General features: G+C 63.7%; 54 protein-coding genes (1 of these 54 cut by a window edge). 40 read left to right on the top strand and 14 right to left on the bottom strand.

Annotated elements, in window-relative coordinates; genetic code table 11:
* From ABH924_RS17380 to ABH924_RS17360, 5 genes are all read left to right on the top strand, one after another.
* Positions 1-621: the 3' portion of a substrate-binding periplasmic protein gene (locus ABH924_RS17380; protein WP_404500778.1), read on the top strand. It extends 300 nt beyond the left edge of the window; the window shows 621 of its 921 coding nt (coding positions 301-921); the start codon falls outside the window, past its left edge; its stop codon occupies positions 619-621.
* 43 nt (positions 622-664) lie between these two features.
* Positions 665-1,423, top strand: coding sequence for an amino acid ABC transporter permease (locus tag ABH924_RS17375; RefSeq protein ID WP_404500776.1), 759 nt, complete (start codon positions 665-667; stop codon positions 1,421-1,423).
* The gene (locus tag ABH924_RS17370) at positions 1,420-2,217 is read left to right on the top strand and encodes an amino acid ABC transporter ATP-binding protein (RefSeq protein WP_404500774.1); all 798 of its coding nucleotides are present in this window, start codon (positions 1,420-1,422) and stop codon (positions 2,215-2,217) included. Before ABH924_RS17375 ends, ABH924_RS17370 begins: the two co-directional genes overlap by 4 nt.
* A gap of 83 nt (positions 2,218-2,300) precedes the next feature.
* Positions 2,301-2,732, top strand: coding sequence for a RidA family protein (locus ABH924_RS17365; RefSeq protein ID WP_404500772.1), 432 nt, complete (start codon positions 2,301-2,303; stop codon positions 2,730-2,732).
* The gene (locus ABH924_RS17360; protein WP_404500770.1) at positions 2,729-3,976 is read left to right on the top strand and encodes a D-amino acid dehydrogenase; all 1,248 of its coding nucleotides are present in this window, start codon (positions 2,729-2,731) and stop codon (positions 3,974-3,976) included. Before ABH924_RS17365 ends, ABH924_RS17360 begins: the two co-directional genes overlap by 4 nt.
* A 187-nt stretch (positions 3,977-4,163) precedes the next feature.
* Here the strand turns inward: ABH924_RS17360 and ABH924_RS17355 are convergent, their stop codons facing one another.
* The gene (locus tag ABH924_RS17355; RefSeq protein WP_404500768.1) at positions 4,164-5,372 is read right to left on the bottom strand and encodes a cytochrome P450; all 1,209 of its coding nucleotides are present in this window, start codon (positions 5,370-5,372) and stop codon (positions 4,164-4,166) included.
* A 153-nt stretch (positions 5,373-5,525) separates the two neighbouring features.
* Here ABH924_RS17355 and ABH924_RS17350 point away from each other — a divergent pair, with 153 nt between their 5' ends.
* The 6 genes from ABH924_RS17350 (at position 5,526) to ABH924_RS17325 (ending at position 15,273) form a co-directional block, all read left to right on the top strand.
* Positions 5,526-6,302: an IclR family transcriptional regulator gene (locus ABH924_RS17350; RefSeq protein ID WP_404500766.1), complete on the top strand. Its 777-nt coding sequence runs from the start codon at positions 5,526-5,528 to the stop codon at positions 6,300-6,302.
* 113 nt (positions 6,303-6,415) lie between these two features.
* Positions 6,416-7,408, top strand: coding sequence for a PDR/VanB family oxidoreductase (locus tag ABH924_RS17345; protein WP_404500764.1), 993 nt, complete (start codon positions 6,416-6,418; stop codon positions 7,406-7,408).
* A 141-nt stretch (positions 7,409-7,549) separates the two neighbouring features.
* Positions 7,550-8,995, top strand: a complete 1,446-nt coding sequence (locus ABH924_RS17340; RefSeq protein WP_404500762.1) for an aromatic amino acid lyase — start codon at positions 7,550-7,552, stop codon at positions 8,993-8,995.
* A gap of 351 nt (positions 8,996-9,346) precedes the next feature.
* Complete coding sequence (locus tag ABH924_RS17335) at positions 9,347-10,492, top strand: acyltransferase family protein (protein WP_404500760.1); 1,146 nt, start codon at positions 9,347-9,349, stop codon at positions 10,490-10,492.
* Between the two features lie 1,682 nt (positions 10,493-12,174).
* A complete protein-coding gene (locus tag ABH924_RS17330) occupies positions 12,175-14,628 on the top strand; it encodes a glycoside hydrolase family 32 protein (protein ID WP_404500758.1) in 2,454 nt (817 codons plus the stop codon).
* A 105-nt stretch (positions 14,629-14,733) separates the two neighbouring features.
* On the top strand, positions 14,734-15,273 hold the full coding sequence (locus ABH924_RS17325; protein WP_404500756.1) for a DUF2087 domain-containing protein: 540 nt from the start codon (positions 14,734-14,736) through the stop codon (positions 15,271-15,273).
* A gap of 11 nt (positions 15,274-15,284) precedes the next feature.
* On the opposite strand, the gene ABH924_RS17320 is transcribed toward ABH924_RS17325, so the two are convergent.
* Positions 15,285-16,079, bottom strand: a complete 795-nt coding sequence (locus ABH924_RS17320) for a carbon-nitrogen hydrolase family protein (protein WP_404500754.1) — start codon at positions 16,077-16,079, stop codon at positions 15,285-15,287.
* 32 nt (positions 16,080-16,111) lie between these two features.
* Here ABH924_RS17320 and ABH924_RS17315 point away from each other — a divergent pair, with 32 nt between their 5' ends.
* Positions 16,112-16,768 (top strand): GntR family transcriptional regulator, encoded by a 657-nt coding sequence (locus tag ABH924_RS17315; protein WP_404500752.1) that lies wholly within the window; start codon positions 16,112-16,114, stop codon positions 16,766-16,768.
* A gap of 77 nt (positions 16,769-16,845) precedes the next feature.
* Here the strand turns inward: ABH924_RS17315 and ABH924_RS17310 are convergent, their stop codons facing one another.
* Entirely contained in the window at positions 16,846-18,237 is a 1,392-nt protein-coding gene (locus tag ABH924_RS17310) for an MFS transporter (RefSeq protein WP_404500750.1), read from the bottom strand.
* A 147-nt stretch (positions 18,238-18,384) separates the two neighbouring features.
* On the opposite strand from ABH924_RS17310, the gene ABH924_RS17305 reads away from it, so the two are divergent.
* From ABH924_RS17305 to ABH924_RS17260, 10 genes are all read left to right on the top strand, one after another.
* Positions 18,385-19,071 (top strand): DUF2848 domain-containing protein, encoded by a 687-nt coding sequence (locus tag ABH924_RS17305; RefSeq protein ID WP_234752375.1) that lies wholly within the window; start codon positions 18,385-18,387, stop codon positions 19,069-19,071.
* A 109-nt stretch (positions 19,072-19,180) separates the two neighbouring features.
* Positions 19,181-20,218, top strand: coding sequence for a GTP 3',8-cyclase MoaA (gene moaA / locus ABH924_RS17300; RefSeq protein WP_234752374.1), 1,038 nt, complete (start codon positions 19,181-19,183; stop codon positions 20,216-20,218).
* Between the two features lie 43 nt (positions 20,219-20,261).
* Entirely contained in the window at positions 20,262-21,158 is an 897-nt protein-coding gene (locus ABH924_RS17295; protein ID WP_234752372.1) for a MoxR family ATPase, read from the top strand.
* Between the two features lie 3 nt (positions 21,159-21,161).
* The gene (locus ABH924_RS17290; protein ID WP_404500748.1) at positions 21,162-22,295 is read left to right on the top strand and encodes a VWA domain-containing protein; all 1,134 of its coding nucleotides are present in this window, start codon (positions 21,162-21,164) and stop codon (positions 22,293-22,295) included.
* Positions 22,288-23,454 (top strand): XdhC family protein, encoded by a 1,167-nt coding sequence (locus ABH924_RS17285; RefSeq protein WP_404500746.1) that lies wholly within the window; start codon positions 22,288-22,290, stop codon positions 23,452-23,454. Before ABH924_RS17290 ends, ABH924_RS17285 begins: the two co-directional genes overlap by 8 nt.
* A 90-nt stretch (positions 23,455-23,544) precedes the next feature.
* Positions 23,545-24,075 (top strand): (2Fe-2S)-binding protein, encoded by a 531-nt coding sequence (locus tag ABH924_RS17280; protein ID WP_404500744.1) that lies wholly within the window; start codon positions 23,545-23,547, stop codon positions 24,073-24,075.
* Positions 24,072-26,441: a xanthine dehydrogenase family protein molybdopterin-binding subunit gene (locus ABH924_RS17275; RefSeq protein WP_404500742.1), complete on the top strand. Its 2,370-nt coding sequence runs from the start codon at positions 24,072-24,074 to the stop codon at positions 26,439-26,441. The genes ABH924_RS17280 and ABH924_RS17275 overlap by 4 nt, the downstream gene beginning before the upstream one ends.
* Positions 26,438-27,292, top strand: a complete 855-nt coding sequence (locus ABH924_RS17270) for an FAD binding domain-containing protein (protein WP_404500740.1) — start codon at positions 26,438-26,440, stop codon at positions 27,290-27,292. The genes ABH924_RS17275 and ABH924_RS17270 overlap by 4 nt, the downstream gene beginning before the upstream one ends.
* A 21-nt stretch (positions 27,293-27,313) precedes the next feature.
* Positions 27,314-28,096, top strand: a complete 783-nt coding sequence (locus ABH924_RS17265; RefSeq protein WP_404500738.1) for an SRPBCC family protein — start codon at positions 27,314-27,316, stop codon at positions 28,094-28,096.
* Between the two features lie 407 nt (positions 28,097-28,503).
* Positions 28,504-28,776: a hypothetical protein gene (locus tag ABH924_RS17260; protein WP_404500736.1), complete on the top strand. Its 273-nt coding sequence runs from the start codon at positions 28,504-28,506 to the stop codon at positions 28,774-28,776.
* On the opposite strand, the gene ABH924_RS17255 is transcribed toward ABH924_RS17260, so the two are convergent.
* Positions 28,773-29,246, bottom strand: coding sequence for a MarR family winged helix-turn-helix transcriptional regulator (locus ABH924_RS17255; protein ID WP_404500735.1), 474 nt, complete (start codon positions 29,244-29,246; stop codon positions 28,773-28,775). The two genes, ABH924_RS17260 and ABH924_RS17255, sit on opposite strands and share 4 nt — an antisense overlap.
* 208 nt (positions 29,247-29,454) lie before the next feature.
* On the opposite strand from ABH924_RS17255, the gene ABH924_RS17250 reads away from it, so the two are divergent.
* Together ABH924_RS17250 and ABH924_RS17245 are read left to right on the top strand one after the other, a co-directional pair.
* The gene (locus ABH924_RS17250) at positions 29,455-30,339 is read left to right on the top strand and encodes a methyltransferase family protein (RefSeq protein ID WP_404500733.1); all 885 of its coding nucleotides are present in this window, start codon (positions 29,455-29,457) and stop codon (positions 30,337-30,339) included.
* Between the two features lie 88 nt (positions 30,340-30,427).
* Positions 30,428-31,069, top strand: a complete 642-nt coding sequence (locus tag ABH924_RS17245) for a dihydrofolate reductase family protein (RefSeq protein WP_404500731.1) — start codon at positions 30,428-30,430, stop codon at positions 31,067-31,069.
* A gap of 176 nt (positions 31,070-31,245) precedes the next feature.
* Here ABH924_RS17245 and ABH924_RS17240 read toward each other — a convergent pair whose 3' ends face one another.
* The 4 genes from ABH924_RS17240 to ABH924_RS17225 all read right to left on the bottom strand — a co-directional run bounded on the left by ABH924_RS17240 (position 31,246) and on the right by ABH924_RS17225 (position 33,341).
* Complete coding sequence (locus tag ABH924_RS17240) at positions 31,246-31,551, bottom strand: hypothetical protein (protein ID WP_404500729.1); 306 nt, start codon at positions 31,549-31,551, stop codon at positions 31,246-31,248.
* Positions 31,552-31,645: 94 nt separating this feature from the next.
* Complete coding sequence (locus tag ABH924_RS17235; RefSeq protein ID WP_404500727.1) at positions 31,646-32,299, bottom strand: DUF1254 domain-containing protein; 654 nt, start codon at positions 32,297-32,299, stop codon at positions 31,646-31,648.
* Between the two features lies 1 nt (position 32,300).
* Positions 32,301-32,903 (bottom strand): DUF1214 domain-containing protein, encoded by a 603-nt coding sequence (locus tag ABH924_RS17230; protein WP_404500725.1) that lies wholly within the window; start codon positions 32,901-32,903, stop codon positions 32,301-32,303.
* A gap of 273 nt (positions 32,904-33,176) precedes the next feature.
* On the bottom strand, positions 33,177-33,341 hold the full coding sequence (locus tag ABH924_RS17225; RefSeq protein WP_404500723.1) for a hypothetical protein: 165 nt from the start codon (positions 33,339-33,341) through the stop codon (positions 33,177-33,179).
* 28 nt (positions 33,342-33,369) lie between these two features.
* Here ABH924_RS17225 and ABH924_RS17220 point away from each other — a divergent pair, with 28 nt between their 5' ends.
* The 10 genes from ABH924_RS17220 (at position 33,370) to ABH924_RS17175 (ending at position 46,489) form a co-directional block, all read left to right on the top strand.
* Positions 33,370-34,521, top strand: coding sequence for a sulfite oxidase (locus ABH924_RS17220; RefSeq protein ID WP_404500721.1), 1,152 nt, complete (start codon positions 33,370-33,372; stop codon positions 34,519-34,521).
* A 93-nt stretch (positions 34,522-34,614) separates the two neighbouring features.
* A complete protein-coding gene (locus ABH924_RS17215; protein WP_404500793.1) occupies positions 34,615-35,187 on the top strand; it encodes an SRPBCC family protein in 573 nt (190 codons plus the stop codon).
* Entirely contained in the window at positions 35,180-35,575 is a 396-nt protein-coding gene (locus ABH924_RS17210; protein WP_234752344.1) for a hypothetical protein, read from the top strand. Before ABH924_RS17215 ends, ABH924_RS17210 begins: the two co-directional genes overlap by 8 nt.
* A 39-nt stretch (positions 35,576-35,614) precedes the next feature.
* Positions 35,615-36,814: a cation:proton antiporter gene (locus ABH924_RS17205; protein ID WP_404500719.1), complete on the top strand. Its 1,200-nt coding sequence runs from the start codon at positions 35,615-35,617 to the stop codon at positions 36,812-36,814.
* A gap of 72 nt (positions 36,815-36,886) precedes the next feature.
* A complete protein-coding gene (locus ABH924_RS17200) occupies positions 36,887-38,131 on the top strand; it encodes a hypothetical protein (protein ID WP_404500717.1) in 1,245 nt (414 codons plus the stop codon).
* A gap of 64 nt (positions 38,132-38,195) precedes the next feature.
* Entirely contained in the window at positions 38,196-38,819 is a 624-nt protein-coding gene (locus tag ABH924_RS17195) for a hypothetical protein (RefSeq protein WP_404500715.1), read from the top strand.
* 86 nt (positions 38,820-38,905) lie between these two features.
* Positions 38,906-39,634, top strand: a complete 729-nt coding sequence (locus ABH924_RS17190) for a YcnI family protein (protein ID WP_404500713.1) — start codon at positions 38,906-38,908, stop codon at positions 39,632-39,634.
* 105 nt (positions 39,635-39,739) lie between these two features.
* The gene (locus tag ABH924_RS17185; RefSeq protein WP_404500711.1) at positions 39,740-40,378 is read left to right on the top strand and encodes a DUF4232 domain-containing protein; all 639 of its coding nucleotides are present in this window, start codon (positions 39,740-39,742) and stop codon (positions 40,376-40,378) included.
* Between the two features lie 58 nt (positions 40,379-40,436).
* On the top strand, positions 40,437-45,551 hold the full coding sequence (locus ABH924_RS17180; RefSeq protein WP_404500709.1) for a DNA glycosylase AlkZ-like family protein: 5,115 nt from the start codon (positions 40,437-40,439) through the stop codon (positions 45,549-45,551).
* Between the two features lie 11 nt (positions 45,552-45,562).
* The gene (locus tag ABH924_RS17175; RefSeq protein ID WP_404500707.1) at positions 45,563-46,489 is read left to right on the top strand and encodes an Fpg/Nei family DNA glycosylase; all 927 of its coding nucleotides are present in this window, start codon (positions 45,563-45,565) and stop codon (positions 46,487-46,489) included.
* 99 nt (positions 46,490-46,588) lie between these two features.
* Here the strand turns inward: ABH924_RS17175 and ABH924_RS17170 are convergent, their stop codons facing one another.
* Positions 46,589-47,209, bottom strand: a complete 621-nt coding sequence (locus ABH924_RS17170) for a YitT family protein (RefSeq protein ID WP_234752330.1) — start codon at positions 47,207-47,209, stop codon at positions 46,589-46,591.
* A gap of 59 nt (positions 47,210-47,268) precedes the next feature.
* Here ABH924_RS17170 and ABH924_RS17165 point away from each other — a divergent pair, with 59 nt between their 5' ends.
* Positions 47,269-48,753, top strand: coding sequence for a PLP-dependent aminotransferase family protein (locus ABH924_RS17165; RefSeq protein ID WP_404500705.1), 1,485 nt, complete (start codon positions 47,269-47,271; stop codon positions 48,751-48,753).
* A 105-nt stretch (positions 48,754-48,858) separates the two neighbouring features.
* Here ABH924_RS17165 and ABH924_RS17160 read toward each other — a convergent pair whose 3' ends face one another.
* Positions 48,859-49,353 (bottom strand): DUF4188 domain-containing protein, encoded by a 495-nt coding sequence (locus tag ABH924_RS17160; protein WP_234752326.1) that lies wholly within the window; start codon positions 49,351-49,353, stop codon positions 48,859-48,861.
* A 92-nt stretch (positions 49,354-49,445) separates the two neighbouring features.
* Here ABH924_RS17160 and ABH924_RS17155 point away from each other — a divergent pair, with 92 nt between their 5' ends.
* Positions 49,446-50,021: a TetR-like C-terminal domain-containing protein gene (locus tag ABH924_RS17155; protein ID WP_404500702.1), complete on the top strand. Its 576-nt coding sequence runs from the start codon at positions 49,446-49,448 to the stop codon at positions 50,019-50,021.
* A gap of 97 nt (positions 50,022-50,118) precedes the next feature.
* On the opposite strand, the gene ABH924_RS17150 is transcribed toward ABH924_RS17155, so the two are convergent.
* Complete coding sequence (locus ABH924_RS17150; protein ID WP_404500700.1) at positions 50,119-50,811, bottom strand: SRPBCC domain-containing protein; 693 nt, start codon at positions 50,809-50,811, stop codon at positions 50,119-50,121.
* Positions 50,804-51,436, bottom strand: coding sequence for an ArsR/SmtB family transcription factor (locus ABH924_RS17145; protein WP_404500698.1), 633 nt, complete (start codon positions 51,434-51,436; stop codon positions 50,804-50,806). Before ABH924_RS17145 ends, ABH924_RS17150 begins: the two co-directional genes overlap by 8 nt.
* Before the next feature lie 151 nt (positions 51,437-51,587).
* On the opposite strand from ABH924_RS17145, the gene ABH924_RS17140 reads away from it, so the two are divergent.
* The 3 genes from ABH924_RS17140 (at position 51,588) to ABH924_RS17130 (ending at position 55,095) form a co-directional block, all read left to right on the top strand.
* Positions 51,588-53,315: an alkaline phosphatase family protein gene (locus tag ABH924_RS17140; protein ID WP_404500696.1), complete on the top strand. Its 1,728-nt coding sequence runs from the start codon at positions 51,588-51,590 to the stop codon at positions 53,313-53,315.
* A gap of 32 nt (positions 53,316-53,347) precedes the next feature.
* Positions 53,348-54,295, top strand: a complete 948-nt coding sequence (locus ABH924_RS17135; RefSeq protein ID WP_404500791.1) for an RluA family pseudouridine synthase — start codon at positions 53,348-53,350, stop codon at positions 54,293-54,295.
* Between the two features lie 359 nt (positions 54,296-54,654).
* Complete coding sequence (locus ABH924_RS17130; protein ID WP_404500694.1) at positions 54,655-55,095, top strand: SRPBCC family protein; 441 nt, start codon at positions 54,655-54,657, stop codon at positions 55,093-55,095.
* A 28-nt stretch (positions 55,096-55,123) separates the two neighbouring features.
* Here the strand turns inward: ABH924_RS17130 and ABH924_RS17125 are convergent, their stop codons facing one another.
* Positions 55,124-55,651 carry an O-acetyl-ADP-ribose deacetylase gene (locus ABH924_RS17125; protein WP_404500692.1) on the bottom strand — a complete coding sequence of 176 codons (528 nt, stop codon included), beginning with the start codon at positions 55,649-55,651 and terminating at the stop codon, positions 55,124-55,126.
* Positions 55,652-55,708: 57 nt separating this feature from the next.
* On the opposite strand from ABH924_RS17125, the gene ABH924_RS17120 reads away from it, so the two are divergent.
* The gene (locus ABH924_RS17120) at positions 55,709-56,332 is read left to right on the top strand and encodes a DedA family protein (protein ID WP_404500690.1); all 624 of its coding nucleotides are present in this window, start codon (positions 55,709-55,711) and stop codon (positions 56,330-56,332) included.
* A 19-nt stretch (positions 56,333-56,351) separates the two neighbouring features.
* Here the strand turns inward: ABH924_RS17120 and ABH924_RS17115 are convergent, their stop codons facing one another.
* On the bottom strand, positions 56,352-56,657 hold the full coding sequence (locus tag ABH924_RS17115) for a hypothetical protein (protein ID WP_404500688.1): 306 nt from the start codon (positions 56,655-56,657) through the stop codon (positions 56,352-56,354).
* Positions 56,658-56,776 lie beyond the last annotated feature (119 nt).

Genomic DNA, 56,776 nt, shown 5'->3' with positions numbered 1-56,776 from the left:
CGGCGCGTCGATATCTCCATCGGGGGCATCGCCTGGACCAAGGAACGCGCCAAGGCTGGTCTGTTTACCGACCCTCCCTATTACTCCCCGCCTGCCATGGCGGTCAAAGGCGACCAAGACGTGAAGACTCTTGCTGATCTCCAAGGCAAGAGCCTCGGAACCGTGACGGGCTACGTCTGGGTGAAGTCCATCAAGGCGGTGCCGGATGCCAAGCTCAGTTCGTACCCGGATGCCAACGGGCTCTTCGCCGACATTGCTGCGGGCCGCGTGGACGTAGGGTTCGTGGATCCGTTGCTGATTTCCTACACACAGGCCCAGCGGCCAGACCTTGGATTGCAGACCAAGTATCTGACGCCGCCCACCGACGAAGAAGTCAAGAAATCCCCGGACCTCGCGTACTTCCAGCCTTATATGACCAGCTTCTACGTCCCCAAGGAAGAGCCAAAGCTGGAAAAGGCGATTTCCGGAGTGATCCGCGATATGTACACGAACGGACAACTGGCCAGCCTCATCAAGAAGTACGGCGGTGATCCCGACCAGTATCTCAAGCCGTCGCTGTCCATGACCAGTGAGCGGCAGGCGACGGACCGCCCCGCAGACTGGAAGGCCCCGTCGAACTGACGCCGTCCTGATCCATGTGCTCACCCCAAGACAGGAAACAACAATGAACCCCGCACCCGGCCTCTTTCAGGTGCCATGGCAGGACTACCTTCCGGCACTAGTCGATGGCTTGCTGAAGTCCCTCGGTTACACCGCCGCCGGGTTCGTCGGCGCAGCCGCCGTCGGACTCGCCGTCGCACTCCTACGGATAAGCTCCAGGCGGCTCCTTCGCATACCTGCGGCCATCTATACGGAATTGTTTAAAAATGTCCCCCTATTGGCCATCATTTTCATCACGTACTTCGGACTGGCATCCATCGGCCTCCGGCTGGATGCCTTCCAGGCGGGAACCCTGAGTCTGGTCATTTTCTACGGGGCCTACCTTTCGGAGATCTTCCGGGCGGCGCTCCTCGGAGTCCATGCCGGGCAGCAGGAGGCAGGGCAGGCCTTGGGGCTGGGGCCGGTGGTGACGTTTACAGGCATTATCTTCCCGCAGGCGCTTCGGCTGGCACTTCCCGGCACCGGTACCATGCTGGTGGATCTGCTGAAGTCGACGTCCCTGCTTGTGGTCATCTCGGCGGCCGAACTAATGTCCCAGGCCCAGCTGATTGCGAGCGAAACCTTCCGGGCTCTCGAGGTCTATGTCGTGATCTCGGCGATTTACTTCGTAGTCTGCTACCCGCTCTCGCAGCTCGTTCTCCGGCTCGAGCGCCGAGTCCAGGCGGGCGCACCCCTGTCCCTGCGGCGGTATCGCCGGCTTGCCCATGCGCGGGCATTGTTGGCAGCGGCAGAAACCAAGCCATACTCGGAGGTAAAGCCATGACTGTCGGAAAGATTGAATCGGAGGGCTCTGCGGTGACCAGCACCCTTCCAGTGGTGGAGATCAGGTCCCTTGTGAAATCGTTCTCCGGCCGGACTGTGTTGGACAACGTCGACTTCACAGTCAAGCCAGGAAATATCGTAAGCATCATCGGGCGAAGCGGCGGCGGCAAGACCACCTTGATGCGCTGTATCAACCTGCTTGAGAAACCCGACTCAGGTTTCATCACCCTGCAGGGCGAGCCGGTGTTCTCCAAGGACAAGACCGTCTGCAAAGACCTGGCCAAGCTCCGGCAGCGAGTGGGAATGGTATTCCAGCGCTTCTACCTGTTCCCCCACCTCACCGCAGTCGAAAACGTGATGCTGGCCCAGATGAAGGGGTTGAAAATCCCAGAGAAGAAGGCTCTTGAAACTGCCCTCGAACTCCTAGCGGAAGTCGGGTTGACACACCGGGCCTTGGCATTCCCCGAGCAGATGTCTGGCGGGGAGCAGCAGCGCGTGGCAATCGCCCGCGCATTGGCGCTCGGACCAAGCCTTTTGCTCTTCGACGAGCCGACATCGGCTCTTGATCCCGAATCCACCCGGGACGTCCTGGCCGTCATGCGGCGTCTGGCCCGTTCCGGCATGACCATGGTGATCGTTACGCACGAAGTGCCGTTTGCCCGGGAGATTTCGGACAAGATCGTCTTCATCGACGGCGGCCATATCATCGAGCAGGGGCATCCGAGCGAGGTCATAGACAACCCTCGCGAAGATCGCACCAAAGCCTTCCTCCGGTCCTACAAGACGGACGGCTAACGGCTGCCTTTCCATTCTTCCTGCACGCCCGCTCCTGCATCCGGCGTAAGCACCCTTTGCCCTTTTTCGTCCGAAAGTGACCCATGACTTCGATTTCCAGCCCCGGCCGCACGGTTGACGTGGACGGCATTACGACCGCCGGCTCGCCCTATCCTTCAGCAACCCGGGTGGGTGACACCATCTATGTTTCCGGCCAGGTGTCATTTACTGACGACGGACGGATCCACGGGGAAGGGGATGTTTCTGCCCAGACCCGACACTCGGTGGCAAGGCTCGCTCGTGTCCTCGCAGTCTACGGAGCGACCCTCGACGATGTCGTTTCATGCACTGTGTACCTTAAGGACGCAAGCCTGGCAGAGTCCTTCAATGCTGCCTGGAGCGCCGCTTTTGGAAAGCATCGGCCGTCCCGGGCCACAGTTGTTGCCCAGCTCCTCGATCAGCGACTTCTCGTCGAAGTGCAAGCGATCGCCCGGCTGCAGAGAAGCCGCTCAAGGGACGCGGAGGGCCAGAAATGAAGCTGATCGTGATCGGGGCCGGCATCATCGGAGTGACAACGGCCTACGAGCTGGCACGTCGCGGGCACGAGGTCCAGGTCATTGACCGGGAAGCCGGAGAAACCCGTGCGACGAGCGACGCAACGGCAGGGCTGATCGCCCCAGGTCATTCCTTTGCCTGGGCGTCGCCATCAGCCCCTATGGAGCTCCTGAAATCCCTGTTCACCTCCGACACTTCAATTCGGGTCAGGCCGCGTTTCGATCCGGAACTCATTTTCTGGGGACTGAAGTTCCTGCGCGAATGCACACCGTTGCGGGCGCACGACAACACCCTGGCCAAGCTCCGGCTCGCTCAGCGCAGCCAGCAGCTCTTCAACCAGATCGTCGCCGATGAGGGCATGGACTTCAAGCCTTCCGCCGGCGGCGTCTTATACCTTTACCGTGACGAGTTAGGACTGCGCCGGGCGATTGAGCACGGACGGATCATGCGCGAGAACGGGCAACAGCAGAACGTCCTGTCCAGGGACGAACTGTTCCATCTCGAACCGGCATTAGCCAAAAGTCAAGTTCCCTTCGTCGGAGCCGTTCGTGATGCCACCGACGCAACCGGGAATCCCGCATTTTTTGCTTCGGAAATCCGGAAACGGTGCGAGGAGATGGGCGTACAGTTCGCCTTTGACACGACCATCCAGTCCATCAATATTGACGGCGACCGCGTAACCGGGCTCAGCGGCGGAAAATCGGATTTCCTCGCCGACGGCTACATTCTCGCCGGCGGCCCTGACAGCGCCCGGCTTGCCCGCACGATAGGAATCCGCCTCCCCATCTACCCCGCTAAGGGATACAGCATGACGGCGCCGGTAACCCCAGGCGCCCTGGCCCCACAACTGGGGGGAATTGACGAAAAATCGCTCGTGGCCTGGTCGCGATTCGGCGATCAATTGAGGATGTCTGCCACGGCCGAGTTCACCGGATACTCTTTGGAATACTCAGCCAAGGACTTCAGCAGGATCCTCAACGCCGGAGAGGAACTATTCCCGGGCGTCTTGGACTACAACCGTGCCACTTACAAGGTGGGGCTTCGGCCCATGACGCCCGACGGACCGCCCATTATCGGCAGAGGAAGGCCGCGAAACCTCTACATAAATACAGGCCATGGTCATCTCGGATGGACCATGGCCTGCGGCTCGGCCGAAATGCTGGTAGACATCATCGAATCCAAGCCTTCCACTCTCCGGACCGACGCATACGCGCTGAGCCGCTAGAGGTATGCCGTAGCGGATTTCCGTCAGGTGCATCGCGCATCGAGTGCAGCCCTGACTCGTAGGTAGTGTCTCCTAAAGAGGCCAGTCAGATGCTGACGGCTCGAAGAACGGCTCCGCCGCGGTAAGTGAGAGCGAGTGTGTCATAGCGGGTTGCCAAGTCACAACTTCCGACGGACGCCACGCTGCGCTACGCGGGTATCAGGCGGACTGGGATGGATTCCCAGCCTCGTAGGGTGTTGTGCAGCAGAGGGACGGGCTGTTCTGTCAATTCGATGCTCTTGACTCGCCTAGCCAGAGCCGTGAAAAGTACTTCCATTTCAAGTCGGCTAATCGGTTGCCCGACACACTGATGAATTCCCATGCCAAAGGCCAAATGTCCGGCAGCCTGGCGGTCGAGACGGAACTGGGCCGCATCGGGGCCCCAATGAGCGGTGTCTCGGTTGGCAGACCCAACAAACAACAGGACCTTGGTTGCAGCAGGCAAGTTGATGCCCCGGAATGAAGTATCGCTCGAGGTGGTCCGGTAAAAGGACTGGAAGGGCGACTCAAACCTGAGCGCCTCGTCGATGGCGAACTTCACAAGCCTGGGATCTGCGTGAAGTGCCTCCCATTGCGAAGGCTCGCTGGCCAAAGCTACCAAGGTGTTTCCGATCGAGAAAATCGTCGTGTCCAAACCTGCGGAGAGCATCGCGCGAACCAGCAACGGTGCTTGGTCTGCTGATATTTCACCTCGGTCGGCAAAATCCCAAATCTGCTGACCAAGACCACCGGGGGCGAGGTTCTCGCGAGAAGTCATCTCCATGACCCACTCATGGGTTCCGGCGCCCTTCTCAAAGTACAGCTGGTGACGGTCATTCTCTGGGCCGAATGCGCTGAAGTTCATTGCGCCGTGGAGAAGAAGATTCTTTTCCCGCCCTTCCCTGGGGATACCGACGGCATCGCCAAAGACGCGGATGGGGAAAATCTCCGCCAGATCGGCTACGCCATCAATCTCGGCCTTCGCGAGAACATCGTCGACCAGTTCTTCGGCAAAGGCCTCAAAACTGGTTCGGAGGGATCGAACTCCTCGTGGAGATATGACACCGCTCATCGCGGTGCGCATGGCCGTATGGATCGGAGGATCCAGCTCCAGGATTCCCTGAGGTCGCCACGGCGGGTTGTCGTGCAGGTTTTTGGGACCGACGCCTGCGCCCGAGATGAAGGTTCGGTAGTCGTCGAGGATCTCGCGGCACTCATCGTAGCGACTAAATGCCAGGACTCCGTACTTCTCCAACCAAACAGCCGGCCCGGAAGAACGCATGCGCTCAAAAAGAGGGTAAGGATCTGTCAGGTTCTCGTCGGAATAGGGGTCGTCCGGAAGCGAGACAACATCCGCACCCGATAGCGTCTTATTCATAGTGAATCCTAGGTTGCTGAGGATCTTTGGGCACGATCAAAGTATCGATAAGCGGGACAATGAACTAACAGCATTCTCATTTTGCGAGAATGCAAATTGGTTCGTCGCAGCGGAACCTGCACCATCGAAGAACGAGGCACTGAGGAGGTCACGATGGCTAACACGTCATTGGAACGGGGGCTTACGATTCTCGCTGAAGTCGCTGGCGGCGCTGACACGACAGTCGAGGGTGTCGCCTCGCGCTTGGGAATTCCCGTCAGCTCGACTTATCGGTACTTCAAGACGCTCAAGGCCCGAGGCTTCATTGTCGAGGATGCAGGCGCATACCGGCCCGGTCGGGCGCTGCTGGCTCTCAGCGGTCAGTATTCTGTCCAGAACCACCTTGCTGAAGTCGGCACGGCAGTCCTGCGCAGCATCGTCGAGAATGTCGGTGAAACTGCGGTGATGATTATTCGAGTCGGAGCCAGCGCGATGTGTCTTCGCTGCGCCGAAACGGACAAGGCGTTTAAGTACACGTTTGCCGTGAACGAGTTGCTGCCGTTGTACGCCGGCGCAGGGCAACGCCTGCTACTTGCTTGGTCTCCGCCGGACGTCACCAAACAAGTGCTTGATGGAGAACTGATCCGCTTCACCAAGAACACCCTGGACGCGGATCAAATTCGTTCAAGTCTCATTCAGATCAGGTCGGCGGGCTGGGCCATTTCGCGGGGCGAATTGGACCCCGGCTCAGTATCCGTTGCAGTCCCCGTGTTTGTTAGCGGGGAAGTCGTATGTTCCCTGAACGTTGCTGGGCCGGAAGCGCGCTGCGGGTCCAAGACCTGGGTGACTTCTGCCCTGAAAGCCCTAAATAGAGCTGCCGAAAATCTATCTCTGAGTCTCGAATCTCTATCTCCAACAATCAATACTCGAAAGGCACTCGATGCTGACTGAACCACCAACACCATCGGTGACTCCCCCAACATCCCTGACCTCACACGATCCATTTCCACAATGAGCGTTGATCTCAGTTCCTATGATGCTTAGGACCCCGCGAGGTGCCGGAAATGAGTGAGCAAACACTGCACGCCCCCGGGCACTTGCTGCAAGACTTCTTCACGCTCCAGGTCCGAGACGTCCAGCAGGAAGCTGCGGGTGTTTTATCCGTGCTCCTAGTCCCGATCGAGTCATCGGCACTCCCCCAATGGACTCCAGGGGCTCACATTGATGTGATGCTTCCTAACGAAATGTTGAGGCAGTACTCTCTGATTTCAGATCCTGACGATCATAGCGCCTGGCGAATTGCAGTTCTGCTCGACAAAGACGGACGCGGTGGCTCACGGTACATTCACACAGACCTAAAACCCGGTGGCAGCCTTGAAGTAAGGGGTCCAAAAAACCACTTTCCCGTAGGGGCCTTCGCCGGGCCGATTCAGTTCATTGCTGGCGGCATCGGGATCACACCACTGCTACCGATGCTACGAGAGGCTGACAGAAAAGGGGCGGATTGGAACCTCCTCTACCTCGGATCAGACCGGAGCTCTATGCCTTTTCTGACCGAGCTGCAGAAGTACGGAAACAGGGTCCGCGTGCACGCGAAGAGCGAAAGCGGTGCAATGAACCTGACCGCCTTTGTCGAAGGACTGGGGCTTCAATTTGTTGCTTCGACATATGCCTGCGGACCGTTCCGAATGCTGACCGAACTCGGGGAGCTGTACCGGGATGGGACCCGTGGCGAGTACTACAGTGAGCTCTTTGACACCGCGGGCTCGCCAGTGCCTGAAATTGAAGACGGCCTTTCGTTTGTTGTCGAAACCTCCGGTGGTTCGGAAGTAGAGGTCGCAGCTGACGAAACCATCATCGAGGCTTTGGACCGTGTCGGCGTCCGAACGCTCAGTTCCTGCCGCACGGGAACCTGTGGAACTTGCGAAACAGAGGTCATTGAGGGCATTCCAGATCATCGGGACGCGGTTCTGAGCCTAGAAGAGCGTGCAGCGGGAGAAACAATGATGATCTGCGTCTCAAGGTGTGTCGGCGACAGACTCGTCCTGAACATATAGACGATGCGATCGGGCCGCTTGGTAGGTCGCCCAAGCACGGCGGTCCGTTGCCAAATAGGAAACGGATGCTAGCCGCGACAGAGTCGCGGCTAGCATCCACTGGCCGCGACAGGCATATTCGATTACAAGCAGAGGAGCCACATGATTGTCTTTTCCGGGTCAACCACAACCGCTGAAATCGTCGCTATCGCGCGACGACGAACAAGTGTCGCGATCTCATCCGATGTCATCGGTTCGATCCGGTTGGCGCATGAGGAAGCGGCTGACCTTTCGGCGCGGATCCCGACGTACGGCCGATCGACTGGGTTTGGTGCCAACAAAGCGACCCCAGTAGACGAGAAGGACCTAGAGCATGGCATGCGGCTGCTTAGAAGCAGTGCAGTCGATTCCGGAACGGCACTAGCCGAAGACGCCGTCCGATCGATGCTTGCAGTGCGCCTGTCGCAGCTTTGCACCCCAGGAGCCGGTCTTGAAGACCGTATCCTGGCAGCCCTCGCCTCTATGCTTAACTCCAATTCACTCCCCACAATCCGGGAGTTCGGTTCCATTGGCACTGCCGACCTTTCAGCACTTTGCGGTACGGCCCTTACGCTACTCGGTGAGCGCGCGGCCACCGGCCCGCTCGATCCAATGGCCGCGTGGGGAAAGGACAGCGCATTACCCTTCGTCTCGAGCAACGCTCTGACTATCGGCCGTGCAGTCCTCGCAGCTCATGATCTCCGTCAGTTAGTTGGTGCGGCACTTGTGGTCTACGCTCTCACCTTCACTGGTCTCTCGGGCAACCCTTCTCCCTTTAGCGCGGCTGCGGCGAAGGGCACCGCAGCCGAAGATGTGGAAAAATTTGCTCAGAGAATGCGAAACATTCTTGGCTCGGGTCATACGCCGTCGCGCATCCAGGATCCATACGGGTTGCGTGCATTTCTGCCTTCCACCATTGGTCTAATTAATGCTCTGGACAAAATCGAAGCATTACTTTCGCGACTCATTGTCGCGGCTCAGGAGAACCCGCTCTTCGTATACGACGAAAACGGCAAAGGTATATCTGTTGAGCACAGCGCGGGCTTCCACCAGGCTCCCTTGTCGTTGGCTCTCGACGGCGTTAAGATCGCTTTGGCGCAGACCATTCCTCTGAGTATGTCCAGAATTCGGATGATGACTGATCCGGAATATACGCTACTAAACCCTTTCTTAGCGGTCGGGGCCGACAGCGCTTCCGGCATCATGACGATTGAATATGTAGTGGCCAGCGCCTATGGGGCAATACATACAGCCGCCCACCCTAGCAGCCTAGCTACGGTGGTTCTGTCGCGAGGGACGGAGGAAGACGCAAGCTTTGCGAGCGAGGGAGTGGTTCAGTTGGAGAGGGCTGTTCGCGGCTACCGTTCGGTAGTAGCCGGTGAGCTCATTATCGCTACCCGCCTATTGCGACAACGCGGAATAACGCCATCTGACATGCATTCTGATGCAGCATCAGATGCATACGAGCTGGCCCTCTCATTGCCTCAGGATGACTCTGACCGAGATCAAAGAGAGGACCTGGAATCCGCGCAAGCCATCCTTGAAGATTTGGCCCCTTTGGGAAGTTAGATCCACCCGAAGGTGCCGGGTGCCCGTACGGTGCGAGTCAGGACCCAGCAGATGATCAAGGCTGTGCCGTCGCGTGGCCGATCCTGGGTGAGCCTGACTGCCCGGAAGAGCGAACCTCACAAGCTGAAATACTTACTTCAAGCCGATTGACTCCTTCAGATCTACTCGTGTAGATTCAGTTAAACTGTTAGTCACGTCACACCGAAGAAGGGCGGAAGATGACCGCCCTCAGGCCGGCTCCTCGCCGACGTCGGCCGCCCGCTCCGGATCCTGCTCAAAACGCGCGATCTTGCTCCGGGTCACAGCGGTCACCTGAACAGTCTCTAGGGCCTGAAAAGAGATGACTAGGTCATGAAGACCCCAACGACAGCCGGGGACCGTCCGAGCCTGGCCATACTGGGCGCCCGCACCCTGGGCAATGCCCTGGGCTCCGGACGAAACGCGCTGAACGCCCTGCGCTTGGTCTTCGCCACAGCCGTGATCGTCTCCCACTCGTGGTGGCTGGGCGGCTACGGCCCGGAACCCTCGCTTTACGGGATCAAGCTCGGCACCGCAGGTGTCATGGGCTTCTTCGCCATCTCCGGTTATCTCATCACAGTCAGCGCCGAACGCTCGGACACAGTGCTGGAGTACGCCGCAGCCCGACTCACCCGCATCTATCCGGCCCTCGCTGTCGCTGCGCTTACCGTTGCCTTCGTGGCTGCACCGGTTGGTGCCCTCTTGACACACGGAACCTACGACCTCCGCGGAGCCCTGGCCTTCCTCGGCGCGGCCTTGGCGCTCGGCATCGGCGTCATGGACACCCCCGCTATAGGAACCTCCCTCTGGGGCAACAACGACCGTTTTGACTGGAACGGCCCCCTATGGACCCTCACTTGGGAGGGGCTGTGCTACGTCATCGTCGCCGCGATCGTGTTCCTGCTTCGCAGGATTCCGGAGAGCAGGCGAGGCACAGCCACTGCAATATTCCTGCTCTTTGCCGCATCGACGGGCGCAGTCTTCGGAAAGGTCCTCGCAGGCGGCTTCGGGCCGAACCGCACCGAATTCGTCCTCCCGCTGCTCGCGATCTTCATGGCAGGATCCCTTCTTGCCACCCAGAGGCACAAGGTCCGCGTCGGCGCGGCGCCAAGCCTTCTCGCCGCACTGGCCGTCTGGGGCGCTCTCGCCACGGGCTACGGTACAGCCCTCGCCCCGTTACCGTTTGCCTACCTCGTCCTGTCGATCGGTTCAATCGGCAGCGCGTCCGCCATCGGGTCCCGCTACGACATCTCCTACGGGATCTACATCTACGGTTGGCCAATCCAGCAGCTCCTCGCCGCCGCCCACACGCCATCAGATGTTCCCGTGCTTGGGTTTGCCGCACTCGCTCTTGTGGCGGCATGGCCCCTTGGTTTCCTCAGCTGCGTGGCGGTCGAACAGCCAACCCAGCGGATCCGGCGCGCCCTCATGAGCCGCCTCACCATCCGTGTGGCCACCAGCACTCCAGGTCATCAATAACGGCGCGGGAAGCTGGTGCCATGACCCCACGAGCATGATCCGTGCATTCATCAACGGCTGGAACGACCGCTCCCACCCCTTCGCCGGACTAAATCCCTCGCGGAAATCCTCGGAAAACACACGCGACTAGGGTGTTTACCGTGAACGATTTCTCTGGGACAGCACAGGAAGCGCGCTGCAAAGTGGCGTTGCCGCTTGCGCGGTTGTTGCGTCCCGTGTCATCGCACCAGTCGATGTTGTGAGGCATGGCGATTACCGTGGCCTGTCCTGGGGCGGTTCCTGGGGGGAGGACAAAAGTGAAAGTGAAGCCCCCCTCGTCACTCATTGGTGCCGTCTTTTCGACGAGTTTGGTACCGGCAGCGTCCCTAATATTGAGATCGACGAGAGCATTGGCACCGTAGCGCGGATTGCACTGGGCGTCGGGCGCGCTGATCGTTAGCTCGTCACCCACCTTTGCGACCTCGGGATTTACGGAAAACTTTGGAGGCAAGCAGGGTGGTTCGCCCTGCGATGATGCGCATCCCGACGTTGCAGCCACAGTCAAGACAACGCAAACCGCGCCCGGCCCAAACTTCCGGGCTGTGCGTACCCGACGCGAAAATCTTGATAGTTTCATAATTCGCTCATTATCTCGCAATAGAACCGGGATGAATACTTCCAACAAGAGTTGTACTCTTTGCAATTTTACTCAAAAACTGACGGGAAGATGAGAACCATTTGGCCACTTCAGCATCAGTTTCACTTCAGGACAACGGGCCGTTCCGAATGTTAACTATTTTATGCTTTTGACCTCATGCTTGTAAATTTTAGTCAGGATTTCGTCATTGACTTCACCGTTTTTATTGGAAAAATTCCGTCTGGCCCAGCTGTAAAGATTCCAGCGTCTCCCACGGTGACATAGAAATGCTCAGCCGCCCTGCCGGGAAACTCTGACGGGCGAATGAAGATCAAGTAGACAGCGCCATCCTGTTTGAAGATCGGCGCCGGAGGCGAATTAGATAACTTCAAGGCTGATCTCGCCGGCACCTTCGACATTTACGATGGCGGCCAGTAAGGCAATTGCGAGTTCAGAAGATCTTCGTGTCCTGGCTTTTGCAATGCCGGAACTTCGAAAATGCCACAAAGTCACACCTACCCCCCGATAGTAAAGACAAATGGAGAATATCTAGAATAGATGACGGAGTGAGCATCGACAAGATCTCTTAATAAACAGATCAAAGGACTTTTTAGGAAAGTCCGCAATGGAATCCGGCGGACCACTTCAGAACCGTCGAAACCTTCGCTATCGCGGCATAGCCTCTTGAAGATGCGCGCCAACACAACGAGCGCTCAGCGCCACCCAAAATGACGTCTTTACAGGGCGCGTAACACCGGCCGACACCAGTACGGAAATTCTCGACGGATCTGAGAGCGAGGCCGTAGTCGATACGGCCGGCCGCCTCGCCATCCGCGCAGCCAACTAAAGCAATCCGCTTAAACGCTTGATCAAAGATTCCTCACCAGCTATTCTTGCCGTGATTAAGCGTTTAATCACAAGACCGACTCCACCACGAACTCCCCCGCCTGCTCAACAACGCCGTGTGCAGTGGCTCGACGCAGAGCTATCGGCGGTCGAGTAGTCCTCACCGAGACCCGGAGATTTTATGGCCCACTCAGCAAGGAGGCTGCCGAAGAGGGCGAGCATGCTCGCCCTCTTCGCCGCGCTCACGATGTTTTTCACGACCACCATGGTTACCGGGGACATCCCCGGCGCGGGAGCCGTCGGCGGCGCGACCGCACCGCCAATGCGCGCCGTCTACCACATGACTCCCCCGTCGGGATGGCTGAGCGATCCTCAGCGGCCCATCTATCTCAACGGCAAGTACAACCTGTATTACCTTCACAGCAACCAGGACAACGGCCCCGGCGGGTGGCGACATGCGACGTCGTCGGACACTGTGGTGTTCAACGACCAAGGCGACGCCCTTCCGCTCCAGAGCAATTTCCCCGTATGGACCGGATCCTCGGTGATCGATACGAACAACACCGCGGGCTTCGGAGCCGGGGCCGTCGTCGCGCTCGCCACGCAACCGACCGACGGCGACGCGTTCCATCAATCGCAATACCTCTGGTATTCGACCGACGGCGGGACAACTTTCACGCAGTACGGCGCACCGGTCATCGCCAACCCGGACGCTTCGGATTGGTTCCGCGACCCGAAGATCGTTTGGGACGCGGCGCACTCGACGTGGGTAGCCGCGATCGGCCGTCAGCAGAAGATCACGTTCTACACGTCGCCGGACCTCAAGACCTGGACGCATCAGACGGATTTCAGCTACACCACCCCGAACATCGGCGGCGTCGAGTGCCCGGACATCTTCCAGATGAAAGCCAACGACGGTTCGTGGCATTGGATCATGGCCGGGAGCATGCAGGGCGACTACAGCGGCAAGCCGGACACGTACGCCTACTGGACCGGCACGTGGAACGGCTCGGCCTTCGTCGCGGACCAGACGGACCCGCAGTGGCTCGACTGGGGCAATGACTGGTATGCCTCGGTGACGTGGCCGGACGCCGCGAATCCCGACACCTCCCGATACGCGATCGGCTGGATGAACAACTGGCACTACGCGCCGCACACCGTGCCCACTGACTCCACCGACAACTACAACGGCCAGATGTCCGTGGTGCGCCAGCTCAGCCTCAAGTCCGAGGGCAGCGGTGTCTACAGCCTTCTATCCCAGCCGACGCCGAATCTGGCCAACTACGCCACCAAAACCGTGAAGCCCGCCAACGCCAGCGTCAATGGACGGACAACCCTCGACTACCACGGCTCGGCCTATGAGCTCGACGCGGACGTCAGCTGGGCCACCTTGAACAACGTCGGTATCTCCGTCGGCGAGAACAAGGACGGCAGCCGGCACACTAACATCGGCGTCTACGGGGGCAACCTCTACGTCGATCGCTCCGCGCAAGACCAAGTGCCCTACTCCTTCGGTACGTACCAGCAGTCCCAGGCGCCGCTCGCCTCGGGTGCGACGTCCGTACACCTTCGGATCCTCGTGGACCACGGCAGCGTGGAGGTATTCGCCGACGACGGCCGGATCGCGCTCTCGAACCAGGACTTCTTCACGTCGTCGGACACGGGGATCTCGCTTTTCACGATCGGCGGTAGCGCTAATTTCGCCAACCTCTCGATCACGGAATTCGCCAACATCACGGAGCAGGCGAATCCCGCGGCGCCGTACACCGACTTCGAAGGCAGCACCTATGGCCCATGGACGACGGCGGGAGCGGCCTTCGGTGCCGGACCCGCCACCGGGACGCTCCCCAACCAGCAGCCCGTCACGGGCTACCTCGGGAACAGGCTCGCCAACAGTTTCAACGGCGGCGACGCGTCGACCGGAACGCTGACCTCGCCGTCGTTCACCATCGGCCATTCCTACGTCAACTTCCTCGCCGGAGGCGGGAACAACCCGAGGCCCTCGGACGTCTTCGCCGACTTCGAGGGCGCGACGTGGGGTGCGGGGTGGACGGCGTCGGGCAGCTACGTTGGCCAAGGCCCGACGGCGGAATCCCTCCCGAATCAGCTCGGCTCCAAGGTCCTCGATACGTACGTCGGAGGAGGTGATGCCGCCACGGGCGCGATCACGTCGCCGACATTCACGATTACGCGGGACTATATAGACTTCCTCATCGCGGGAGGAAACCACCCCTGGGGTCAGTCGGGTGCCGCTGCGGTGAACCTCCTCGTCAACGGGCAAGTTGTCCGCACGGCAACGGGCCAGAATTCTTCGACGATGTCGAACGTGAACTGGGACGTCCACACGCTCGTGGGGCAGAAAGCCCAAATCCAGGTCATCGACCACGCAACCGAATCCTGGGGCCACGTCATTGTGGACCAGATTGTGTTCAGCAGCGCGCCGAACGCGGTTGGAGGTGAGCCGGACAATCAGACCACGGTGAATCTCGTCGTCAACGGGCAAGTCGTTCGCACCGCGACGGGCCAGAACAGCGAGCGCCTCGCATGGACGTCGTGGAACGTCTCCGACCTCATCGGTCAGAGCGCCCAGCTCCAGGTCGTCGACAACGGCACGGGAAGCTGGGGCCATGTCCTGCTGGACCAGGTCACCTTCGAAGACATCCCAGCCGCCTAACCAAGCGCTGCCCTCCCGTGAGAACCGCGGGAGGGCAGCGAGCGCGAGGGTATTCTGCCCGGTGGCCGTGTCTGCTAGGCGTCCATTTGTGCCTATGCTGGGCCCATGGGGAGCGACTCATTGACGACGCCGGATGCGCGGCGCCTGCTCGCGGCACTGGCGAACGCTCAAGCCCGGAGGGTCTTCGCTGAGATCAGCGTTGGCGAAACCCCGGGCGGCTCGCTCTCTCCAGCGAAACTCGCACGGGCGCTCACGCTCCTCAACCAAGCGGGGCTGGTCGAAACGGTTGAGACCGAAGGCAGTGTCCGCTACCGCATTCGCGAGCATGTCTTCCGGGACGCGCTGGCGGCCCTCTCGCCGACGCCCAGCCCGTCCGGCGTCGAGCGCTTCCTGACGACAGACGGCCGCATCGATCGCTACCCCACGCGGGAGGCAGACCGACTCGGGCTTCTCGCTTGGGTAGCCGCGCGCATCCTGGACACCGGCGGGCGCGTGGCTGAGCGAGAGCTCAACGAGCGCCTCGCCCGGTTCACTGGAGACGTGCCAATGCTCCGGCGGTACCTTGTTGACTCCGGCATCGTGAGCCGCACGCCGGACGGCTCGGCCTACTGGCTGGCCGTCGAAGACGGCGACGGCGGCCCCTAGTCTCCGCGCGGCTAAAGATCCCGGGCATTCGCCAGGACCGGAAGCTTGCCCCGCACTTCTTCGACGATTGACGGATCGATGTCGACGATGGCGAGTTCCGGCATTTCTCCCAGGGCGGCCACCACGGCACCCAGTGGCGAGATCACGGCACTGCGCCCTATGCCCGTAGGCGCCGTGCCGGTGGAGGGCAGACCGACGCTCGCGGGATTGCCTTGGCCGGACGCCACGACGAAGGTGGTGCTGTCCACGGCGCGGGCCCGCACCAGCAAGTCCCACTGCTCGGCTTTTCCTTCGCCGGCGCCCCATGAGGCGCAGACGATGTTTACCTGCGCTCCTGACCGGGCGTTGACAGTGAAGAGGGCAGGGAAACGCACGTCGTAACAGGTGGCAAGGCCAAACACGGTGCCGTTGAGTTCGAAGGTTACGGGCGAGGTGCCGGCGTCGACCGAATCAGACTCCGCGAAGCCGAATGCATCAAAGAGGTGAATCTTGTCGTAGGACGTGTCCACCCCGGGGCCGGTGACCAAAAGCGTGTTCCGGACCCGTCCGCCCTCGCCGGGGGTGAACATCCCCGCGACGACGGCGATATCCAGCTCCCGTGCAAGGCTGCGGACCGTTGAGGCCCACGGTCCGTCCAGCGGTTCGGCGATGTCGCCCAGGCTGTTGCCGAAGGCGCGCATGGCTGCTTCAGGAAAGACCACGAGTTCGGCTCCAGCGGCCTTGGCACGGGTGGCGTATTCTCGGATCAGTTCCAGGTTGGCAGCCACATCGGCTCCCGTGATGATTTGTGCCACGGCTAAACGCATGAATTTACTCCAGATTGTTGTATACATAATGTATGCGAAAAAGTTCGGGGACTGCGGCGTCCGGCCGCGAGAAGGCGTACGCGTACCTGCGTGAAAATATCCTGATCGACCCCGAAGTCCAGGGGAAGTTCCTGAACGAGCAGGATCTGGCCGCGGAAATCGGCGTATCGCGTACGCCGGTGCGTGAGGCGCTCTTGCTGCTCGTCTCGGACGGCTTGGTGGAGCTGATTCCTCAGCGCGGAGCTTACGTTCCTCCGGTGACCGGCCGGGAGATGTCTGAATTGATGGAACTGCGCGGGATCCTTGAAAGCCACGCCGCCCGGCTGGTCATCGAGCAAGGCCGGGTTCCCGTCGGGACGATGCAGGAAACCCTTGACCAGCAGGCAAAACTTCCCGAGGACCTGAGCCCGGAAGCGGCCCGTGAGTTTATCCGCCTGGACACCCTGTTCCACCAGCAGCTCATTGACGCGGCGGGCAATGAGCTCATCTCCCGGACGTACAGCAAGCTCCACGTCCGGCAGATTCTGGTAGGCGTCTCCGCGCTGTTCCGTACCGGAGGCCGACGCGAGCAGGTGTGCGCCGAACACCAGGACATACTCGACGCCCTGATGTCCGGCGACGCGGCGAAGGCGCAGAAAGCCATTGACCATCACCTGGCTGTGACCCGGGATATTCTGCTCCGCACCTGAGGGACTTTCTGTCCGCCCAAGGCACGTTGTCAGGATTTTCGAAGGCATGACGTGACAACTTCTCCGGACGGTCAGCGTCAGCGGGATTCCGCGACGGCGGACGGTTGGCTTGCTGCCGCCGATCCTTCCAGCAGCAAACGGTAGTCCTCATCCTCCACGGTGTTGGAGTCCCGGCCGAGCGCCAGCCCCACTAAAGTAACGACGGCGGCCGCGGCCACATAGATGGCAACCGGAATCCAGGTGCCGAACTGGGACAGCAACAGCGTGAACATCAAGGGTGCGATGGCGCCGCCGATCACGCCTGCGAAGGTATAGGCCAGCGAACTTCCGGTGGACCGCAGCCGCGGTGAGAACTGTTCAACGATGAAGGCGGCCTGCGGCCCGTACATGAAGGAGTGCGCCATGAGGCCCAGGACGATTCCCGCGATCAGCAGCGGCTCGCTGTGCCCGCCCAGGATGCCGAAGAAGACGAAAGTCCAGACAGCTCCTACCACTGCCGCAATCCCGTAGACGAGGCGTCGGTTGAAGCGGTCAGAGACGGCACCGGCCAGCGGGATCATGAACAGCTGGAACGCCGAGCCGATCAATACGGCAGTGAGGACCTGGCTGCGGTCATAGCCGAGGGCCTGGATCCCGTAGCTCAGGGTGAACACAGTGAACAGTGCGTACAGCACGTCCGGGCCTACCCGGCACAGTGTGGCAGCGACGAGCGGCCGGAGTTCCTTGCTGAAGACTTCGCGGACCGGAGCGTTGGGCTGTTCACCGTGGGCCTCAATGGCCTTGAAAATCGGGGTATCTTCAAGCTTCAGCCGAATCCAAAGACCGAACCCCACCAACACGGCCGAGACCAGGAATGCGATGCGCCAGCCGAAGCTGATGAACTGCGCTTCGGTGAGGGTAACGGTCAGGACGGCCAGCGTGCCGTTGGCCAGGAGGTTGCCGGCCGGCGGACCGACCTGGGCCGCGGAAGCCCAGAAACCGCGCCGATGGGGATCGCCGTACTCGCTGGAGAGCAGCACTGCGCCGCCCCATTCGCCACCGACGCCCACGCCCTGGGCGAAGCGCAGCAATACCAAAATGATCGGGGCCGAGATGCCGATGCTGCCGTAGCCAGGTAGCACCCCGATCAGAACGGTGGCGACGCCGATGATCATCAGCGTTGTCACCAGGACCTTCTTGCGGCCGATGCGGTCACCGAGCCGGCCGAAAATGATGCCGCCCACAGGACGGGAGACATAGCCCACCGCGTAGGTGGAGAACGCCAGGATGGTCCCGGTCAAGGGATCCGATGACGGGAAAAAGACGATGGGGAATACGACGGCGGCTGCGGCGGAGTAGACGGCAAAGTCGTACCACTCGAGCGCGGTGCCGGTGAGGCTTGCGGCGAAGGCCTTGTACAGGCCTTTGGGATGCATCGGCTTTCCTGGACGCGGCGCTGCGCCGGAAGCCGGAACTGGGACGTTGGCCATGGGTTTCCTCCACGAGAAGTTTACGGTGACGCCTGCCACACTGGCGTTAAATGTATACATTACGCATACTGGTTGTACATTGGCGACTGTTTCCGGTTTCCGGTTTGAAAAATTTCTCCAGCAGGACACGCAAAGGATGGACAGAAAATGACGACTCTGAGCTTTGAACTTCCCGACGGCACTACGAGGAACGTCCAGGTCAAGCACCTCCTCAACGCCGGCTACGCGGGGCGCGAGCAGGAAGAAGTGCAGGCCCACATCGCCGAGCTGGCCGAACTTGGCGTTCCCGGCCCCGCAACCACGCCGGCGCTGTACCCCGTGTCGCCGTACCTGGCCCAGCAGGTTTCGGAGGTCCGCGTCCAGCACGGCAGGACCTCGGGTGAAGCGGAATGGGCGCTCGTGATCACCGATGAGGACGTGCTCCTGACAGTGGCGTGCGATCACACGGATCGCGAGCTCGAGGTCCACGGCGTGGCCTGGAGCAAGAACGCCAGCCCGGACGTGTTGGGGCGCAAAGCCTGGCGCCTGGAAGATGTCCGCGACCATTTGGACAGCATCACGCTCAAGGGCTGGGTGGGCGACGGCGAAACTCCGGACACCCTGATCCAGGACAGTTCGCTGGAGGCGCTCCTCAGCCCGGACTACTGGCTGGAGGTCCTGGCAGAGCGCGGCCTGGACCAGCCGGGCACCGTCCTCATTTCAGGCACGGTGGCAATGAAACATGGGGTCGACCAGTTTGCCCGCAGCTGGAAGGTGGAAATGACCGATCCGGTGACCGGCACGTCGGTGGACGCCCAGTATGTTGTGGAGCAGATGGCGGAGCCCATCGGCTGAGTCCGGCTCCGCCGTCGTTCAGCCTCCTCCATTGTGAGCGCGCGGGACCGGGCATACGCTGGGAGAGGCACAAGCGGTTGGCACTACTACTGCGTTGAGAGGGCGCTGCATGGACGCCAATTCCATCACCGACACCTTCCACCGGCCCTTGAGGGACCTGCGGATTTCCGTCACGGACCGATGCAATTTCCGTTGCGTCTACTGCATGCCCAAGGAGATCTTCGGGCGGGATTTCGTTTTCATGCCCCGGGACCAGTTGCTGACGTTTGAGGAAATCACCAGGTTGGCGTCGATCGCGGTGGGGCACGGGGTGCGGAAGATCCGGCTGACCGGCGGGGAACCCCTGCTGCGGAAGGACATCGAGGAATTGGTCCGGATGCTGGCCCGGTTGCGCACTCCCGACGGGCTGGCTCCGGACCTGGCCATGACCACGAACGGCTCGGTCCTGGCGCAGAAGGCGCAGGCCCTCAAGGATGCCGGACTGAACCGCGTGACGGTCTCACTGGACTCCCTCCGGGAGGAGACCTTCCAGGCCATGAACGACGTCGGCTATCCCGTGGCGAAGGTCCTTCACGCCGCGGACGTTGCCCAGGCCGCCGGACTCGGGCCCGTGAAGATCAACATGGTAGTCAAGCGCGGGACGAACGACCAGGACATTCTTCCCATGGCGAGCCACTTCAAGGGATCCGGCTTTATTCTGCGGTTCATCGAGTACATGGACGTGGGTGCGTCCAACGGCTGGAAAATGGATGAAGTGGTGCCCTCCGCCGAGATCCTGGCCCGCATCGGCGCGGCGTTCCCGCTGGAGCCCGTGGCGCCCAACTACCCCGGCGAGACCTCGGATCGCTGGCGCTACGCGGACGGCAGCGGCGAAATCGGAGTCATTTCCAGCGTGACTCAAGCCTTTTGCCGCGGCTGCACCCGTGCCCGGCTCTCCGCCGACGGGAAGCTGTTCACATGCCTCTTCGCCACAACCGGCACGGACCTGAGGGCGCTCCTGAGAGGCGGCGCGTCCGACGTGGAGCTTTCGACGGCGTTGTCCGCCCTGTGGGGCGGCCGCACGGACCGCTACTCGGAACTGCGCAGTTCACACACACCCAAGGACGCCGCGGCTCACAAGATCGAGATGTCGTACATCGGCGGGTAGCCCAGCCGGACCGCGCCCCCGCCGGTGACCCTATGCTGGTGCCATGACGCAGACGTCGATCAGTTCCGCCGCAGCGCTGGCCGAAATGCTGGCCGCCACCGGCTACCTCGCCGACGAAGGCCTGGCCACCATTGGCTACCTCGCCCTGAGCATGGAACGGCCGCTGCTGCTGGAGGGCGAACCGGGCACCGGCAAAACCTCCCTCGCCGAGGCGCTGGCGGAGGGATTCGGGCTGCCGCTGATCCGCCTGCAGTGCTACGAGGGAATCGACGCTTCGCAGGCGCTGTATGACTGGGACTTCACCGCCCAGATCCTGCACTTACGCAGCGTTGAGGCCAGCGGCGGCGCGGGAATGAGCGCGGGATTGAGCGTGGCCGAGCTGGAAAGCTCGCTCTACGACAAACGGTTCCTGCTGGCCCGGCCCATCCTCAAGGCGCTCCAGCAGAGCCCGGCCGTGCTGCTGATCGACGAAATCGACCGGGCTGACGATGAGTTCGAGGCCTTCCTGCTGGAAGTGCTCTCCACCTACCAGGTTTCCATCCCCGAGTTCGGCACGGTCAAGGCCGACACCCCGCCGATCGTCGTGCTCACCTCCAACCGGACCCGCGACCTGCACGATGCGCTCAAACGCCGGTGCCTCTACCACTGGATCGACCACCCCGGGCTGGCCCGCGAAGTGGAAATCGTGCGCACCCGGCTCCCCCAGGTGCCCGCGCTGCTGGCCGAGCAGGTGGTGCGCGCAGTCCAGCAGATCCGGGTCACCGACGACGTGCTCAAACCTCCCGGCGTCGCCGAAACCCTGGACTGGGCCCGCGCGCTGCACCAGCTCGGCCGGGCCGAGCTTGATCTGGCTTCGGCCGCGGCCAGCATCGGCGCGCTGTGCAAGTACCGCGAGGACACCGAGCGCGTCTCGGCGGCCCTGGCCCGGATGCTCGGCTGAGCCATGCCACAGGCAGGACAGAGCCCACAGGCAGGCCAGAGCACAGGCCACAGCGCCGAAGAGATCCTGTTGGCCTTTGCTGCAGCGGTGCGTGCGGCCGGAGTGAAAGTGACCGCGGACCGCTCGCGCAGCTTCGTCGACGCCGTTGGCAGGCTCGCCGTCGACCGCCGCTCCGACGTGTTCTGGGCCGGCCGCGCCACGCTTTGTGCCTCGCCGGAGGATCTGCCCGCCTACCAGCGGACGTTCGAGGCCTGGTTCGCCGTGGAACATTCAGCCGCCCAACGCCTGGAAAACTCCGCGACGTCCGTCAGCGCTGCCGCGTTGGATAACGACGGCGGCGGCCCGGAAGGTCGGCGGGAACAGTTGCGGGCACTCGCCAGCCGCCGGGAGCTGCTGCGGCACCGCGATGTAGCCGTCCTGGACGACGCGGAACGGGCACTGCTGCACCGGATGTTCGAAGAGCTCCCGGTGCGCTTGCCCACCCGGCAGACCCGGCGGAAACACCTCGACCGGCACGGCGACGTCGACCGCGTACGGACCCTGCGCGACCAACTGCGCCGCGGCGGGGAACCGGGGCCGCTGCGCCGCGCCCGGGCTCCGCGCAAAACCCGCCGGATGGTCTGGTTGATCGACGTCTCGGGCTCGATGGCACCCTACGCGGACAGCCTGCTGCGCTTGGCCCACCGGGTAGTGGAAGCCGCTCCGCGCCAGATGGAGGTATTCACGATTGGCACCCGCCTGACCCGTGTGACGGGCGCACTGCGGGTGCCGGACCCGGACAATGCCCTGGCCCTCGCCGGCCGCACCGTCCCCGACTGGTCCGGCGGAACCCGGCTTGGAGAGGTGCTGCGAGCGTTCAACGACCGCTGGGGCCAGCGCGTGATGGTGCGCGGCGCCGTCGTCGTGATTGCCAGCGATGGCTGGGAGCGGGGCGACCCTGCACTGCTGGGACGCCAGGCCGAGCGGCTGCACCATCTGGCGAGGCGGATCATTTGGTCCAATCCGCACCGCGGCAAGGCGGGGTACGAGCCCCTGCAACGGGGAATCAGGGCGGTGCTGCCGCACGTTGACTTCTTTATAGGGGGGCACTCAATGCAGAGTTTCGAGGAGTTGTTGGACGTGGTTGCCAATGCGTGAGGTCTTGGACGATCTGGTCGCCGCCATGGCGGCCGGCCACACAGTAGGACTCGGAACGGTGGTGCGCACCTTCCGCTCCGCACCGCGGCCGGCCGGGGCCGCCATGATGGTCGACGCCGACGGCAGCGCGGTCGGCTCGGTGTCCGGCGGGTGCGTCGAAGGGGCGCTCTACGAACTGGCCACCAAGGTGGTCGAGTCCCGCCGGCCAGTGCTCCAGCGCTACGGCATCAGTGACGACGCCGCGTTCGAGGTCGGCCTGACCTGCGGCGGGATCCTGGACATTTTTGTGGAGCCGGTCTCCACCGAGATCTTCCCGGAATTGCCGCAGGTGGCGGACGACGTCGGTGCCGGCCGCCCCGTTGCCATCGTCACCGTGATCGAACACCCCGATCCGGCCTGGCTGGGCCGCCATCTGGTGGTCCGCCCTGATGGGTTCGTAGGCTCCCTGGGCAGCGAGCGTGCCGATCATGCGGTATCCGACGACGTCCAGGGCCTGCTGGCAGCAGGCCGCAACGCCACGCTCATGTACGGACCGGACGGGCAGCGGCGCGGGGAGGGCATGCGCGTTTTCGCCCTCAGTTTCGCCCCGCAGCCGCGGATGCTGGTGTTCGGCGCGATTGACTTCGCCGCCGCCGTCGCGAAACAAGGCACCTTCCTGGGCTACCGGGTCACGGTCTGCGACGCACGCGCGGTTTTCGCAACAGCTGCCCGGTTCCCCCAGGCAGACGAGGTAGTAGTGGAATGGCCCCACCGCTACCTGCAGGCGCAGATCAGTGCCGGCCAAGTGGATGAACGCACCGTGATCTGCGTACTGACCCACGATCCGAAATTCGACGTGCCACTGCTGGAGTTGGCGCTGCGCCACAACGTGGCCTATGTGGGAGCGATGGGATCCCGGCGCACGCACCACGATCGGCTGGAACGGCTGCGCGAAGCGGGCCTGACCGAGGCCGAATTGGCCAGGCTCTCCAGCCCGATCGGCCTGGACCTGGGATCCCGCACCCCGGAGGAAACAGCCGTCTCCATCGCCGCCGAAATCATTGCCCTGCACTGGGGTGGCGGTGGCGGAAGATTGAGCACCATGGAGGCCCGGATCCACCACGAACCCACGGTTGAAGCGGGCCACGAAGATGCGGGGTACGAACTCAAGCCGGGCTAGGGCGCTCGCCTCCTCCGAGGAGTAACCTGTGTCACATCAGGACTGGATGCCGGGCAGTCGTGCTCGTCCTCCAAGCGACAGGAGATCCCAATGGCGAGTTCCAAGACGATCACCGTCGAAGTCGATGATGTGAGCTACACAGACGATGTCGAGCCACGATTGCTGCTGGTCCAATACCTGCGCGAACGGCTTGGCAAGACCGGCACATTGATCGGCTGCGACACTACCAACTGCGGCGCCTGCACCGTCCATCTGGACGGAGTCAGCGTCAAATCCTGCACCATGTTCGCGGTTCAGGCAGACGGCCACAACGTCACCACCATCGAAGGCCTGGCCCGGGACGGCAAGCTCGCCCCGCTGCAGCAAGCCTTCCACCAATGCCATGCCCTGCAGTGCGGCTTCTGCACGCCCGGCATGATCATGCAATCGGCATCCCTTCTCGCCGAAAACCCACACCCCACCGAGCAGGAAATCCGGGACGGCCTCGAGGGAAACCTCTGCCGGTGCACCGGATACCAGAACATCGTTGCCGCGGTGCAGGCCGCCGCTGATGGCACGGTTTCTTCGGATGGCATGGTGTCCTCAGACAGCGACGAAACGGAAACGGCAGGTGTGGCATGACCATCGCCGAAGTCGGCAGGCCCCGCCTCCGCAAGGAAGATGCCCACCTCATCACGGGGCGTTCAAGGTACACGGACAACATGACGCTGCCCGGCATGCTGCATCTGGCAATGGTCCGCAGCCCGTTCGCCCATGCGAAGATCACGTCGATCGACGCGTCCGCCGCGAAGTCTTCACCCGGCGTCGTCGCCGTGCTCACCGGAGCCGATCTGGCCGCGGAACAGGGCAGCCTGCCCAACGTCTGGCCCGTCACCGCCGACCAGAAGGCACCCGCGTTCCCATCGATCGCGGTCGACGAGGTGGCCTTTGCCGGCGAGGTAGTGGCCTGCATCGTTGCCCGCAGCGCCGCGGCGGCGCGGGACGCCGTCGAACTCGTGGACGTCAGCTACGACCAACTTCCGGTGGTCCTGGATCTGGAGGAAGCATTCACGGACAAAGTGCTGGCCCACTCGAGCCTGGACTCCAATCTCTCGGCGACGTGGGTGTTTGACTCGGGCGAAGCCGGAACAGGCAAGCCGATCGCCGAGGCTTTGGCGAACGCCGAGGTCCTCATCGAACGCACTTTTTATCAACAGCGCCTCATCCCGGCTTTCATGGAACCGCGCTCGATCGTGGTTGACCCTACGAGTGAGCAAATCACCATGTGGTCGTCCACGCAGATACCGCATATTCTGCGGCTGATTCTGGCATTGACGCTGGGAATCCCGGAAAACAAAGTGCGTGTGATCGCCCCCGACGTGGGCGGCGGTTTTGGCGGAAAGCTGACGGTGATCCCGGAGGAATTCATCACCCTTATGGCAGCCCGGCGGGTCGGCAAGCCCTGCAAATACACCGAAACCCGCAGCGAGTCCCTGCAGTCCGGGCATCACGGCCGGGCACAAGTGCAGAAGGTGAAGCTCGCGGCCACGAAGGACGGGATCGTCACCGGGCTGGACATCCAGCTGCTGGCGGACATGGGCGCCTACCTGGGCCTGATCGGCTCGGGCATCCCGATCCTTGGCGCGTTCATGTACAACGCCATCTACAAGTTCCCGGCATACCGACTGGAATGCAACAACGTCTTCACCAACAAGGCGTGGACTGGCGCCTACCGCGGCGCAGGCCGGCCGGAGGCCACCTTTGCGATAGAGCGCCTGATGGATGAACTCGCCGTCGAACTGGGCATGGATCCCCTGGAAGTGCGGAAAAAGAACTGGATCAAACACGAGGAATTCCCCTTCACCACTGTCACCGGACTCGAATACGACAGCGGCAACTACGAGGCGGCCACGGCGAAGGCCCTGGAGCTCTTTGGCTACGACGAACTCCGGGCAGAGCAGGCCAGGCGCCGCGAGGCCAACGATCCCGTCCAACTCGGCATCGGCATCTCCACGTTCACCGAAATGTGCGGCCTGGCTCCGTCACGGGTGCTTGGTGCGCTCAGTTACGCCGCCGGCGGCTGGGAGCACGCCCAGGTGCGCGTGCTGCCCACTGGCAACATCGAGGTGGTCACCGGCACCTCCCCCCACGGCCAAGGCCACGAAACCGCGTGGAGCCAGCTCGTGGCGGACAGGCTCGGCGTGCCGTTCGAAAATGTCGAGGTGCTGCACGGTGATACCCAGATCTCCCAGCGGGGCCTGGACACTTACGGCTCCCGCTCGCTGACCGTCGGCGGCATGGCGGTGCTGGCCGCGGCGGACAAGGTGATCGAGAAGGCCAAGGTTCTGGCAGCGCACATGATGGAGGTCAGCGAGGAGGATATCGAGTTCGCGGACGGCAAGTTCAGCGTCAAAGGCACTGATCAGTCCACGGCGTTCGGTGAAGTCGCCTTCGCCGCCTTCTCGGCGCACAACCTGCCGGACGGATTCGAGCCCAATCTGGACTCGGATGCCACCTTCGATCCGCAGAGCTTCTCCTTCCCGCACGGCACCCATCTGGCCGCCATGGAAGTGGACACCGAGACCGGGCAGGTCACTATCCGCAAGTACGTTTGCGTGGACGACGTCGGGGTGGTCGTCAATCCGCTGATTGTGGAGGGCCAGGTCCACGGCGGCCTGGCGCAGGGGATCGCACAGGCCCTCTATGAGGAGGCCGTGCACGACGACGCCGGGACCCTGGTCACGGGCTCATTCGTGGACTACCTCGTGCCCAGCGCGCCGGATCTGCCGCACTTCGCGACGGCGCGCACCGAGACCCCTTCGACCACCAACCAGTTGGGGGCCAAGGGAGTCGGCGAGGCGGGAACCATCGCCTCGACGCCTGCCATTGTCAACGGAGTGCTGGACGCGGTACGGCACCTTGGAGTGAAGGACATCAAGATGCCCTGTACGCCGTCGCGCGTGTGGGCCGCCCTTGAAGAAGCCAAGACGACCGGAGGTGTGCAATGATTCCGAGCGCATTCGATTACGCCGCTCCTGCTACGGTGGCGGAAGCGCTGAGCGTGCTGGCCGACGCCGGCGACGACGTGAAGCTGATGGCCGGGGGCCAAAGCCTGATCCCCGTGATGAAGCTGCGCCTGGCCGACCCGGCAATGGTGGTCGACTTGGGCCGGATCGTCGAGCTGTCCGGGGTCCGCGACGACGGCGATGCTCTGCTGATCGGAGCCATGACGACCCACCACCAGATCGCCACCGACCCGCTTATTGCCGAGCACGTGCCCTTGCTGGCCAAGGCTGCGGCGACGGTCGCGGATCCGCAGGTCCGCCACCGCGGCACGTTCGGCGGCGCTCTGGTGCACGCCGACCCGGCGGGCGACATGCCCGCGCCGGTGCTGGCCGCGGACGCGACGTTCATCCTGGCAGGTCCGAACGGGGAACGCCGGGTGGCAGCGGCGGACTTCTTCCAGGGGTACTTCACCACCGCCGTCGACGACGGCGAGATCCTCACCCATATTCGGGTGCCGAAGTACACCGGGTGGGGCGCGCACTATGAGAAATTCACCCGCGTGGCCCAGCAGTGGTCCATCGTCTCTGTGGCCGCGATGGTCCGGGTGGAAGGCGGCGCCATCGCCGAGGCCAGGATCGGCCTGACCAACATGGCCAGCACGCCCTTGCGGGCGACCGCCGTCGAACAGGCACTCGCGGGGGCCCCGCTGACCCGGGAAGCGATCGCCACCGCGAGCGCACACGCTGCCGAGGGGACCGATCCTGCCAGCGACCTCAATGGGGACGCGGGCTACCGCCGCCACCTGGCCGAAGTCCTGACCAAGCGGGCCGTCTTCGCGGCCGCCGGGCTCTAGCGGAAACGGGCGGAGGGAGACGTGGAACTCAAACATCACTTCGTGGTTCCCAGTTCGCTGGAGGACACCTGGCATTCCTTCAACCAACTGGAAGACATCGCGCCTTGTTTCCCAGGGGCGACCCTCACGTCCGTGAGCGGCGAGCAGTTCACTGGAACGGTCAAGGTCAAGCTCGGGCCGATCGCCATGATCTACACCGGCACCGGCGAATTCCTCGAGCGCAACCAGGAGACGCATACGGTGGTCATTTCGGCCACGGGCAAGGATAAACGCGGCAACGGCACGGCTGGCGCTACCGTGACTGCAATGCTGACGCGCGACGGCGACGGCACCTCCGTGGACGTGACCACCGACATGAACGTCACCGGGAAACCGGCCCAATTCGGCCGGGGCGTCATCCAGGACATCTCGGACAAATTGCTGGAGCAGTTTGTCCAGTGCGTGATCGGGAAGGCGGGCGGCGGGGCTCCAAGCGATATCGAGCCCGCCGCCGGAGGCTCGGCTGCGTCGGCGGAGTCCGGGGCGGCTGCCGCGGCGGACGCTGGGGAGGCTGCTGTCGGGCCCCCCGCCGCCGGGCCCCCCGCCGCGGGTCCTGCAGCGTCGGTGACCGAGCCTCCGGCGGCACCTGTGTCCGCGGCCGCGGCTGCACCTGCACCTCTGTCCGCGCCAATCGCGCCGTCGTCGGAATTGGATCTTGGCTCGGCCGTGTGGCCGGTGCTGGTGCGCCGTTTCGGCCCCGTGCTTTGCGCCGCCGCTGTCCTGGCCCTGGTGGCTTGGCTTGTCCGGCGACGCAGGAGGGACTGAACGCGGGTTGTAGGACAAAACGTGTGTAAATCCCGGGCGCGTCATGTCCGTCCCAGGATCGTCTTCGCTCGGATTGTTGGATTCTGCTCAATCATTCGAATGGACAAATGCCGGGCCCGCGGAATCACGGGACCGGCAACTTGGGCGAAGAGAATGATCCAGCAAAATCCGACGGCGTCCATGGATCGTCGAACTAACTTCGCTTACCGGAAGCCATTGCAAGGCTGCGTGGATGCCGGCTTCGGGCGGCGCGGCGCGCTTGCCGCGCGCCTCGGCGTGTCGATATCATCAGGGTGGGTTATGCAGCGGCCCTAGGAACTCTTTCCGTGGAGTGACCCCATGACCCGCCGGACCCACTTCCCTTCCAAGTCCTCTTACGTGGCTGCCCCCACGCTTGGAGCCGCGCTGTGAACGCGCTCCTCATCTCATGCCTGGAAGGCGAACTGGACCCAGTCCAGGGGCTTGCGAAGTTGTCCGTTGCGGAGCTCAACTTTTTGGCCGACGCTCTCTTCAGGCTGCTCGACGTCGGGAAGCCTGAGTTCGGGGTCAAGTCCTGGTACGACGCGGTACTGGAGGAGTTGGCTGCGCGCCGTGAGCGGTCCGAGCGCGGTGAGCGTTCCGCGCGGGGTGAGGGTCCTATGCCCGGTGGGCGGTCCGCCGTCGAGGTTTCCTCGGACTAGTCTTCCCGTGCTGCGGAGGCATAAGGGGCGCTGGCAGCCGCTCCCCCTGGTGCTTGTCGGCCTGCAAGCTCGCGCACGACTGTTTTCAATTCCTGCCTGAACATCGACGTATCGATCGACACCTGGGCAAGAACCTGTTGTTCCGATTCGACCGCCCGCTCAAGCGCGTCCCTGCCGGCGTCGGTCAGCGAAACGACGTGCACCCGGCGGTCCTCGGAACTTCGACGGCGGCTTACGTGGCCGTGGGCCTCGAGCCTGCTGAGGGTCTGCCCCATGGTCTGAGCCTGCACGCGGACGATCTGCGCCAGCGCGGTCTGGGTGATAGGGCCGGTGGCTGAAAGAACCTCCAGGGCGATGACACCGGCGTGGGTGAGGCCGATCGCCCTGAGATTCTCGTCCCAAGCGTGTTCCACCAGCCGGGCCGCCGTGGACAGCAACCGTCCGGTGGGCCAACGCTCAATGTCCGGCATATATCTCATTGTAGCCGTGAGGGGATTTTGTGGAGGTTGAGGGGTTAACTACTCCTGCGGCGGTCACCTCTAGACGGACCCAGCGTTCGAATTCGGTAGGCTGAGGCCAAAATTGCCTTCGATGGGGACTACGGATGTTTGGGTTGAGCCGGTGACGCCCTTGATTCGGCGGGGCGGAGCAGTTTGGTGGGGCAGAGCTTATTTCGCCATGCAGGCGATTGCCGGTTTTTCGTGGTGGGCCGCAGTTTTCCTGTCGCCGGTTGTGCGCGAGGCGACCCTCGGTAACCTCGGCCCGGTTGCGGTTGCCGTCTTCGACATTCCTTTGTTTGTTATGGCCTCGGCCATCGCGGCATTTGGCGTTAAGGCCGCCGCGGTGGTGAGTACCGCTTGGACGGGTATTGTCGCCGTCGCGCTGGCGGGATACGCCACCGTCACAACCGAAGCGGGCTGGGGCGTACTAGGCATGGGCGCTGCGACTGTGGGTTCGCTGATCGCGCTCTGCCTTGTCTTGCTCGGGCGTGTACCGACCGCGTGGATCATCCGCGGTCCGTTCGCATTCCGTCCCGCAATCCCACGCCCGACCGCCGCAACCCACGTGGTCTCAACATTCGGGCAAATTGTCCTCTTCTGGGGGTTCTTCCTGGCGGTGATTCCGTTTACCGTTGCTTTTCTCGAACAGCGCTGGGCCGTGGCACTCCCGTTTCCGTCGTTTGCAACTCCTGTGGGTGTCACGGTTCTGGTACTCGCCAGCGCCCTTGGCATCTCGGCGGCCGTAGCGATGTCGACATTAGGAGACGGCACGCCTCTGCCATCGGCAATGCCCAACCATCTGGTCATCGCAGGTCCGTATCGCTGGATCCGTAATCCAATGGCGGCCGCGGGCATTCTCCAGGGCGCCGCAGTCGGTGTCATCCTGCAGTCATGGCTGGTGGTGGCCTACGCCGTCGTCGGCTCGCTGGTGTGGAATTACGTTGTCAGGCCACTCGAGGAATCTGACCTGGAGGAACGGTTCGGCGAAGAATTCCGGCAATACCGCGACGCCGTGCGCTGCTGGGTACCGCGGGTGTGGAGGACCCGCTCTCACAAACGATGATTTCTCCCGTGAATTCTTCCGTGCCGATGATCTCACCACCAGTATGGTGATTGCATAACGCAACCACTGATCTGAGGGGACCTACACCATGGCTGTTCGAGTTGACCTGAATATCTCGCTGGATGGTTTCGCCACGACCACCGACGCAACTCCGGAGAATCCGTTCGGGTCGGATTGGGGCCGCCTGGTTGAGGCATATACGTCCACCCGCACGTTCCGAGAGCGGGTCTTGCATGACACGAGTGGAGAAGGAACGTCCGGCGTCGACGACAAATACGCAGCGGCCTACTTCGAGGGGGTCGGAGCGGAAATTATGGGTGCCGGCATGTTCGGGTTCCATAACTTCCCCGATGACCCCGAGTGGAAGGGCTGGTGGGGCGACGAGCCGCCCTTCCGCGTCCCGGTATTCGTCCTCACTCACACGCCCCGCCCTGACATCACGATGGCCGGCGGAACAACTTTCCACTTCGTAGATACCAGCCCCGAAGAAGTGCTTGAACGAGCGCTCAGTGCCGCGGGTGAAAAGGATGTGCGTATCGGAGGTGGCCCTACCGTTGTGCGCGACTACCTCAGTGCCGGACTTGTCGATCGGCTACACGTCGCGATCACACCCATCCTGCTCGGTGGCGGAATACGGCTCTGGGACGATCTCCGGGGGCTGGAAAGCGAATACACCGTCACGTCGGAGACCGCCGAAAGCGGCATCATCCACGTCACCTTTCGCCGATAACCCGGTAGCTGGTCACGCGCCCGGATACCAGTTTGACGAGGCAAGCCAGGCGCGGAGGTCAAGGGCATCGGGTACGAGTGCGCGGAGCGCCTCCTGCGTCGGCTGATCGCGAACCTCCACACCGACCGCGAGGCACCCACCGAAGAGGAGTGCTCCGGTTCCTGAATGTGCTGCATCTACTCGCGCGTGAGTGTGAGTGCGAGGCTGGGAACGGCGAAAGACAAGAGAAAGATCGGTAGGGGGCTCTTCCCGCCGCACCGGAATCTCGCGATCTGGCCCTCGGCGACGTCGAAAGACTTGGTCCTGCTCGAATTTCGGCCATTTCGGACCTGCAGGGTGTGATGTCCAGGTTCGACCGTTATGTCGATTGTCTCGTTCAGTTCGACAGTCCCGGCATGTTTCCCGTCGACAATGGCCTCGTACGTGCCGCGCCGGACTTCCACCCCGATGGTCCTGTGCGTCAGCTTGAGCGTTGCAGACATTCTGATCTCCTCCGGTGTCCTGAAAAGGGACTTTCGGCAAGTCATCGGCGGCGGGCCGATCGCCGTCGTACATCTGGGCCGGTTACGTCGACCGCTACTGTTTCAGCGGCGCGAGCTGTATTTTCTTCGCAAGCGCGTAAGCGGTGGGAAGATCACTGTCGCTTTCGACGAAGACACGGCCAATGACGAGCGCGGAATGGCTTGGCGAAGAAATCTGCGTCATGCCGTTCGGTACGGTTCCGTTCCAGCCAGGCCCGCTGAGAACATAGTCGCCGGCTTTGGTTCCCGTCGTGCGTTTGCCGACGTAGGCAAAGTTTGTGCTTTTCGACGGGTCGGTGAACTGCACGCTGAAATAGCGTCCGGCCATGTCCGGCACGTGTAGGATTTGAGGCCCCTTGCTCACGTCGAGCCAGCCGCCGACGTAGAGCAAATCGTCGGCTCCGGTTGCCATAAGACTCCCCCGCGACGTCGACGGCGAAGAGGTGCCGGGCACGGCGTACAGCGTGTTGACGGGGATCGGGCCCTCACCGAACCCATGCTTGATAATCGCCCTCTTGTATCCATTGACCGTGAGTCGCGGCCAGAGGTAGATGAAAGCGGGCGCGCCTAGCGCCCAGACGATGACTGCTGCTATGACGAGTGGAATAATCCCGTCCCCATTGGCGATCCGCCGGTAGATGACCCAAGCGAAGACCGCCAGGATGACGGCCGTAAGTGAACGTCCGTACTTCAAGATGAGCCGGTTCATCTCACTGCGCCCTGACAATGCGCGGCAATTGATACGTGCCGTCGAGAATTGCCGCGCCGGGCAGATACACGCGGAACATCAGCTTGAACTTCCCGGAAGGAATGGGCAGCCAGTTCTGCTCGTGCCCATTCGGAGCCTGATGCTGGAGATAGATATCGACTGTACCGTCGGCATTCCGTGCGAGAGGGGAACGGTCACCAACGCTATAGCGATTAGTTGGATTGTCCACCATATACCCGACGGTATCGGTCGGAGTGAGCGACCAGAACGCGTCATTCGGCGGGAGTTTCCCGGGAGGAAAATGCAGGACGTATACATGCCCGCCGCTCAGCGCTTGCCCTGAGCCATCCACCGTGGTCGTCCAATACGCGGCCTCCTCAAACACATTCACGACGGGAAGGGCTTTGGCGCAGGCGGCCCGCACGAGGACTCCGTTGCCGGGCTGGCCGCATTTGCGGATGGCACTCCAACCGTTGACAGTCGTTGTGACCGCCCTGCCCACGGCGTTCATCATGAGGATCGCCGTCAAGAACGCCAGCACGGACCCGAGAATTATTCCTTGCACGACACCGGACTGTGAGAACCACGCGAGGGCATTAGCCATAACCGCAAACTACCACTGAGCTAAAGGGCTGAGCGCTTTTCCGCGCCGCCAGCCGCCCTGCAATTAAGTGCGCTGACGCCCTTGCCTAGAACGACGCCGGTACCACCCAACAAAGCCCCACAGCGCGACGATCAAACATACGGCAGAGACAATCCCCCGCCACCATACAAAAGGTTGCCAAAGCCCGAATATCAGGGCCCAGACAAGGAGAACGCCACTCACGTCGAGTCGTGGGGCACGGATCTTCACGGAGGCTCTCCTTCTTCATCTGTCTCAGTCCAGGAGCGCGAGCGCCAAAGACCAACTCAATGAAGAATACTTTCCCAACGGCCCGACGTCGGACGCGGACTCCGGCGCCCACGTCGCCGAGCGCGCCCACGTCCCGAAAGCCCCGCTTCCGAGAGGCGCCTCGTTGCCCAGGGCAAATTCCAGTGACACTACCGTCCCGGGCGCCCATACTGGGAGCATGAGCGTCAATACCCGCCGCACAGCGGAAGGCGCCGCTGTTGCCACCCCGGCCCCCACCGCCCCCGCTGCTCCGACAGAACCAACCGCACCAGCCACCCCAACCACCGGTCCCATCACCCGCGAAGAACTGCAACTGGCTTCGCGCAACCATGCCATGCCGTTGGAGATGCTCCGATGGCCCGTCACACCACTGGGCATGCACTATCTCCTGGTCCATTTCGACGTTCCCCAGATCGATCCCGTTTCGTGGCGGCTGAATATCGGCGGGCTCGTGGACCATCCGCACGAGTACACCCTGCCTGACCTACAGCACCGCGAGCGCCGCACCCAGGCAGTCACAATGGAGTGCGCCGGCAACGGCCGCTCACGGCTGGAACCGCGGCCTCTGAGCCAGCCATGGGACCAGGGTGGAGTGGGCACCGCCGAGTGGACCGGGACCCCGCTCGCTCCGTTGCTGCTCGACGCCGGCGTGTCACCCGACGCCGTCGAGCTCGTCTTCACGGGCGCGGACCGCGGGATCCAGGGCGGTGTGGAGCATCAATACGCGCGCAGCCTGACGCTCGCGGAAGCAATGTCCGACGACGTCCTGCTCGCCTATGAGGTCAACGGCCAAGCCCTGCCACCGCAGCATGGCTACCCTGTCCGGTTGCTCGTCCCGGGCTGGTACGGGATGACGAGCGTCAAATGGCTGCAATCCATCGAGGCAATAGACCACAGCTTCGACGGTTACCAACAGCTCGACTCCTACCGCTATACCCAAGACGCAGACGACCCCGGCGAGCCCGTTCAGCGGATCAAAGTCCGTTCCCTCATGGTTCCCCCCGGCGTTCCCGATTTCTTCACGCGGCAACGCACTGTGGACGCAGGACCGGTCCAGCTGAGCGGCCGGGCCTGGTCCGGGAAAGGAACCGTGGACAGCGTGGAAGTCTGTGTGGACGGGGTCTGGGAGCAGGCCCAACTTCAGGCTCCCACCGGCCGGCATGCGTGGCGCGGATGGACGTTCACATGGATCGCAACGCCCGGCTCCCACGAGTTGGCATGCCGTGCGACGGATTCCACCGGGCAGACCCAGCCAGAGGCGCCGGAGTGGAACTATCAAGGCATGGGAAACAATGACATCCAGCGGCTGACTGTGACCGTCCGGGAGTAACCTGCCCGCGGGCACGCCGAAGCCGGGCCGTTGACCGTGTGCGACGGCATGAGTACTGTGAGTCCACTATCCATCCGCGCCCTGGAGGCAGCAATGGGCGGCACATCCAAGAGCAACGCCGACTACGAGTTCCTCACGGTCTGGCGCGTCGCGGGGACCCCGCATGAGGTCATGGATATTTTGGGCGACGCCGGAACACTGCCCCGCTGGTGGCCTTCGGTGTATCTGAGGGTTGTTCCGCTGGACCCTGGAAATGCGGACGGTACGGGAAAAGCCTTCTCCCTGCACTCCAAAGGTTGGCTGCCTTACACGCTTCGCTGGAGGTTCACGGTCACCGAACCCATCACGGAGCGAGGTTTCGCGATCGCGGCGAGCGGTGACCTGCATGGTACCGGGCGCTGGACTTTCGAACAGGACGGCCCGGAAACGGCGGTCACCTATGACTGGCGGGTCAGTACATCGAAACCTCTGCTCCGAAGACTAAGCTGGCTGCTCAAGCCCGCTTTTGCCGCGAATCACCATTGGGCGATGGCCCGCGGTCAAGAAAGCCTCGCCCTTGAATTACGACGACGACGTCCCGGCACGGACCTTTCCAAGGTCCCCCGTCCGGCGCCGCCTACGTTTGCAAGCCGATACCGCTGGCCAAGGAGTACAACGCATGCCTGACGATAACAAAGGCGAAGTCCGCTGGTTGTTGGAGCCCGAGGACCAGGACTATCCGAGCGCCGCAGACTACCTTTCCCTGCTGGAATCCGACCACGTGGTGGCCTCGGTGGTCGCCGCCCTCAAGGAGGCGCCCATCCAGCACCGCAAGGCCAAGGACATTCTCCGGGCCGCCCGGTTGGCGTTGCTCCCGGAAGATAACGCCCACGTGGCCTCGGACCTGAAGAAGATCAAGGAGGGCAAGAAGCTCTCGCCCATCCTGATGGTCCGGGGAGATCTGGCCACGGGCATGCCCGCGCAGGTGGCCGATGGATATCACCGGGTGTGCGCAAGCTACTACACAAACGAAAACACGGACATTCCCCTGAAACTGGCTGATGCGCCCCGGTAACCACCGCAGGCCAACCGCGATGCCCGAAGAAGGAGGAACGTGTCGTTCTTTCAGCTGGCGCTGATCGCCACGGTCGCGCTCCTCGGTCCGCTCCTGGCGCTGCCCCGGAAATGGCACCTTCCCGTTGTGCTGGGGCAGCTGCTGGCGGGCATCGTGATCGGACGCACGGGTCTGGGACTGGTGGACTCTTCGGATCCCACCTTCACCTTTGTAGCCGACGTCGGGTTCGCCCTCATCATGTTCGTCGCCGGAACCCATGTCCCCGTGCGGGACAAAGCCATCCGCCCTGCCCTGGGTAGCGGCGCCCTGCGCGCCGGCGTCGCGGCTGTGCTGGCCGCCGTCGTCGGAGTCGTCATCGCCTTTGCCTTCGGCACCGGACATGCTCCCCTCTACATCGTTCTGCTCGCGTCCTCCTCCGCAGCGCTGGTCTTGCCGATCGTCGACTCGCTTCGGTTGACAGGGCCGAAGGTCCTGACGACGACGGCGCAAGTGGCGATCGCTGACATCGCTTGCATTGTGGCGCTTCCGTTAGCCGTTGACCCGCCTAACGCCGGCCGGGCAGCCGTGGGGGCGGCCGTCGTCGCGGCTTGCGCGCTGGTCTTGTTCTTTGTGCTTCGCTGGCTGGAGAACAGCGGCAACCGCGGACGGTTGCATGACATGTCCGAGGACCGGAAGTTCGCCCTGGAACTGCGGATCCAACTGGCCCTGCTCTTCGCACTTTCGGGACTCGCGGTCCTGGGTCACGTCTCCATCATGCTGGCCGGGTTCTCGTTCGGCCTGGTGGTCTCCGCGGTGGGCGAACCCCGTCGCCTGGCGCACCAACTCTTCGCCGTGAGCGATGGTTTCCTGGGACCGGTGTTCTTCGTTTGGCTGGGCGCATCGCTTGACCTGCGGACCCTCGCGGGCAGCCCACGGATGATCCTCCTCGGGATCTGCCTTGGCTTCGGCACGCTGGTGGTGCACGGGAGCCTCCGGGCCCTCGGGCAGCCCCTGCCGCTCGCAGTGCTGGCGTCGTCCCAATTGGGAGTACCGGTTGCAGCCGCCACTATCGGCTCCCAATTGCATTTGCTGGAGCAGGGAGAAGCCGCCGCCATGATCCTCGGCGCCCTCATCAGCATCGGGGCGAGCACCATCGCGGGCTCGCGGGCGGCACGCAGCTTTTCGGAGGCCGCGCCGGATCCGGCAGGCAAAGGCCCGGCAGGCAAGCCGTCGGAAGGTGGTCCGGCAATAACTGCCTGATTCCTCAAGCCGCGTATTGGTTCGGGTAACGTCGATGCGGTAGTTATGAGCCCGGGAACTAAAGGAGTGGCCATGAGCCGGAAAACGAAAAAGCCAAAGGCCCGCGGCGGGCACCTCAAGGCAGTGCCGTCGGCCCCCAGACTGCCCTTGCAACTGGTTCTCAACCATCGCTCGGTTGACTCTTTGACCCCGGATTTCGTGCACTGGTTCGAGAAATTTGGTGACGCCCCTGACGCTCTACAGTGCTTGGAGGTGGTCAAACTCTTCATGACCACCAGCCATGCCGTCAGCAATCAGAGCTCAGCTACCAGGATCGACCCTGACACCGTGGAGGACGCCGCCATTGGCCTTGTCGGCGTGCTTGACGAGGCTGACACGGACGAGGCTTTAGACGAGGTCTACGACTATCTGCACCTATATGTTGACTTCCTTTCCGAGACTGGGCGCTGGTCGGGAAGCCAGGAAGAATACTCCGTGGTCCATGCGTTCCTCACCGAAGGTGCGCCGGACTTTCCACCGCTGAACCTTCCGGAACTCACGGCTGAAGAGCAGGACCAAGCGTTCCGGGAACTACCCGTTCTTGAACTTGCCAACCGCTTGCTCGAATGGCTCGAAGAAGGCAAGGACGTCACCAGCACAAGGGCGCTCAGGCTGAAGGACGTTGAAGGTGCCGCTGCCGCGGTAGGGGTGAATGCCAAGGGCAAGAGGGGTGGCAAGCGGACCTTGGCACCCGAGGTCGAAGAGGATGGACGCGCTCAAAGCCAGTCAGAGACTTTTGAGGTCAGGTCCATGCACGATGTGCCCGTGCTGCGCGAGATCTGGGCAGCACTCGTCGACTCCCGCATCTTGTCCGTCGGGGCAACCCGTGCCGTACCCGGGGCAGGCGCAGACTCCTGGCACTCCCAAGACCCCGAGTCGAGGCTTCGGATCCGCCGCGAGTTCCTCGTGGTGTTCCTTGCCAGTGCCGTGATGAATTCGGGAAGCATATTTCAAGAAGGTTTCGACCAGCTTCTTGCAACGGTCCTTATAAAGGGCACCACTGGGGAGCCAATGGGCGTGGAAGAACTCAGCAAATCAGCAGAGCCCGGTGCGGGGGACGACATCTTCCTCGCATTCTCGGCCAGGCGCACGCGCATCCAGCTGGCCAAGCTCGCCGAACTCGGACTCATTCAGGTGGATACCCACTACACAGTTTCCCCGGTGGTCATCCAGTGCGTCCCCCCAGCGCTTGCTCTTGTCCTTGCTTTGGAGGACTTTGAACCCCCCGTCACACGACCCATCCGACAGCGGCCCGGCCGCGAACCACCGGTAGAATGACCGGGTTGACCAGCCGGTACTGGACGGTCAACCACCCGCTTGAAGGCTACCGAGGGAGGATTCCGTGCGCGCATCGCATGCCCGGACACCTTTCCATGCCATGCGTTCGGGCGCCCTGGCGGTTGCGATTGTTGCCCTCGCGGCAGGGGCCCACGTGCTCTCCGGCGGCGCGCTTCCCGTCGCGCCGGTCCTGCTGGCCGTCCTCGCATTGACCGGGCTCGTCACCACGCTTGCCACCCGGTTCAGGCTCGGATTGCCGGTCATTGCCGCGCTTCTGGAAGCCGGCCAGCTGGTCTTGCATGAAGCCTTCACGGCATTCGGTCCGCTCACCGTCCCGGCTCCGGGGTCACCGGCACACCATTTGGCGGCCGAGCACCTTTCCGCTCCGCTGGGCGCTGAAACAGTGCATTTTCACGAGGTCGACACTCCCCTGAGCTGGTTGATGCTGACCGGGCACGCCCTCGCCACCGCCGCTTCGGCATTGCTCCTTGCCAAGGGCGAGCAGGCACTGTGGCAGCTCGAGGCCTGGCTCCGTCCCCTCCTGCAGCTCATCCGCCTGATCTTCAGGCCCGACGCCGGCAGCTCAGCTGTTGCGTTCAGCGCACCTGCCGTATTCATCCCCCGACCGTGGCGGAACCTCAGGCAAGACAGCAGACGCGGCCCGCCCGCCGTCGTCGTACCCTCCTGACTCCGCCCGGCACCGCCTTCAACTGGTGACGGGCACATCCCCCGCACCTCGGCGCGCTTTCGCGCGCCCGTTGAAAGGCAACAACCATGAACAAGTCCTCACTCCGCCGTGCCCTCTCCGCCACCGGAATCGCCAGCGGCACCGCCGCACTGATGATGGCCGGCCTCGCAGGCGCTTCTGCGCACGTCTCCATCAACCCGGACAAAACCACCGCCAACTCGTACGCGCTGCTGACCTTCGGCGTCCCGCACGGTTGCGACACCTCGGGCACCACCAAGCTGACCATCAACCTCCCCGAGGAACTGACGGACGCCACGCCCACGGTAAACCCCAACTGGACGGTCGAGAAGGTGATGCAGACGCTGCCCGAGCCCAAGAAGCTGGCCGACGGCACGTCGATCACCAAACGCACCAGCCAGATCGTTTACACGGCCAAGGCCCCGCTGGACCCGCACTTGCGCGACGCCCTGGTCCTGTCCGTGAAGCTGCCCGACACCGCTGGCAGGACCCTCTACTTCCCCACGCTCCAGAACTGCGAGCTGGGGCAGACAAACTGGGCTGAAATCCCGAAGGACGGCCAGGACCCGCACTCGCTGAAGGCTCCGGCTCCGTCGGTGTCCGTCACAGCCGCGGGCGCGGCCGCGGGTGATGGTCACATGGCTGCTTCAATCTCCACAGAGCAGGCAGCTTCCGTGACCGACGACGGCTCACAGGCGCGCAGCTGGGCCGGCCTGATCGCCGGCGTAGCAGGGCTGGGGCTGGGTGGCGCGGCCTTCTTCCGCAGCCGTTCCGCCAAGGCTTCAGTGTCCAAGTAACGGGTCCGCTGGGTCGGCGTCCGGAACATCACGATCCGGACGCCAATCCGGCGCCGCTGCCGCGCCGCAGTTGACTCCGGCAAATGACGACGAAATGCTGTGCGCATGACGAATATGCGAGTCAAGAACGGTCTCCTGCTCACGATGGCAGCAGCCTCGGTATTCCTGCTCTCCGGCTGTTTCCAAAGCCAGGCACAGCCCTCGGGCTCAGCCGTACCCAGCGACACGGCTTCGGCCTCGTCGTCACCGTCGGCTTCGGCCTCAAGTACACCTACTTCAAGCGGCAGCGCCACACCATCGAGCACCGGGACGACGGCATCCGGCGTCGGACTCTGCAAAGCGGGCTCGCTGACAGCTTCTGTCGACTCCACAGGGGGCGGAGCGGCAGGCAGCGTCTACATGAAACTCATACTGACCAACTCCGGTTCGGAACCCTGCGTCCTCAATGGCTTCCCGGGCGTCTCACTCACGTCTGGAGCCACGGGCGATCCGATCGGCGCGGCTGCCGCCCGCGACGACTCCCAGCCTGTGACACAAGTGGTTCTCGCTCCGGGGAAGGCCGGTTTCGCCCAGCTCCGCTACACCCAGGCCGGCAACTACCCCGAGTGCATGCAGGCCCCCGCGGCCGGCTTCCGGGTCTACCCACCCGAGGACACCGCCTCGCTGTTCATCCCGCAGCAACGCACGGCCTGCAGCAACACCAATATCAACCTCCTGACCGTCCAGGCATTCCAGGCGGGGTAGGAGGCGGGGTTTAGCCGCTGTTCCTTATTGTGTCGGTGCCGTGAGGCATGATGGAGGAATGCAGGAGCAGGAGCTACCGGGCGGTCCTGGCAATACGGCCATGGACCGCTTCAGCCGTGCCACGCGCGAATGGTTCCTCGGCGCTTTCTCCGCGCCCACACCTGCCCAGGACGGTGCGTGGAAGGCCATTTCTTCCGGATCGCACGCCCTTGTGGTGGCACCCACCGGTTCCGGCAAGACGCTCGCAGCATTCCTGTGGGCGCTGGACCGGCTCTTGTCGGTGTCCCCTACTGTTTCCGCTGACGCCCTTCCGGGGCTTGAGGCAGCGAGCGGCGGCGCCCGTGCCAAAGCCCCCAAGCGCAAGACCCGCGTCCTGTACATCTCACCCCTGAAAGCACTCGGCGTCGACGTCGAACGGAACCTCCGCTCGCCGCTGATCGGCATCACGCAGACCGCCAAACGGCTCGGGTTGCCGGCCCCGCTTGTGAGCGTCGGCGTCCGCTCAGGGGATACGACGACGGCGGACCGCCGCGCGCTGCTCAGCCACCCGCCGGACATCCTCATCACCACGCCCGAGTCCTTGTTCCTCATGCTGACGTCCAAAGCCCGGGAGACGCTCAGCGAGGTGGACACCGTCATCGTCGACGAGGTCCACGCAGTTGCAGGTACGAAGCGTGGCGCGCACCTCGCAGTGTCGTTGGAACGGCTCGATGCGTTGTTGCCGAAACCCGCCCAACGGATCGGTCTCTCGGCCACCGTGGAGCCGCGCGAGCTGGTCGCGCAGTTCCTCGCGGGCTCGGCACCCGTGGAAATCGTCGCACCGCCGTCGCACAAGAACTGGAACCTCAGCGTCAGCGTTCCTGTGGAGGACATGTCGGACCTGGCGGGAGCTGCGGGCGCCTTCGACTCCGGGCCAGCCTCCGGACTCCAGCCCCAAGCGTCCATTTGGCCGCATGTTGAGGAGAAGATCGTTGACCTTGTGCTGTCGAAGCAGTCCACCATTGTGTTTGCCAACTCCCGCCGTCTCGCGGAGCGACTCACAGCCCGGCTGAACGAGATCTACGCGGAGCGCCAACTCATGGCGGTGGATGTGTTTTCCGCAGCGGCGGATTCGCTGGCGGATTCGGTGCTGGACCCGGGGCTGCCGTCCGCGGGGCTGCCGTCCGCGGGGCTGCCGTCCGCGGGGCTGCCGTCCTCGGGGCTGCCGTCCTCGGGGCTGCCGTCCGCGGGGCTGCCGTCCTCGGGGCTGCCGTCCTCGACGGCGACACCCGCCCACATGATGGCCCAGGCCGGAAGCACGAGCGGCGCCGATCCGGTCCTGGCCCGCGCGCACCACGGTTCCGTGTCCAAGGACCAGCGGGCACTCATCGAGGACGACCTCAAGTCGGGACGGCTGCGGTGTGTTGTAGCCACCTCATCCCTGGAACTCGGCATCGACATGGGCGCGGTGGACCTGGTAGTCCAGGTCGAGTCGCCGCCGTCGGTGGCCAGCGGACTGCAACGGGTAGGCCGCGCCGGCCACCAGGTGGGTGAGATTTCCGAAGGCGTACTCTTCCCCAAGCACCGGGCAGACCTCGTCCACACCGCCATCACCGTGGAACGGATGCTAAGCGGAAAGATCGAACGCCTCCATGTTCCCGCCAACCCCTTGGACATTCTCGCCCAACAAACAGTCGCCGCCACCGCGCTGGGAAGCATCGATGTCGAGGAATGGTTCGCCACTGTGCGCCGGTCCGCTCCGTTCGCGACGCTGCCCCGCTCCGCTTTCGAAGCGACCTTGGACCTCCTGGCCGGACGGTATCCCTCGGACGAGTTCGCCGAGCTCCGTCCGCGCATCATTTGGGACCGGAACGCCGGCACCATCGAAGGCCGCCCGGGAGCACAGCGCCTTGCCGTGACCTCGGGCGGAACCATCCCCGACCGCGGGCTCTTCGGCGTGTACATCATCGGCACCGAGACCGAAGGCACGGGTTCCGGTTCCGGTTCTGCCTCTGGCTCCGGCCAGAGCGGTGGGGCGTCCGCACAGGAGCCCAGTCCGGCGTCGCGCGCTGCCAAAGGCGGCCGACGCGTCGGCGAACTCGACGAAGAAATGGTCTACGAATCACGCGTCGGGGACATCTTCGCCTTGGGCGCCACCAGCTGGAAAATCGAGGACATCACGCACGACCGTGTCCTCGTCTCGCCCGCCTTCGGCCAGCCCGGAAAACTCCCCTTCTGGAAAGGCGATTCCTTGGGCCGGCCGGTGGATCTCGGCCGCGCGCTCGGCGCATTCGTGCGTGAGCTCTCCGCTTCGGATCAAGGTCCAGCGCTGGAACGCTGCAAGGCCAGCGGGCTGGACGACTTCGCCGCCGGCAACCTGCTCCAGTATCTGGGCGAGCAGAAGCAGGCCACGGAAGTCGTGCCCAATGACCGGACGCTCGTGGTCGAACGGTTCCACGACGAACTCGGCGACTGGCGCGTGGTGCTGCACAGCCCCTTCGGCATGCCGGTCCACGCACCGTGGGCCCTCGCCGTCGGGCAGCGGCTCCAGCAGCGCTACGGGCTGGACGGTTCCGCCATGGCCGCCGACGACGGCATCGTGCTGCGGGTGCCGATGATGGAAGACGAACCTCCCGGGGCTGAGCTGTTCCTGTTCGATCCGGAGGAACTTGAGCAGATCGTGACGGCGGAGGTTGGCGGCAGTGCCTTGTTCGCCTCGCGCTTCCGCGAGTGTGCCGCGCGTGCGCTGTTGTTGCCGCGGCAGAATCCTGGGAAAAGGCAGCCGCTTTGGCAGCAACGGCAACGCTCGGCGCAATTGCTGGATGTCGCCAAGAAATACCCTTCGTTCCCCGTCGTCCTCGAAACCGTGCGCGAATGCTTGCAGGATGTCTACGACCTCCCGGCTTTGAAAGACATTGCCGCTTCGATCGAACGCCGGGAACTGCGCTTGGTTCAGACCACCACGCAGCAGCCCTCCCCCTTCGCCAAGTCGCTGCTCTTTGGGTATGTGGCCCAGTACCTGTACGAGGGCGATTCTCCGCTAGCCGAACGCAGGGCCGCGGCTTTGGCCCTCGACTCCACGCTCCTGAACGAACTCCTGGGCAGGGTGGAACTGCGCGAGCTCCTGGACGCGAAGGTCATTGAGGCCACTGAGCTCGAGCTCCAGCGGCTGGCACTGGACCGGCGGGTCCGTGGCATGGAAGGCGTCGCAGACTTGCTGCGCCTGCTGGGCCCCCTGAGCATCGAAGAAGTGGCGGCCCGTTTGCAGCCCGAAGGGGTGGAAGCCTCCCCGGATAGTTCCCCGGATCTGCCCGCGTTGCATCTAACGGCCACCTCGCACCTGGCTGCATTGTGTAAGGCCAACCGCGCTCTCACCGTGACCCTCAGCGGCGTTGAACGATTCGCGGCCATCGAGGATGCGGCCAGGCTCAGGGATGCCATCGGCGTTCCGCTGCCCATGGGAGTGCCGCTCGCCTTCATCGAACCCGTCCACGATCCACTCGGGGACCTGGTCTCCCGTTACGCACGAACACACGGACCGTTCACGGCCGAGGAAGCTGCTGCGCGGCTGGGACTGGGTGTCGCCGTCGTGAGCACCGCGCTGAAACGCTTGGCAGCGGACGGCCGTGTAGTTGAGGGCGAGTTCCGCCCGCACCCGAGTGCGCCGGACACGGTTCCCGATGAGGGGGCGGAATTCTTTACGGCGGAGGTTCCCACCTTTCCAGTCCGCGGAGTCCCATTGAGTAGCGAGTGGTGCGATTCCGAAGTGCTACGCAAGCTCCGGCGTCGTTCGCTGGCCGCGCTGCGCGCCGAAGTGGAGCCGGTGGACGCTGCTGCGTACGGCCGGTTCCTCCCCGCCTGGCAAAACGTGTCCGTGCCTTCTGCCGGCCGCTCCCGGGGTGCCCCTACGCTGCGCGGGCTCGACGGCATCATGACCGCCGTCGATCAACTCTCCGGCGTGCCTGTACCGGCGTCGGCCTGGGAGCCCTTGGTGCTCGCCAGCCGGATCTCCGACTACCAGCCAGCCATGTTGGACGAACTCATGGCCGCAGGCGAAGTCTTGTGGTCCGGAGCCGGCTCGTTGCCCGGGAACGACGGGTGGATCAGCCTCCACGTGGCCGAAGCCGCGGAATTGACGCTCAACCCGGACCCTGATTTCGAGCCCGGCGATGCCCAGCTCCGCCTTCTGGAATACCTGCAGAGCGGTGGGGGCGCCTATTTCTTCCGGCAGCTCACCGAGATTGCGGGGGGCATGGATGCGGTCCTCAGCGACGACGCCGTGGTCGCCGCCCTGTGGGATCTCGTCTGGGCCGGCCGCATCACGGGCGACACCTTCGCCCCGGTCCGCGCGATGATTGCGGGCGGCCGAACGGCGCACAAGCAGCCCGCCCGGCCGCCGCGGGCCAGGTCCTTGCGCATGAGCAGGCTCGGCCGCTCGCACGGCACGGGGCTTTTGGGATCGCCAGGACTCACGGGCGGACGCTACGGCTCGGTCACCGGAACAGCTCCGACTCCCCCGCTCGCCGTTGGCCGCTGGTCGGCGTTGCCCGCTCCTGAGCTCGACCCCACTATCCACGCACGCGGCACCGCCGAACTCCTCCTCGACAGGTACGGCGTCGTGACCCGCGGCTCTGTCATGGTGGAGAACATCGTGGGCGGATTCGGGCTGATGTACAAGGTCCTCGCGCGCCTCGAAGAAGCAGGGCGGTGCCGCCGCGGCTACTTCATCGAGCACCTCGGAGCCGCCCAGTTTGCCGTGCCGGCGACTGTGGACCGATTGCGCTCCTTCACGGAAGATGCCCAACTCGCCAAGGCGGAGCCTGTCGCTTTGGCCCTGGCTTCCACGGATCCCGCCAACCCGTACGGCGCGGCCCTCCCGTGGCCCGCGTTGGCCGTCGACGCCGGATCGGGTCACCGTCTGGGGCGGAAGGCAGGGGCCTTGGTGGTGATAGTCGACGGCGCCTTGGTTTTGTACGTCGAACGCGGTGGGAAGACCCTGCTTACTTTCAGCCACGACGACGCCGTCCTGGCGGCTGCCGCTGCGGCGCTCGTAGGCGTGGTGCGCCGGGGAGCAGTGGACAAATTGATCATGGAGAAGGTCAATGGCCATGACCTCCTGGACACGCCCGTGGCTTTTGCCCTTGCGGCTGCCGGGGCGTACTCCACGCCGAAGGGTTTGAGGATCCGTGCCTGAAGTGGGGATCCGTGCCTGAGGGCGACTCAATCTGGCGGGCCGCCGCGGAGCTGCACAAGGCCCTTGCCGGGCAGACACTTGTCTCCTCGGACTTCCGGGTACCCAGGTTTGCCACGCTGAACCTGGCCGGATGGACCGTGTCCGAGGTGGTGCCACGCGGAAAGCACTTGCTCATGCGCTTGCTGGAGCCGGTGGGGGCTTCGCCGGACGGGCCCGGTTCGGCGGCGGCTTCGCCGGGTGAGGCCGGTTCGGCGGTGGCTTCGCCGGGTGAGGCCGGTTCGGCGGCGGCCGGACGGCCCCGGCGCGCCCTGACCATCCATTCGCACTTGAAAATGGAGGGTAGCTGGCAGGTCTATGCCCCCGGCGGCCGCTGGAGGAAACCGGGCCACACGGCCAGGTGCGTCCTCCGCACGGCGACGGCCGACGTCGTCGGCTTCTCCCTGGGAATCCTGGAAGTAATCCCGACCCCGGACGAAAACCGCGTAGTAGGGCATCTTGGCCCCGATCTGCTCGGGCCGGGCTGGGACGCTGAAGAGGCGGTCCGTCGCCTGCGGGCCGCACCGGACACACCGATCGGCGTTGCACTGTTGGACCAGCGGAACCTCGCCGGCATCGGCAATATCTACCGTTGCGAGGCGTGTTTCCTGGCTGGGCTGCATCCGGCCGCGCCGGTATCGGCTGTGCCGGACCTGACACGGATGCTCGGGGAAGCCAAGGTCCTGCTCGAGGCCAACTTAGGACCGGGGCGAAGGATGACGCGTGGCACCGCGTTCCCTGGAGTCCGGGGGATTCCCCGCTCTGGCTTTTGGGTGTACGGCCGCGAGCATCAGCCGTGCCTTCGCTGCGGTACGCCCGTTCGCCGCGGGTTGCTGGGACCGGCGTCGGGGTTGGAAGACCGGACCATCTACTTCTGCCCGGAGTGCCAGCCCGCTCCTTGACGCTGGAGGATTCGCGCGGCTGACGCTGCGGAGATTCCCTGGCGACACCCGAATTCCGGGGGCGTCAGGAAATCGGCGCGTCGCCAGGACGAATCCGCGTCACGAAGCGGCGGGCACAGCTTCCGGGGCAGCCTGGGGAGCCTTCACCGGAACCGTGAACAGCGGCAGCAACAGCTGAACCACAGGCCCAATCGCAAGCGCGTAGACCACAGTTCCCACGCCGACGGACCCACCCAGCAGCCAGCCGACACCGAGAACGACAACCTCGATCAAGGTCCGGGACAAGCGCACGGACCAGCCCGTGCGGCGGGCAAGTCCCGTCATGAGTCCGTCGCGGGCACCCGGGCCAAGGCGTGCGCCGATGTAGCAAGCGGAGGCGATGCCGTTGAGGACCACGGCACCGGCGAGCATGGCGATCTGGCCACCCAGATGCGAGAACGCGGGGATCAGGGCCAGGCCGATGTCCGCGAAGACACCCACCAGTACGGCGTTGGCGAGGGTTCCGAAGCCGGGCATCTGCCGCAGCGGGATCCAGAGGAGAAGGACCAGGAAGCTGACAACCACCACGACGGTGCCGATGCTCCATCCAATCTTCCCCGCGACGCCCTGGTGGAACACATCCCAGGGATCCAGGCCAAGGCCGGCCCGGATGAACATGGCCAGGGAGATCCCGTACATTGCGAGGCCGATCAGGAGCTGGGTGATTCTGCGGGTCATCATGAAACCATGCTCCCGAAAACTGGCATTGCTTTCCATAGCCAGTTTGCGATACTGGTCTTATGCCCGGATCCCTGAACCCCACAGCCATGGCGCGTCTCCTCGGCCCGTGGAACACTGGGGCCGCTCCCGCCTATCGCGAGCTTGCCGACGTCGTACGCCTTTTGGTGATGGACGGGCGCATCCCGCTTGACGTCGCACTGCCCAGCGAGCGCGCACTTGCCGTCATGTTGGGCGTCAGCCGGACCACCGTCACTGCCGCCTACGCGAGCCTGCGCGAGCAAGGATTCCTCAGCGGCGGCCAGGGCAGCAGAGGTCGGACGGGCATTCCGCACCGGACTGTTCCCGTCAGCGGACCGGGACTGGCCGTTCCGGATGGGATTCTTGACCTCGCCTATGCTTCACTGCCGGCCACGGGCGAGGTGGTGCACCGGGCTTTCGCGGATGCGTTGATTGACCTCCCGGCGCTGTTGCCCGGTTTTGGCTACGACGCCGTCGGCCTCCCGCCCCTCCGGGAAGCCATCGCGGACCGCTACACGGCAGCCGGCATCCCCACCACGGCCGCGCAGATACTCGTGACTTCGGGGGCCCAGCACGCGCTGAACATCATCTTGAAGACCCTCGCCGGGCGGCAACAGAAGGTCCTCGTGGAGCATCCCAGCTACCCCAACGCTCTCGACGCAATCCGCGCTTCGGGCTCCCGCACGGTTCCGGTGCCGATGCCGCCTGCCGCGGAGCCGACGTCGGGCGGTGGCGGGGAGCCGACGTCCGGCGGCTGGGATATCGACGGCATGGTGGCCGCGATGCGCCACCAACGCCCGGCCATGGCCTACCTCGTGCCGGACTTCCACAACCCCACCGGGCGGATCATGTCCAACCTTCAGCGCCGCCGCCTGGTCCGCGAGGCGGCAGGAACGGGCACTGTTCTGGTCGTGGATGAAACACTGCGGGAGCTGAACCTCGACGACGTCAGCACCTCGCCGCTCGCGGCGTTCAGTCCGGCCGTGGTGACCATCGGTTCGCTCAGCAAATCGCATTGGGCCGGGCTCCGGACAGGGTGGATCCGGGCTGATGAGGACCTGATCAGCCGCTTCGTGCAGACCCGGACCACCATGGATCTGGGCGGGCCCATCGTCGAGCAATTGGCTGCGGTTCGACTGCTCCGGGCCTTCACCGAACCGCTGGACGCCAGGCTTGCGGAGCTGCGGCGGAACCGCGAAGCGCTCCTCGGACTACTGGCCGAGCACCTGCCCGAATGGCACGTGGAACGTCCGCGCGGCGGGCTGACGGCATGGTGCAGGTTGCCCACGCCGTCGAGTACCGCACTGACCGTCGTCGCCCCGGACTTCGGCGTGCGGCTGGCGGCAGGGCCGCGCTTCGGCGTCGGCGGCGCTTTCGAGCACTTCATGCGTGTTCCGTACACCCTCGCGCCGACCCAGCTTGAGACGGCGGTGCTGGCACTGCGCGATGCCCAAGCCAGGATCGACGCATCGCCGCAGCTTCGGAGGACTTTGAAGGCACCCAAGGAAGCCGCCGCCGTCGCGTAGCCCGCCTAAACCGCCGCTCCCCCACCCAACTAGCTCGCATTTGTTGTCGTTTTGAGGGCTCAGAACGACATTAACTGCGAGTCAGTTGGGTTGCACGGGGCCACGTTACTCGTGCGGTGCCGAGGAGGAGCCCATGCGCTGCTTTGCGGTGTTGGTGCCCGGACCGACCGGGACATGCGAGGTGGCTTTGGCCAGGCCAAACTGCGGCATGCCGTTGTAGACCACCTCAATTCCCGACGCCGGCACCTGATAGGTTTCGTGCCACACGCCAATGTCACCGCTTCCCGCGACTTCCTTCATGAATCGTCGCCACGGCGCCAAGTGCGGCGAATCCCTGTCCGCCGCGAAGCGCCTCAGATGCTCCGGACTCTCCCAATAGCTGAGCAGCATGGTGGTGCGCCCGAACCACTGTTCGCAGCCGAGCATTCCGGACTCTGGATGTGTTGCGAGATGGCGGAGCATGGTGGGCATTGCCGATGCCACGCGCGCCACTTTGCCGATCTTCCACCAACGGTTGGCCCGCATTCCGATGAGGAATACGGTCACCGACTCGCGCCCTGTGTCCGCCGTGAAGCGTCCGGGGAAGATTTCCTGTGCCATGTGAATCCTTCGGTCTGGGAACGGTAGCTCAAATTCCGTTCGTCGAGTTTTGTAACGTCGTTATGAAACAATGTTATGAAACACTTGGAAGCATGGCAAGACCCATCGTTCATGACCAGCTCGTCCGGGGGCGGCTTCTTCAGGTAACGGCCGAACTCGTCGACCGGGATGGCCCCGCGCGAGTCACGCTCCGGGACGTTGCCGCAGCCGCCCAGACCTCAACCACCGCGATCTACTCGCTTTTCGGCGGCAAGGCCCAGTTGCTGACGGCCGCCGTCGACGACGGATTCCGCTCCTTCGGCGACTCGCAACGGCTCGCCGAAAGCGGTGGGCTCCGAGGCCTGGGCCTCGCCTACCGTTCCTGGGCACTGGAGCATCCGGCTTTGTACCGGCTCATGTTTGGCGGCTCACTTGCCAGCTATGTGGACTGCAGCCCGACGCCGGCAGTCGCCTCGGAAGCCATGCTTCCCCTGATGGAAGCCGTGACCGCCGCGCAGAAAGCGGGGACCGTCCGCGAAGCCGAGGCCACGACGATCGCCATGTCCATCTGGGGACAGGTCCACGGACTCGTGAGCCTGGAATTGGCGAACATGGACGCCCCCGGAACCGAATGGGAAGGGATCTACGCCGCGGCCTTGGATGCCATGGCACGCGGCTGGGCAACCTGAGCCAGGTTCGCTTCCCCCGCCCAGCTGACTCGCAGTTGTTGTCGCTTAGAGGGCTCAAAACGACATTAACTGCGAGTCAGTTGGGCGGGCCGCAGCCTCAGGCGTACACCTTCTCCAGGAACCCGCCCCAGGCCTTGGCGGTCAGTTCGGAATCGCCGCTGCCGCTGAAATCGTGCACCGTCATGCCCACGGGGGCTCCGAAGGAGTTGCGGCCGAAGAAGCGGTAGAGCGTGTCGGCGGTCCGCAGGCCCAGGAAGTGCTGGTTGGTGAAGTCGAGCTCCCCGCTCAGCCGCCCCACGCCGTCGACGTCCACCTCAACCGTTGAACCCTGCGCAACACCGTCCACACCGAGGGCCTTCTTCAGTTGCACAAAACCGTCGGGCGTCTGCGAGGCCGCCGGGCCTTGGATGTCCGTGAAGACGACGGGCTTACCGTCAAAGTAATGAAGGTACTGGCCCAGAGTGTGCAAGTAAAACTCGGTGTGTTTGCTGGCGCCGTCGTACTGACCCTCCCAGTTGTCCGCGAAGATGCCGCTGTGGACATAGTGCAGCTTGGCACGGCCGCCGTCGAGCGGTTCGAGTACGTGCTCCAGCTGGTTGAACCAGCCGTCCGGCCCGTCCATCCGGGTCACAAGGTGGCTGGGGTATTCGTCCACGGTTTTCAATGCCGGCCACTGATCGGTGGGAAACATCCAGGCCGGGGTGTCCTGTGTGACAGCCTGCCAGACCCGTTCAGGAGTGCTGGGCAGTTCGGTGTCGGCCACGATTTCGAATTCACGGTTGTCAGTCATTGTCCTGTTCCTTTTCTGGAGAGTGCTGCGTATTTGTCTTGAGTGCTGGATGAAGTACGACGACGAGTCGGTGCTTGCGTGCGCCGCTCGCCGCTGCCGAAGCACCGCCGTCGTGGTATTTGTCCACGAGCCGGGTCACCGCGACGCCGAGTTCCTCGGCAAAGGCGGCGCGGTCCGACGCCGATCGGAAGGTGATTTCGCCGTCGATCGCGAAGCTCGCAAGCTTCTTCTTGGCCGCGGCCGCGCCCGCTATCAGCTTGCCCATCTCCTGGACCGTCCGGGCCGCGAGGGCCAGGAGCCAGAAGGCGGAAAAGCGGTCCGAGAAGCGTCGGGGATCCGGCGCCACGGATGCAAGCGCCACCGGCGAGATCAGGTACGACGCCGCCGTCGCGCGCAAAACGCGCTCGGTGACGTTACCCTTCTTCCGTTCTTCCACAAGCTCGACGAGCCCATGCCGCTCAAGGGCCTTGAGATGGTAGTTGACTTTCTGCCGGGGTAGGCCCACCCTGACCGCGAGCTGGGTGGCGGAACCGGGCTCGACAAGCTCCTGCAGAATGCGGGTGCGGATCGGGTCCAGCGACGCTTCCGCCGCGGCGGGATCCTCGATAACTTCGATGTCCAACATGCTTCCATTGTGCCTACCGACAACTTTTCTTGTCAAGAACTTTTTTCTCGTCGGATGGTTGCTGGACGCCGTCAGAGGGAGCCGTGCCGGCCTGTACCGCAGCGGTCAGCCAAGGAGTACCCTGCCGGTATCACTGTCCGCGAGGTGCAACATGAGGTTTACTAGTCCGTCCGCTGAGTCCGGAGCCGATCGGCCACTCAGGCGTCGCAGGGGGCGGATTCGGGACTGGGCGCTACGGCGTCCGGCCCTCGCTGCTTTGTCGATTGTCGCGGTCATCGCGCTTGTTGGCGCTGCCGTCTTTTTCGGCGCCTCCTGGTCCCGGTCATTGGTGGCGGCCGGGGCCGGGGCGGGCGCCTCGGCCGTGGGTACCGGGATCTCGAAGATCCAGCATGTCATCGTCATCATGCAAGAGAACCGCTCGTTCGACAGCTACTTCGGCACGTTCCCCGGAGCGGACGGGATTCCGATGCAGAACGGTTCCCCCGCGGTATGCGTCCCGGATCCGGCCCACGGCTCGTGCGTGAAACCGTACTACGACCCCTCTGACCGGAACTCCGGTGGCCCGCACAGCCAGAGCAATGCCACTGCGGACATCGACGGCGGGAAAATGGACGGCTTCATTGCGCAAGCCGAGAAAGCCTCTACCAACTGTGCCCCGAACGCCCCAGCCTGCGCGGGCGGTACCCAAAGCGACGTGATGGGCTATCACGACGCGCGCGACCTGCCCAACTACTGGGCGTATGCCAAAGACTTCACGTTGCAGGACCACATGTTCGAACCCAACGCCTCCTGGAGCCTGCCCGAGCACCTGTACATGGTTTCGGAATGGTCGGCCAAATGCAGCCGTGCGGGCGATCCGCAATCCTGCGTGAACGCCCTCCAGAATCCGGGCAGTCCACCGGACTTTACCTCCGCGATCCAGTCCACCCTCATCGGAAAATGCCGGGCCGGCCTGCAAAACAAGGCCTGCCAGGACGCACTCACGGCAGCCGGGATCACCCCGGACATCGCCGCGCAACTGCACACCCTCATCACGCAAAATTGCGTCGGCTCGGATTCCTATACGAGTTGCCAAGCTGCGATCGACAAAGCAACCCTCCCCGAAGCGCTCAGGCAAAAGCTGCTTGCCGCTGCCAAGCTGCTTGCTCCCCCTGACTACGCCTGGACCGACCTGACATTCCTGCTGCACAAACAGAACGTGCCCTGGGCCTACTACGTCTTCAACGGCACCGAGCCCGACTGCCAAGACGACGCAGCCATGTCCTGCGCTCCCGTAGCCCAGAACGCGAAGACACCGGGCATCTGGAATCCGCTGCCCTACTTCGACACCGTGAAGCAGGACGGCCAGTTAGGCAACATCCAGTCCCTCACCAACTTCTACACTGCCGCCCAAAAGGGCACATTGCCTGCCGTGAGCTGGATCGACCCCACCGGAGCCGTCAGCGAACACCCGCCAGCGCTTGTCAGCACCGGACAGGCCTACGTCACCGGCCTGATCAATGCCGTCATGTCGGGCCCGGACTGGAGCAGCACCGCCATCTTCCTCTCGTGGGATGACTGGGGCGGTTTTTATGACCACGTCACCCCGCCCACCGTCGACCAAAACGGCTACGGCCTCCGGGTCCCGGGCATCGTCATCAGCCCCTACGCCAAACAGGGCAACATCGACCACCAGATCCTCAGCCACGACGCCTACGCCAAGTTCATCGAAGACGACTTCCTCCACGGCCAACGCCTCGACCCGGCCACCGACGGACGGCCGGATCCCCGGCCCGGCGTCCGTGAGGACAACCCCCAGCTCGGCAATTTGGTGAACGACTTCAACTTCAACCAGCAGCCCATCAAGCCCGTCATCTTGCCGGGCGGCACAACGTACTAGGTGTTAGCGGCCCCCGGTAGAATAGACCGGTGATGCAATCCCCCCTTCCAGTGCGCGACGGCGTCAACGCCACCCGTCTGCGCCTCCCGGACGAGGGGCCTTGGGACACCGCGATGGACTACATGATGCACCGATGGGGCCATATCGACCCCCAAGGCATCGAGGACAGGTTCGACGCCGGCGAAATCGTCGGCGAAGGCGGCGCGCCCCTTGACCGCCGCACCCCCCTCGAAGATCACACGTTCATCTGGTACTACCGCACCCTCCCGCCGGAGACCCGGATGCCCGTGGAGATCAACATCCTGCACCAGGACGAGCACCTCCTAGTGGTCGACAAACCCCATTTCCTGCCCACCACCCCGGGCGGGACCTACATCCAGGAGTCAGCGCTCGTCCGGCTCCGGAACCAGCTCGACCTGCCGGACCTCATCCCGATGCACCGACTCGACCGCATGACCGCCGGAGTGTTGCTGCTCTCCACCAACCCGGAGACCCGCGGCAAGTACCAGGTGCTCTTCGAAAAACGGCAGGTGCAAAAGGAGTACGAGTGCGTCTCTGCCGCGGCACCCGCCGCAGGTTTTCCCGCCGTCGGGCTCCCCGCCGTCGTGCGCAACCGCATGACCAAATCCCGCAGCTATCTTCTCGCCGAAGTCATCGACGGCGAACCCAACGCGGAAACGCGCATTGAGCTGTTGAGAGCGTTCGACGGCGGCACTCACGACGGCGGCACCGCTCGCCGAGCGCTGTACCGGCTCGAGCCTCACACCGGCAAGACCCACCAGCTCCGCGTGCACATGGCGTCGCTCGGGCTGGGAATCGTGAACGACGCGTTCTACCCCGAACTCCTGGACAAGGCCCCGGACGACTACTCCAAGCCTCTGCAGCTGCTCGCCCGCAGGATCCGCTTCGTGGACCCCATCAGCAAGCAAGCCGTGGAATACCGGAGCCGCCTCGAGTTAAGCGAAGCCCACCCCGCCTGACCCTCGCTCACCTATCACAGCCATTCGTCAAACCCTCGCTCACCTATCACGGCCTTTCGTCAAACCCTCGCTCACCTAAATTGAGGAACATGCCCGCATCTGCAGGAGGGCTGGACACAAGGGCGGCATAGGTGAGCGAGCCCCTCTACGTCCGGCCAAACACCCACATAGGTGAGCGCGAGCGAGCGCCCGGCCAAACACCCACATAAGTGAGCGAGCGTCGGGTGACGAACGCGGGTGACCAAACCCCGTCGGCGAAACAATGGCGTTTCCGCGTCGCCAACCGGACCGGGCGTATAGGCTCAGTTTTGCCGGCCCGACGACCGCGGGCGGTGTTCGGTCTCGCGAAAAGGAACCACATGGCCCACGCTGAAAACGAAGTCTCGATCAACCGCCCGGCAAACGACGTCTACGCCTTCCTGGCGGACGGGCTGAATAATAAGCTGTGGCGTCCGGCCGTCAAGACTGTCGCCCTCGCAAGCGGAGAAGCAGGCAACAAAGGTGCCGTGTACTCCCAGACGATGGCTGGCCCCGGTGGCCGCACGATCGCCGGCGACTACGAGATCACCGCAGCCCAGCCGGGCAAGCGACTCGATTTCCAGGTTATTGCCGGCCCCGCCCGCCCAACAGGGTCCTTCACTCTGGACGAGAACAACGGCAGCACGATCGTACGCTTTGCCTTGGATCTCCAGCCCAAGGGCTTCATGAAGCTCATGAGCTCGATGATCACCAAGACCATGGAGTCGGAAGTCGGACAGCTCGGGCAGTTGAAGTCCGTGCTTGAGGCGCAACCCGCCTGACGCCACCCGCGAAAGCCCGAGGCTTCCCTCACCCTTCCGAAGCCCCGAAAACGCTCCGGAATACGTCCGTCGTCGCGGCGCTAAACAGCACGAATTCGACGAGTTCCAGCCCTCTGGAGCTTTCGGCGTCGAACCGGCTGACGGCGTCGAGCGCTACTGTGGCGACCTCGAGCGCGTCCCAACCGTAGACCCCCGCGCTGATTGCGGGAAACGCGACGGAACTCGCCCCGAGGGACGCTGCCACTTTCAGGCTTTCGCGGAAACAAGACGCCAGCAGTTCCGGATCGTTCTGTCCCGCGTGCCGATTGGGGCCAACGGTGTGGATCACCCATGGGGCAGGCAATTTGAAACCGGGCGTGGCCACGGCTTGGCCCACCGGCAGTCCGTGCGGGTACCGCTCGCGCACCTCCATGCACGCGGCCAGGAGCTCCCTGCCCGCGGCGCGGTGGATCGCGCCATCCACTCCCCCGCCGCCCATCAAAGACGAATTGGCAGCGTTGACGATCGCATCGACGTCGCGCGTGGTGATGTCACCTTGCAGGATTTCGAGCCGCATGGCGCCAGTCTTGCACGACACCCCGGCGGATGCACCAAAGTGGGGTAATTTGTGCCCATGGACATCACCACGGCCGAAGGCTGGGGAGCCGCGATCTATGTGTGGATCATCCCCATGGTGGTGGGCGATGCGATCTTCCCGCCCATCCCGTCCGAGATGCTGGTAATCACGGGTGGCGCGCTGGCCGCGGAGGGCCGGGTCAATCTGTGGCTGGTGGGTTTGATGGCCGCCGTCGCCTCTTGGCTGGGCGACATGATCGTTTTCCAATTATTCAAGCGCCGCTTGGGGCACATGCTGGACCGCTGGGCCTGGGGCCGCAAAGTCCATCAAGGCATCCACCGGGCCATCGCCAGGGCCGGGCGCTCCTCCACCTACGGCGCGATCATCGGTGCCCGGTTCATCCCCGGTGGGCGGCTTGCTGCGTCGGCCGCTTCCGGGATTGCAGAGGTTTCCTCCCGCGGATTCAGTCTTTGCGCTGGCTTGGGCGGCCTGTTGTGGGCCACTTGGCAAGCCGGGCTGGGTTACTTTGCGGGCTCGACGACGAAGCTTCCGTTCTGGGCGAGCTCACTGATCGGCGTCGGCGTGGGGCTGCTGATCGGCGTCGTGGTGGGCGTGATCGTCACGCGTCGCCGGGGCGGCCGCTCGCCGGTGGACGAGCGAGGCGAGCCGCCGCACCTTTAAGCGCGTCCCGACGTCGGGCTCAAACCGGCGACCATTTCCCGCGCTTGCGGCGCAGAACGTAAAGGTTCCCAGTGAGCGCCACGCGTTCGACGGCGTCGCGCATCATGGCTGCCGACGCGCGGGCCTCGCTGTTCTCGCCCGGATAGTCGCGCGGCTCCACCAGGAAGCGGAGGCTGATCTGGGCGACGCCGCCAACTATGTCCAGCTGATTGGATTCTACATGGTGCCGCGTTTCCAGGGCCTCGAGCGCAGCGGCCATGACCGCCTCCGGCGGATTGCCTGGCTTGAGCCCGGTGATCTTCAATTTGGTCTGGAACGACGGCATCCCTCAACCCTAATGCTCACCTGATGTGAGCGAGCCCCTCATCGTCAAGCTGGTTGTGAGTCATTCATGACCTGTTGATTGAAGGAGCCGGCGATGGCCGTTGATAACAAGGGTTTCAC

This window comes from Arthrobacter sp. GAS37, assembly GCF_044908325.1.
Classification (GTDB): Bacteria; Actinomycetota; Actinomycetes; order Actinomycetales; family Micrococcaceae; genus Arthrobacter; species Arthrobacter ramosus.
Note: the sequence above shows the minus strand (reverse complement) of the source record. Positions and strands in the feature narration are given on the sequence as shown.

Excerpts from the sequence above, each read along its gene's own strand:
- ABH924_RS17375 (WP_404500776.1), top strand. The coding sequence starts at position 665 with ATGAACCCCGCACCCGGCCTCTTTCAGGTGCCATGGCAGGACTACCTT.
- ABH924_RS17370 (WP_404500774.1), top strand. The coding sequence starts at position 1,420 with ATGACTGTCGGAAAGATTGAATCGGAGGGCTCTGCGGTGACCAGCACC.
- ABH924_RS17365 (WP_404500772.1), top strand. The coding sequence starts at position 2,301 with ATGACTTCGATTTCCAGCCCCGGCCGCACGGTTGACGTGGACGGCATT.
- ABH924_RS17360 (WP_404500770.1), top strand. The coding sequence starts at position 2,729 with ATGAAGCTGATCGTGATCGGGGCCGGCATCATCGGAGTGACAACGGCC.
- ABH924_RS17355 (WP_404500768.1), bottom strand. The coding sequence starts at position 5,372 with ATGAATAAGACGCTATCGGGTGCGGATGTTGTCTCGCTTCCGGACGAC.
- ABH924_RS17350 (WP_404500766.1), top strand. The coding sequence starts at position 5,526 with ATGGCTAACACGTCATTGGAACGGGGGCTTACGATTCTCGCTGAAGTC.
- ABH924_RS17345 (WP_404500764.1), top strand. The coding sequence starts at position 6,416 with ATGAGTGAGCAAACACTGCACGCCCCCGGGCACTTGCTGCAAGACTTC.
- ABH924_RS17340 (WP_404500762.1), top strand. The coding sequence starts at position 7,550 with ATGATTGTCTTTTCCGGGTCAACCACAACCGCTGAAATCGTCGCTATC.
- ABH924_RS17335 (WP_404500760.1), top strand. The coding sequence starts at position 9,347 with ATGAAGACCCCAACGACAGCCGGGGACCGTCCGAGCCTGGCCATACTG.
- ABH924_RS17330 (WP_404500758.1), top strand. The coding sequence starts at position 12,175 with ATGCTCGCCCTCTTCGCCGCGCTCACGATGTTTTTCACGACCACCATG.
- ABH924_RS17325 (WP_404500756.1), top strand. The coding sequence starts at position 14,734 with ATGGGGAGCGACTCATTGACGACGCCGGATGCGCGGCGCCTGCTCGCG.
- ABH924_RS17320 (WP_404500754.1), bottom strand. The coding sequence starts at position 16,079 with ATGCGTTTAGCCGTGGCACAAATCATCACGGGAGCCGATGTGGCTGCC.
- ABH924_RS17315 (WP_404500752.1), top strand. The coding sequence starts at position 16,112 with ATGCGAAAAAGTTCGGGGACTGCGGCGTCCGGCCGCGAGAAGGCGTAC.
- ABH924_RS17310 (WP_404500750.1), bottom strand. The coding sequence starts at position 18,237 with ATGGCCAACGTCCCAGTTCCGGCTTCCGGCGCAGCGCCGCGTCCAGGA.
- ABH924_RS17305 (WP_234752375.1), top strand. The coding sequence starts at position 18,385 with ATGACGACTCTGAGCTTTGAACTTCCCGACGGCACTACGAGGAACGTC.
- moaA (WP_234752374.1), top strand. The coding sequence starts at position 19,181 with ATGGACGCCAATTCCATCACCGACACCTTCCACCGGCCCTTGAGGGAC.
- ABH924_RS17295 (WP_234752372.1), top strand. The coding sequence starts at position 20,262 with ATGACGCAGACGTCGATCAGTTCCGCCGCAGCGCTGGCCGAAATGCTG.
- ABH924_RS17290 (WP_404500748.1), top strand. The coding sequence starts at position 21,162 with ATGCCACAGGCAGGACAGAGCCCACAGGCAGGCCAGAGCACAGGCCAC.
- ABH924_RS17285 (WP_404500746.1), top strand. The coding sequence starts at position 22,288 with ATGCGTGAGGTCTTGGACGATCTGGTCGCCGCCATGGCGGCCGGCCAC.
- ABH924_RS17280 (WP_404500744.1), top strand. The coding sequence starts at position 23,545 with ATGGCGAGTTCCAAGACGATCACCGTCGAAGTCGATGATGTGAGCTAC.
- ABH924_RS17275 (WP_404500742.1), top strand. The coding sequence starts at position 24,072 with ATGACCATCGCCGAAGTCGGCAGGCCCCGCCTCCGCAAGGAAGATGCC.
- ABH924_RS17270 (WP_404500740.1), top strand. The coding sequence starts at position 26,438 with ATGATTCCGAGCGCATTCGATTACGCCGCTCCTGCTACGGTGGCGGAA.
- ABH924_RS17255 (WP_404500735.1), bottom strand. The coding sequence starts at position 29,246 with ATGCCGGACATTGAGCGTTGGCCCACCGGACGGTTGCTGTCCACGGCG.
- ABH924_RS17250 (WP_404500733.1), top strand. The coding sequence starts at position 29,455 with ATGCAGGCGATTGCCGGTTTTTCGTGGTGGGCCGCAGTTTTCCTGTCG.
- ABH924_RS17245 (WP_404500731.1), top strand. The coding sequence starts at position 30,428 with ATGGCTGTTCGAGTTGACCTGAATATCTCGCTGGATGGTTTCGCCACG.
- ABH924_RS17240 (WP_404500729.1), bottom strand. The coding sequence starts at position 31,551 with ATGTCTGCAACGCTCAAGCTGACGCACAGGACCATCGGGGTGGAAGTC.
- ABH924_RS17235 (WP_404500727.1), bottom strand. The coding sequence starts at position 32,299 with ATGAACCGGCTCATCTTGAAGTACGGACGTTCACTTACGGCCGTCATC.
- ABH924_RS17230 (WP_404500725.1), bottom strand. The coding sequence starts at position 32,903 with ATGGCTAATGCCCTCGCGTGGTTCTCACAGTCCGGTGTCGTGCAAGGA.
- ABH924_RS17220 (WP_404500721.1), top strand. The coding sequence starts at position 33,370 with ATGAGCGTCAATACCCGCCGCACAGCGGAAGGCGCCGCTGTTGCCACC.
- ABH924_RS17215 (WP_404500793.1), top strand. The coding sequence starts at position 34,615 with ATGGGCGGCACATCCAAGAGCAACGCCGACTACGAGTTCCTCACGGTC.
- ABH924_RS17210 (WP_234752344.1), top strand. The coding sequence starts at position 35,180 with ATGCCTGACGATAACAAAGGCGAAGTCCGCTGGTTGTTGGAGCCCGAG.
- ABH924_RS17200 (WP_404500717.1), top strand. The coding sequence starts at position 36,887 with ATGAGCCGGAAAACGAAAAAGCCAAAGGCCCGCGGCGGGCACCTCAAG.
- ABH924_RS17190 (WP_404500713.1), top strand. The coding sequence starts at position 38,906 with ATGAACAAGTCCTCACTCCGCCGTGCCCTCTCCGCCACCGGAATCGCC.
- ABH924_RS17185 (WP_404500711.1), top strand. The coding sequence starts at position 39,740 with ATGACGAATATGCGAGTCAAGAACGGTCTCCTGCTCACGATGGCAGCA.
- ABH924_RS17180 (WP_404500709.1), top strand. The coding sequence starts at position 40,437 with ATGCAGGAGCAGGAGCTACCGGGCGGTCCTGGCAATACGGCCATGGAC.
- ABH924_RS17170 (WP_234752330.1), bottom strand. The coding sequence starts at position 47,209 with ATGATGACCCGCAGAATCACCCAGCTCCTGATCGGCCTCGCAATGTAC.
- ABH924_RS17165 (WP_404500705.1), top strand. The coding sequence starts at position 47,269 with ATGCCCGGATCCCTGAACCCCACAGCCATGGCGCGTCTCCTCGGCCCG.
- ABH924_RS17160 (WP_234752326.1), bottom strand. The coding sequence starts at position 49,353 with ATGGCACAGGAAATCTTCCCCGGACGCTTCACGGCGGACACAGGGCGC.
- ABH924_RS17155 (WP_404500702.1), top strand. The coding sequence starts at position 49,446 with ATGGCAAGACCCATCGTTCATGACCAGCTCGTCCGGGGGCGGCTTCTT.
- ABH924_RS17150 (WP_404500700.1), bottom strand. The coding sequence starts at position 50,811 with ATGACTGACAACCGTGAATTCGAAATCGTGGCCGACACCGAACTGCCC.
- ABH924_RS17145 (WP_404500698.1), bottom strand. The coding sequence starts at position 51,436 with ATGTTGGACATCGAAGTTATCGAGGATCCCGCCGCGGCGGAAGCGTCG.
- ABH924_RS17140 (WP_404500696.1), top strand. The coding sequence starts at position 51,588 with ATGAGGTTTACTAGTCCGTCCGCTGAGTCCGGAGCCGATCGGCCACTC.
- ABH924_RS17135 (WP_404500791.1), top strand. The coding sequence starts at position 53,348 with ATGCAATCCCCCCTTCCAGTGCGCGACGGCGTCAACGCCACCCGTCTG.
- ABH924_RS17130 (WP_404500694.1), top strand. The coding sequence starts at position 54,655 with ATGGCCCACGCTGAAAACGAAGTCTCGATCAACCGCCCGGCAAACGAC.
- ABH924_RS17125 (WP_404500692.1), bottom strand. The coding sequence starts at position 55,651 with ATGCGGCTCGAAATCCTGCAAGGTGACATCACCACGCGCGACGTCGAT.
- ABH924_RS17120 (WP_404500690.1), top strand. The coding sequence starts at position 55,709 with ATGGACATCACCACGGCCGAAGGCTGGGGAGCCGCGATCTATGTGTGG.
- ABH924_RS17115 (WP_404500688.1), bottom strand. The coding sequence starts at position 56,657 with ATGCCGTCGTTCCAGACCAAATTGAAGATCACCGGGCTCAAGCCAGGC.